The organism is Haloarchaeobius baliensis, assembly GCF_052060055.1.
GTDB lineage: Archaea > Halobacteriota > Halobacteria > Halobacteriales > Natrialbaceae > Haloarchaeobius > Haloarchaeobius baliensis.
On record NZ_JBPPFR010000001.1, the window covers coordinates 110,894 to 166,904 of the forward strand.

A 56,011-nucleotide genomic window follows, 5' to 3' on the forward strand; every position below is an offset into this window, starting at 1 on the left:
GTGTGCGCGAGAGCAGCTGGTAGAGTCCGAGGGGCGTGGGTTTATCGACACCGTCGCCGGTGTCGGACTCGTCGGCGGTCGAGACGGCTGCCGCCTCCTCGTCCCCGCTCCGGCTGAACGTCTGGAAGCCCGCCGTCGTCTCCTCGGCCTCGAACTCGGTGGTCGGCTCGGTCGCTCCCGCGATGGACTCCAGTCCGTCGATGATGGTCGCCGCGCTCATCGGGTCGAGGTAGAGCATCGAGACGGTGTAGCCGACGTTCGTCGCCGCGAGCTCGTCGCCGTCGCGCTCGACGAAGCCGTTCTGGACGAGGTAGTCGACGACGCTGTCGGCCACGCGCTCCAGTCGCCCCTCCTCGGTGGACTGGCTGGCGTACAGCGTCTGTTCGAGGAACGACAGCAGGCCCTCGCGGGTCCGGGCGAAGCCGGACGCGATGGTCGCGAGCACGTGGGTCCGCATCGCCGGCTCGACCGCCAGCTTCGACTGGACGTCCTCGGGCTCGGCGTCCACGTACCGCTCCTGCAGCTCCTCGATGTCCTCGTGGCTGTTCGCGAGCAGTACCGCCTCGCCGTAGGGGTCCCGTCCCGGGCGGCCCGCCCGCCCCATCATCTGGTGGACCTCCAGCACCGAGAGCGGCTGCATCCCGGTCCCGTCGTAGCGCCGCCAGTCCCGCACGACGACGCGGCGGCTCGGCGTGTTCACGCCCGCGGCGAGCGTCGGGGTGGCCGAGACGACCTTCAGCGTCCGGTCCCGGAACGCGTCCTCGACGAGCGACCGGTGCTCGCGGGCGAGCCCGGCGTGGTGGAACGCCGCGCCCTTCGCCACCGCGTCGGCGAGGTCGTCGCTCGTCTCCGCGTCGCTCACGTCGCGGATCTCCTCGGCGAGGTCGGCGAGGGCCGCCTGCTCCTCCGCGTCGAGGAACGGCTCGACCACGTCGCCCAGCCGGCGGGCCGCCGCCTCGGCGTTCCGGCGGGAGTTGACGAACACCAGCGAGGAGCCGCCCTCCGAGAGCGTGTCCCGGACGAGCCCGGCGGTCTGCTTCTCGCCGTTTCTGACGGGTACCTCCCGCTTCGTGTCGTCGTCGAAGTGCAGCGCCTGCCCGTAGTGGACGCCCTTCCGCAGCTCGATGGGCCGCCAGTCGGAGTCGACGAGTTCGGCGTCGAGCCACTCTGCGATGTCCTCGGCGTTGCCGACCGTCGCGGAGAGCGCGACGACCTGCAGCCCGGGGTTGGTCTGGCGGAGCTTCGCGAGCGTGACCTCCAGCGTCGGCCCCCGGTTCCGGTCGTCGATGAGGTGGACCTCGTCGGCGACGACGCAGGTCAGGTCCTCGAGCCACGGCGCGCCGTTGCGCACCAGCGAGTCCACCTTCTCGCTGGTCGCGACGACGATGTCCTTCTCGGCGAGCCAGCCCCCGTCGGACTCGTAGTTGCCCGTCGTGACGCCGACGCTCACGCCGAAGGATTCGAACGCCTCGAACTCGGCCTTCTTCTCCGACGCCAGCGCACGCAGCGGGACGATGTACAGCGCCTTCCCGCCGCGCTGGACCGCCGACAGCATCGCGAGCTGGGCGATCAGCGTCTTCCCCGACGCCGTCGGCACCGAGGCGACGAGGCTCTGCCCGTCGGTGACTCCGGCCTCGACCGCCGCGGCCTGCGGCGGGTAGAGCTCCTCGATGCCCTGCTCGTGGAGCTGGTCGACGAAGGCCGACGGGACTCCCGGCACGTCCGCTGTCTTCATCTACCACTCCTTGGCTCCTGTCGTGGTTTAAACTGTCGTGTTCGGGTGGTCGGCCGGTCGGCCCGGCCGTGTGTCGCAGCGTGACACACCGGCCCCAGTTCTTTATAATGCGCCGTCCACGTGTCGCGTAGAGCGTTCCATGACTCGCCGGCATCTCGGCCGTCCGGTGTTCGACCCCCGCTCGCCGCCTGCTTCTGTGCGGGCCCGATAGCCGCAGCACTCGGGTTCGCCTCGCTACGTTCCGTAGCCGCAGTGTCCCACTCGAACACAGACACAGATGCCGACAGCCTCCGAGTCGCCGCCGTCGCGCCGCGACTCACACGACGCAGAATCGCAGACAGACCACCCGTCGACGACCGACGCCGACCCGTCGACGGACTCCGCACCGTCCGCCGCCCACGAATCGCCCGCGGACCGACAGCCCTCGCTCTGGCGGAACCGAGACTTCCGGCGCTTCTTCGCCGGGCAGTTCGTCACGAATGCGGGAGACAGCCTCTACACCGTCGCCGTCCTCTGGCTCGTCTTCGAGCTCAGCGGCTCGACGGTGCTCACGGGCATCGCGAACTCGATGCTGCTGCTCCCGTGGCTCCTGCAGATACTCGCCGGCCCAATCGTGGACCGCCTCCCGCTCAAGCCCGTCCTCGTGGGCTCGCAGGTCGTCCAGGGCGTCGTCGTCCTCGCGCTCCCGCTCGCGGCGGCGACGGGGAACCTGACCGTCGAGGTCATCCTCGCCGTCGTCCCGCTGCTGGTGCTCTCGACGCTGGTGATGGCGCCGATGCAGACGACGCTGCTGCCCCGCATCGTCCCCGAGAACCGGCTCTCGAACGCGAACTCCGCGCTCGCGACGGTCACCCTCGGGCTGGACATGGTGTTCGACGCGCTCGGCGGCGCGTTCATCGCCGTCTTCGGTGCGACGACGCTGTTCCTCTTCGACTCGGTGACCTTCGCGCTCGCCGCGCTGCTGTTCGGAGGTATCGGTCTCGGCGGTGGCGAGGACGCCGCGGACGAGACACAGGCGGAGACGGCGGCCGACACGGACGAGTCGATCCTCCGTGCCTACCTCGACGACCTCCGCGAGGGCGTCGACACCCTCCGGGGCACCGTCTTCGTCGAACTGGTGCTGATGACCGCGGTCGCCAACTTCGCCATCGGCGTCACCCTCGCCATCCTCCCGTCGTTCGGTGACGGCCTCGGCGGCCCCGCCGTCTACGGCCTGCTGCTCGGCGCACTCGGCATCGGCCGGCTCGTCGGCTCGCTCGTCGCGCCCCGACTGGAGCGGGTCCGGTACGGCCGCCTGCTGCTCGTCGGGCACTCGCTCGGCGCGGTCTGCTGGGTCGCCGCCGTCTACGCGCCGACGCCCGCGCTCACCGTCGTCCTGTTCGGCCTCGCGTGGGTGCCCGCCGGCGCGAGCGGCGTGCTCACCGCGACGCTGAACCAGACGGTGTTCCCGAGCGAGCTGCTCGGGCGCGTCTCCTCGGTGAAGGGGACCGCCTCGGGCGCGACCCTGCCGCTCGGCTCGCTCGTCGGCGGCGTCGTCGCCGCGGTGCTCGGTACCCAGACGACGATGGGCCTCGCTGCCGTCGGCTTCGGCTTCACCGGCCTCTACACGCTCCTTCGCCCCCGGGTACGACGGCTGCCGTCCGTCGCCGACGCCGACCCAGCCGCGTTCGACGTGACTGCGGCAGGTGACGGCGACGGGGAGTAGTCCCGTCCGACCCACCCCACGAGTTTTCCTCGCTCCCGCCCGAACCCCCACGCATGCCGACGCTCGACGACCCGGTGGAGGTCGGGTCGCTGACCCTCCCGAACCGGCTCTACCGTGCGCCCCTGCTGGAGTGTGCCGGCAACGGCGACGGCGCGGTCGACACGCTCATCGCGGACCTCGAACCTGGTGCGGCGGCCGGCGCGGGACTGCTCTGTCAGGGCGCGACCATCGTCCGGGGGGAAGGGGGCTGTGCAGCACCGCAGATGACGCGGGTGCACGACCCGGCGTTCGTCGCGGAACTCGAACGCCTGACGGAGCGCATCCACGGGCACGGGAGTCACATCTTCTGCCAGCTGGAGCACGGCGGCCTGCGGAGCATGGAGACCTGGCACGCCGGCTACCGGGCCGAGCATCCGGCCCTCCAGCAGCTCGCCGTCTCGCGCCCGCCGTGGCAGCTCCGGCTGCTCGACCGGCTGGGCTTCCTCGACTTCACCCCCCACGTCCTCTCGACGGGGGAGGTCCGGGAGCTGGCCCGCGACTTCGCCGTCGCGGGCGCGAGAGCCATCGACGCGGGCTACGACGGCGTGCACGTCGCCGGCGCGAACATGGGCATCGTCCAGCAGTTCCTCTCGCCGTTCTACAACCGGCGCGACGACGAGTTCGCGGACGGCGTGCGCTTCCTCGAACTGCTCCACGACGAGTTCCGCGACCGGGCCGGCGACGCGCCGCTGGTGACGAAGGTGCCGGTGGAGACGCCGTCCCCACCGGTCGTCCGCCGGCGCATCGACGCCGACGACGCGGTGGTCGTCGCGGAGCGGCTCGCCGAGATCGGCTACGACGCGCTTGCGCCCGTCGAGACCTCTGTGGTGTGGGACATGAGCATCGTCCGCGGGGAGTACCCGGCGCGGGCCTGGGGGGAGTCGTCGCTCCAGCCGGCGTACCGTGAGGCGTTCGGAGGCCGGCTCCGAACCGAGGCGGTGAAGCTCGGGAACCGCGTGGAGTCGTGGTTCTACGGCTTCGAACCGGCGTGGAACGCCGACATCGCCCGGCGCATCCGCGACGCGGTCGACGTCCCCGTACTGCTGGAGGGCGGCATCAGGGAGCGCGGTCGCATCGACAGACTGCTCGGGGAGTCGTGTGACCTCGTCGGGATGGCCCGGCCGTTCTACGCCGAACCGCGGCTCCCCGCGCGGTTGCTCGGCGACGTGCCCGACACGACCGGTGCGCTCTGTGAGAACTGCAACAACTGCACCGTCCCGCAGGTGACCGACGAGCCAGGTCGGTGTCGCACGCCGAGCGTCGTCCGCGAACGCGCCCGTCGCGAGCGCGACGGCGAGTACGATATCGGCCGCTGAGGTGGTGTCGAGCAGGAATATCCCGGGTGGCGCCGTCCTGTTCGGCTACAAACCTTATCATCGTGCAGTCCGCATACCGTGCACACGGTTCACATGGGGTCGATTCCAGTGCGCGGGCGGCTCGATACGGGGGTACGATAAGACATGGCTCAGTGTAACGTCTGCATGGAGGAGATCGACGAGGAGGCAGAGACGCACATCGAGGTCGTCAAGCCGATGGAGTATAAGGGTTCCACCCAGCAGATACGCCACTACTACTGCAGCATCTCCTGCCTGCTGGAGCAGGTCCAGGGGTAACGCGACGGCCCGGATTCAGGGACCGGTGACCAGGCCGTCGGCGAGCCGTCCGAGCGGCGCTTCGAGGGTGTACGACGGCGTCGACAGCGTCAGCACCGTCTCCTCCGTGATGTCGGCGAAGCGCACGTGGACGGTGTAGCTGCCGTCCTCGGCGATGGGTGCCGCCTCGTCCTGGTCGGATTCGAGGTCGCGGACCCAGGCCATCTCGCCCGCGTCGCCCGGGTCGGTCTCGCCGCGGATCTCGTAGAAGGCGGTGCTCGACCGGCCGGTGATGGGGTAGCCACGGTCGACCCACTCGTAGAACCCCTCGTCGATGACGTGGACGTCCGAGTAGCCGTTCTTCTGGAGGTGGGCCGCCCGCATCGCCGAGAGGTGGTGGGGACAGCCGCAGTAGCAGACGATCCGGGTGTCGGTGTCCCAGGCCATCGCCGGGTCGTCCGGTCCCCCGGGGTTCGACGCCGGACTGCTCACCGCCCCGACGATGTGGGACTGGTCGTACTGGCCGGTCCCGCGTGCGTCCACGAACCTCGCCGACTCCGCCTGGTGCCAGTCGTACGTCTTGTCGACGGGCTGGAGCGTGATCGTCTCCCCGTCGACGACGGTGACGTTCGCGTCGCTTCCCCCTGCGAGACAGCCCGCGAGTCCGGCCGCCCCCAGGGCGGCGGTACTCGCGAGGTACGTACGGCGTCGCATGCCCGGCGCTAGGGACTGGACCTGAATAGCGGTGTTGGTCTCCCCGAGCCCCCATCGTTTCGACTGGAGAACGGCCGAGTACGGTCCGTACCCAGTCCAGACGAACCACGGGAACAGGTGGTCGGCGGCGACGTCTGTCCGGACGACGGGCCCGCGGCCGATCGCCCATGGTGGAAGTGAGCACCCTGCACGACAGCTTGATAGCCTGGCCGGCGGAACCGGTGTGGCGTGTCCACGACCGACGACCCGGGCGGCGAGGCTCCTCCAGACGGCACGGCCAGCGGTGGGGCTCGCGACGGCCCGGCCGTCGCCAGCGAGCGCGCCCGCTGGGGGCTGCTCCTCGGCGCGAGCATCATGTCCGTCTCGCTCGGGGCGTACGAGCTCGCGCCGGCGAGCGTGACGACGCTCATCCGGCGGTCGCTCGACATCGGTCCCTCGGCGGCCGGGCTCGTCGTCAGCGTGATGTTCGGCACCGCAGTCGTCGCCAGCATCCCCGTCGGCGTCGTCCTCGACCGGACGAACTCCCGGCACGCCGTCGCCGTCGCGGTCGGCCTCCTGCTCGTCGCCGGCGTCTGGGGCTGGTACGCCGCGAGCATCGGGTCCTACGCGCTGTTGCTCGGCTCGCGGGTGCTCGGCGGGCTCGCCTACGTCGTCGTCTGGAACGCCGGCATCGACGTCGTCGGGCGCTCGTTCGAGGCCGAGCGACAGGCGACCGCCGTCGCGACGTTCACCGCGAGCGGCCCGGTCGGCTTCGCCGTCGGGCAGGCCGCCGCACCCGTCGTCGCCGGCGCGTTCGGCTGGCCCGCCGTCTTCCCCGCGTTCACCGCGCTCTCGGTGCTCGGGCTCGCGCTGTTCTGGCCGACCAGCCGGGGGAGCGGCCGCGCGAGCGACACCCCGACGCCGACGGTCGGCGACCTCTCGCGGGTCGTCACCGACCGGCGCGTCTGGCTCGTCGGCATCCTCGGCTTCCTCGGCTACTCGCTCTACCTGTTCGTCAACAGCTGGGCGCCATCCTACCTGACCGACGAGCTCGGTCTCACGCTGGTCGTCAGCGGCGCGGTCTCGGCGCTGTTCCCCGCGGTCGGCGTGCTCTCGCGCATCAGCGGCGGCGTGCTCTCGGACCGTCTGTTCGACGGCCGCCGCCGCCCGGTCGTGCTGGCGTCGTTCGTGGTCGCCACGCCCGCGGTCGTCGCGTTCACCGCGCTGCGTGGGGTGGCGGTCGTCGTCGTCGCGCTGCTGGTCGCCGGCTTCGCCATCCAGCTCTGCCTCGGCCTCGTGTTCGCCTACGTCCGCGAGCTCGTCGAGCCCGCCGTCGCCGCCACCGCCGTCGCGTTCCTCACCAGCGTCGGGCTGGCCGGTGCGTTCCTCGCGCCCATCGTCGGCGGCGCACTCATCGAGGCGACGAGCTACGGCACGGCGTTCCTCGCCGCGGGCGTCCTCGGCCTCGTCGGCGTGGGGATGTCGTGGCTCGCGCCGGAGCCGTGACCGACGACTGTAGCGCCAACCTATTTCCCGCCGGGCGGCGACCACGCGGCCATGCAACAGCTCTACATCGCCGGGGGCGCGGCGGCGGTCGTGCTCCTCGTCGCCGTCGCGGCAGTGCTCCGGCGTCGTGGCAGCAGCGACGCCCGTGCCTCGAAGCGAGCCCACGAGCAGGCACAGGAGCGGGAACCACCGGTCGACATCGGCGACACCGTCGAGTTCGGCATCACCGAGTTCACCGACCACCACTCCGGCGAGCGGGTCGCCGTCGGCAAGGTCGAGGGCTTCGTCGTCTTCGCGGAGGACGTGCCGTCGGGGGCCGCCGTCGGCGACGTGGTCCGCGTGAAGATCACCTCGTTCAACCGCGGCGGCACCTCCGCGGACGGCACCGTCGTCGGGTAGGGCGAAACCGCTTTCCTGTCGGCTCTCGAACACCAGTGCATGTCCAGCGACCGCGCCGAGGGCGTCCTCCTCGGCCTGGCCTGCGGCGACGCACTCGGTCGACCCGTCGAGTTCCGGAGCGCCGGGCAGATCGCCAGCGCGCACGGGACGCTCACGGAGATGGTCGGCCACGGCACGTGGAACCAGCCCGCGGGCACCATCACCGACGACACCGAGCAGGCGCTCTGCATCGCCCGGAGCCTCGTCGAGACCGGTCGGTTCGACCCCGCCGACGTGGCCGACCGGTTCGTCGCGTGGTACGAGTCGGGGCCGTTCGACATCGGCGGGATGACCCGGCGGTCGCTCGAGGCGCTCCGCGAAGGTCGGTCCTGGGACGAGGCTGGGGAAGCCGTCTGGGCGGACAGCCCCGAGGGCTCGAACGCGGGGAACGGGAGCGTGATGCGCTGCCCGCCGCTCGCCGTCGCGTTCGCCGACGACCCGGCGGCGCTCGACCGGACGAGCCGCGACTCCTCGCGCATCACCCACGCCGACCCGCGCTGCACCGCCGGCTGTGCCGTGCTGAACCGGACGATCGCGGGCCTGCTGGGCGACGAGGACGAACCGCTGGCGAGCGCGCTCGGCGCGACCGAGGTCCCCGCGGAGCTCGACGCCGCGCTGCGGCCGGTCGCCCGGGGCGACGCCATCGACGACCTGTCGACGTCGGGCTACGTCGTCCACTCGCTGCAGACCGCGCTCCACGACGGGCTCCGGGCCGACACTGCCGAGGACGCCATCGTCACCGCGGTCAACCGCGGCGGCGACACCGACACCGTCGGCGCCATCGCGGGTGCAGTGGCGGGCGCCCGGTTCGGCGCCGACGGACTGCCGTCGCGCTGGCTCGCCGAGATCGACGAGGAGCCGGAGCTCCGGCGGCTCGCGGGCGCGCTCGACGGCTGGTCCGGCGGGGAGTGACCGACACGACCGCTGACTGCCCGACCTACCGCCGCCCCCCGGCGAGCTTCGACGCGGCGGCCGACCCGCGGAGCCGGAGCATCGACAGCGTCCCGAGGGCGGGGCCGAGCGCCAGCGGCGCGAACGCCCACCGCCAGCCGACCACGCCGACGAGCACGGGCACCAGCTGGATGGAGACGGTGGTCAGGAGGAAGCCGATGGCGGTCTGGAGCGTCAGCGCCGTCCCGACGTAGGACTCCTCGGCGAGCTCCGAGACGGCCGCCGAGAACTGGGCCGAGTCGGCGACGATGGCGAACCCCCAGACGAGCAGGAACGGGACCAGCACGACGAGCGAGGCACCGAACACCAGGCCTGCGCCGAGACAGGCGAGCCCGCTGACGACCATGCTCGCGCTGGTGACGGTCGTCCGGCCGAGCCTGTCGGCGACCGACCCGGCGGTGACGGCGCCCAGCCCGCCGACGCCGATGGTCGCGAACGCGAGCAGCGACGCGAGGCTCGAGAGTTCGGTGCTCCCGCCGCCCGCGGCGAGGCTCGCGACGAGGTAGCCCGGGATCCACGTCCAGACGGCGTACAGCTCCCACATGTGGCCGAAGTAGCCGCCGTTGGCCAGCATCGTCTCGCGGTCCCGGAGGATGCGACCGATGGCGCCCGGGTCGAAGGGCGCGGCCGGCGGCTGGTACGGGCCCGGTTCGACGAGCAGCACGAGCAGCGCGCCGACCGTCGCGAGCCCCGCCGACCCGTAGAGCACGACCCGGGGCTCGCCGACGCCGCCGAGGGCGCGGAGCAGATGGGGGAGCGCCGAGCCGACGGTCAGCGCACCGACCAAAGCTCCGATGGCGAACCCGCGCCCCTCCCTGAACCAGCCGGCGAGCAGCTTCATCCCCGGCGGGTAGACACCGGCGAGTGCCATCCCCGTCAGGAACCGCAGGACGATGGCCGGCACCGCGCTGGTGACGACGCTCGCGATGAGCGCCGTGCAGGCCGCGCCCCCGACGGCGGAGCCGGCGATGAGGTGGCGCGGATGCAGCACGTCGGAGAGCGTGAGAATCGAGGACAGAAGCGCCCCGGCGACGAACCCCAGCTGGACCGCGATGGTGAGCCACGCCGTCTCGGTCGCCGTGAGCCCCCACTCGCTCGCCAGTTCGGGGGCGGCGGCGCTCGCGCTGAACCACAGCGACATCACCAGGAGCTCCGCCGTCGCCACCACCAGCAGGACGCGGCGCTTGCGTGAGAGCATCCCGGTCGATACGTTGGACCCGCCGGACTAAAGCGTCCACTCCCCTGGGTATGAGTGTTCGGTCGGTCGGCGCTCCCGTCGCGACCGGCGGCGATGCTGTCAGCGGGGTGCCAGTCGGCAAGAAGCGTTAAGCACGCACCTATCAGTCTACGGTCATGGGTTTCTCGCGACGAGAGCTGCTCCGCGCCGGCGTCCCGCTCACGATGGTCGGCCTCGCGGGCTGTAGCTCGAACGGCAACGGCGGTTCGACGACGGCGCCGACGCAGGCCTCGACCACGCAACGACAGACCACGCAGCAACAGCAGACCACCCAACAGCAACAACAGACGACTCAACAGCAACAGGGGACCGACACCGAGACGTCGGACTCGGCCTGTGAGTCGCCGGTCGAGGTCTCGGGCAGCATCACCGAGGACACGACCTGGGACTGCGATGAGTACCGCATGACCGGCGACGTGACCGTCACGAACGGGGCGACGCTGACGATCGAGGCGGCCCACATCGAGCCCGCGCCGGACACGCTCCTCTCGGTCGGCGACGGCGCGTCGCTCGTCTCCAATGGCACGGGCGAACGTATGACCATGTTCCTCCCCGCAGAAGCGAACGAGCAACCCGGGAGTTGGAAGGGCATCGAGGTCACCGCCGGTAGTGTCGAGGCGTCGTTCTACCTCACGTTCCTCTCCTGCGGCGGCAGCGGCGGCTGGGCGAACGTCTACCTCCAGAACGGTGCGACGGCCGGCTTCGACGCCTGCTTCTTCGACCGGTCGTCGACGTACGGCGTCCACGGCGAGGCGAACACCGGGTTCACGTCGATGTCGAACAGCACGTTCACCGATAACCAGTCGGGGTCGATGCGCATCCCGGCGACGGCGATCCCCGACCTCGGTCCCTCCACGGAGTACCAGAACGGGAACGCGCCGGAGAAGGTCGTGGTGGACAACCAGACCGTCACGCAGGACGCGACCTGGTCGGCCCTCGATGCACCGTACATCTTCCCGGACGGTGCGAACCTCGCGGCATCGGTCACGGTCGAGGCGGGGACGGTCTGCGGATTCGGGCAGGGGAGCCGTCTGATAGTCGAGGAGGGGGGACACCTCTTCGCCGACGGCGAGTCCGATTCGGAGGTCTACTTCGCCGCCGACGGGCCCCTCACTCCCGGGCACTGGCAGGGAATCGAGATCGTCTCGAACGACCGGAACCGGCTCTCGAACGCGGTCGTCCAGAGCGCCGGCAGCGACGGCTGGGCGAACGTCTACGTGCAGAACGGCGGCGAGGTCTCCATCGTCGACAGCCACCTCGGGCAGTCGTCGACCTACGGGATCCACGCCGAGGCGAACACCCGGATACGGGAGTTCAGCGGGAACCGGTTCGCCGGGACCCAGCAGGGCTCGATCCGGATTCCGGTGACCAACCTCGGACAGATCCCCTACGACAACCAGTTCACCGGGTACGGCGAGTACGATGGCGAGAACCGCGTCGAGGTCGACGGCGGGACCGTCGACCAGCCGACGACCTGGGACCCGCTCGCCGTCCCGGTGCACTTCCTCGGAGACGTCCACCTCGCGGCCGACGTCAGCATCCAGCCCGGTGCGAACTTCACCTTCGCCCAGAGCACCCGACTCGCCGTCGAGGAGGCCGGGAGCCTCGACGCGGTCGCCGGGACGAACAACCGGATCACCTTCGAGGGCGAGGCCGACGTGCCGGGCTTCTGGGACGGTATCGAGATCGTCTCGCTGAACCCAGACAACGTGCTCGACGCCTGTGAGATCGCCAACGGCGGCAACGGTGGCTGGGCGAACGTCTACGTCCAGAGCTCCGGGATGGCCACCGTCCGGGACTGCATCGTCCGCGACAGCTCGACGGCGGGCATCATCGCCGAGGAGGGGGCCAGCCTGACCACGTCCGACAACACGTACACCGGGAACGCGGACGGGCCCACCGCCTGAGACGGCGATTCCGGCCGCAGAACGGTTCGGCTGGTAACCACTCGGTCGGTTCTTTGATAGCAGCCCGTCGCCACCCACAGCCACGACGTATGCTACTCGCTAACAACAGTAATGGTCGCGGCTCGCATCACATCAGATACGTAGCAAATGCCCCAGGTGCCGGAGCACGAGCCACGGGTTCTCGCCGTCGTCACCGCATCGGAGACGGCCGAGCGGACCGTCGAGCACGCCCTCCGTGAGGGACGGGACACCCGCGCGGAGTCCGACGGCCCGGTCGCCGTCGAGGTGCTGGTCCTGGCGTCCGACCGCTCGACGGCCGAGTCGACAGGCCGTCGCGCCGAGGCCGCGGTGTCGGCGTTCGACGGGGCGGACGCGTCGGCACGACTGGTCAGGACGGCGGTACTGGATACCCCGGCGGACCAGACCGACGTACTGCTCGCCCGCCTCGACGAACGCCCGGTCACCCGCCTCGTCCTCGCCGCCGACAGCGAGCTCGCGGTGGACCGGCTCCGCGACCGGCTCGGCGTCGGCGCGGTCGAGCTCGTCGGCGTGGCGTCACCGCCCGGCCGGCGCTCCCTCGTCCACCCGGGGGGCTGGCGTCGGTACGCCACCCTGTTCGGGCTATCGTACCTGTTCTACCTCGCCATCGGCGGGTTCGTCGGCGGCCTCGACCTGCTGACGGGTGCGCTCAGCGCGGCCGTCGTCGCACTCGGGCTGTCGTCTGTCAGCTTCTCCGACGCGCCGACGCTCCGCCGGACGGGGCCGCGCATCGCACGGGCGGTCGCCTTCCTGCCGGTCCTGCTGTGGGCGGTCGCCAAGGCGAACGTCGCCCTCGCGGCCATCATCCTCCACCCGCGGCTGCCCATCGACCCGTCGCTGGAGACGCTGGTGACCGACTCACGGGAGGACCTCGAACGGATGGTGCTCGCGAACAGCATCACGCTCACGCCGGGGACGCTGGCGGTCGACGTGCGCGACCGGACGTTCCTCGTCCACTCGCTGACCGCGGAGAGCCGGGAGAGCCTCGAGTCGGGGCGGCTCCAGTGGCTCGTCGCGTGGGTGTTCCACGGACGCGGAGCGGAGGCGGAGTCGACCGACGACGGAGGGTCCGAACCGTGACGGATCTCGGAGCCGGCGCCGTCACGACGACGCTGGTCGCGACCGCCGCCGCGCTGCTCCTGCTGGCGCTCCTGTTCGCGTACCGGGCCGCGGTCGGGCCGACGACGCCGGACCGGGTCGTCGCGGTCAACGCCATCGGGACGACGACGGTCGTCGTCATCGCGCTCGTCGCCGGCGCGCTCGACCAGCCGGGCGTGCTGGACGTGGCGCTGGTGTACGCGATGCTGAACTTCCTCCTGAGCCTCGGCGTGGCGAAGTTCGCGGCGGAGCGAGGTGGGTCGCTGTGAGACCGACCGTCGTCGCCGTCGTGGTGCTGGCCGGCGGCGGCGTGTTCTTCTCGCTGGTCGCGGCCGTCGGCGTGCTCCGGCTCCCGGACGTCTACGCCCGGGCCCACGCCACCTCGAAGAGCGACACGATGGGCACCGGGCTCGCCCTCGCCGCGGTCGCGGTCGTGCTCGACTCCGGCGTCGCCCGGTTCAAACTCGCGCTGCTGGTCGTGTTCGTCCTGCTCACCAACCCGGTCGCGGCCCACGCCATCACCCGGGCCGCACACGTCCAGGGCATCGCGGCGTGGGAGCGGGAGGACGACGGATGACCGACCTCCTCGTCGGCGTGCTGGTCGGCTTCCTCGTCGTCGTCGCCTGCGTCGTCGCGCTCCTGCGGGACACGCTCGCCGCGGCGGTCGTCTTCGCGGCGTACAGCCTCGGGATGGCCATCCTGTGGGTCGTGCTCCGGGCCCCGGACGTGGCGCTCACCGAGGCGGCCGTCGGCGCCGGCGTGACGACCTCGCTGTTCCTCGTCGCCATCGTGAAGACCGGCCGCCCGGTCGGCGGGGCGTCGTTCGTCCGCGACGTCCGGCTCCGCTCGCTCGTCGGCGCCGGCGCCGTCGCGCTCGCGCTCGGCCTGACCATCCCGGCGCTCCCGGCCGCCGGCGACCCGTCCGCGCCGGCGTTCCAGCGCGTCTCGCCGTACTACCTCGACCGGGCTGTCGCGGACTTCGGCACCGAGAACGTCGTCACCGCGGTGCTCGCGGGCTACCGCGCGTTCGACACGTTCGGCGAGGTGACCGTCGTCTTCGCGGCCGGCGTCGCCGTGCTCGTCGTCTTCCGGAAGGAGGTGCTCTGACGATGACCGACGAGCCGACACGCGAGAGCGTCGTCGTCACGAAGGCGGTCCGACTCGTCGCGCCGTTCGTCTTCACGTTCGGCCTGTTCGTCACCTTCCACGGCGCGAGCAGCGTCGGCGGTGGCTTCCAGGGCGGCGTCGTCGTCGCCTCGGTCGTCGTGACCATCGCGTTCGCCTTCGGCGTCGACCAGACCGCGCGCTGGCTCGACCGGGCGGTGCTGACGACCTGCGGGACCCTCGGCGTCGTCGCCTTCGCCGCCGTCGGTGTCGGCCCGCTCGCGTTCGGGGGGACGCCCTTCGAGCTCACCGCGTACCCCGGCGCGAAGGGGCCGCTCTACGCCGTCGAGGTCGTCGAGGTCGGCATCGGCGTGACCGTCGCCGCGACCGTCGTCGTGCTGTTCGTCGAGATATCGGGCGGGTTCGGCGGCGACGCGGCTGCCGGTCCGGGGAACGGGGACGCATCCGACACGGAGGAGGGTTCGGGGTGATCGACGTGCTCCTCGCCCGGCTCCCCTACGTCGGGTCCGTCGTGCTCGTCGCGGTCGGGCTGTTCGTCCTCGTCGACGACGAGAACCTCGTGAAGAAGGTGCTCGGGCTCAACGTGTTCCAGACCGGCGTCTTCCTCTTCGTCGTCACGGCGGCGTACCGGACCGGCGCCGACCCGCCCATCGTCACCGCCGGCGGGGGCCCGTACGCGAACCCGCTCCCGCAGGTGCTCGTGCTCACCGCCATCGTCGTCGGCGTGAGCGTCACGGCGGTCGCGCTGGCGCTGGTCGTCCGCATCTACCGGGAGTACGGCACGCTCCGCGAGGACGTGCTCCGGGAGGAGCTCGCCGATGAGTGAGCTGCTCGTCGGACTCGTCGTCGTCCCCATCGTGGGGGCCGTACTCGCCGCGGTCTCCAGCTGGGTCAGACCGCGGAGCGGCTGGCCGCTCGCGGCGGCGACCCTCGCGGTCCAGGCGGTGCTCGCACTCCGGGTGACGGTGCTCGTCCTCGACGGCGGGCGGGTCGCCCAGGCCGTCGGGGGCGTCCCGCCGCCGTTCGGCATCGAGTTCGTCGCCGACGGGGTCTCGACACCGTTCGTCGTGCTCGTCGTCGGCGTCTCGCTCGCGCTCCTGGCCTACACCCGCGCCGCCGGGCCGCGCTCCGGGCCGTTCTACGGGCTCTCCCTGCTGCTCGTCGGGGGGCTCACCGGCGTCTGCGTCACCGGCGACGTGTTCACCCTCTACGTCTTCCTCGAGATATCGGGACTGGCGGCGTACGCGCTCGTCGCCCGCGCCGAGGGTGGGCCGGCGGCGCTCGCCGCGCTCCAGTACCTCCTGCTCGGGACCGTCGGCGCGACGTGCTACCTGCTCGGCGTCGGCTACGCCTACGTCGCGACCGGGACCCTGAACATGGCCGACCTCGCGACGCAGCTCCCGCACGGGTCGCCGCTCGCGGTCGCCGCCTTCGCCGGCATCGGCGTCGGTCTCGCGGTGAAGATGGCCCTCTATCCCCTGCACGTCTGGCAGCCCGACGCCTACGAGCACGCCCCGTGGGCGGTGAGCGCGCTGCTCTCGGCGCTCGTCTCGACCGTCGCGGGCTACGCGCTGCTCCGGCTGACCTACACCGTGTTCACCGTCCGCTTCCTCGCGGTCAACCCGCTCGTCGACGACGCCATCCTGCTCGCCGGCAGCGCCAGCGTCGTCGCCGGCGGCGTCCTCGCCTTCCGCGCGTCCTCGGTCCGCCGGCTGTTCGCCTACTCGTCGGTCGCCCAGTTCGGGCTCGCGACGGTCGGCATCGGCCTCGGGACGGTGCCCGCGCTCGTCGGCGCGGTCGTCCAGCTGCTCGGCCACGCGCTGATGAAGGGCGGACTGTTCGTCGCCAGCGGCGTCGTCGCCGCACGGACCGATGCGACGACCGTCGAGGGGTACGCCGGCGTCGGCTCGCGGGCGCCCTGGGCCGCCGGCTCGCTCGTCGTGCTCGCCCTCGGCATGGTCGGCATCCCGCCGACGGTCGGCTTCGTGGCGAAGTGGTACCTCGCCGTGGGCGCGATCGAGGCCGGCTCGTGGCCGGTCGCCGCCGTCGTCGTCGGGAGCACGTTGCTCTCGCTCTCGTACTTCGGCCGGCTCCTCGGGCAGCTCGGGCTCGGCGGCGGGGAGGACCGTCCCGGCCCGCTCCCGACCGCCGACGAGGTGGACGGCGTCGACACGGTCTCGACCGACGGCGCCGGGGACGACCCGGCCGTGGTCTCGCTCGGGATGCGCGCCGTCGCCGTCGGCGCCGCGGTCGCCACGGTCGTCCTCGGGGTCGGTGCCGTCGGTATCGCCTCGTTCGTCGAACCGTCCGTCGTCTCGCTGCTGGACCCCTGACCAGGCACTTCGACCCATGACCACCGAATCGCTCCTCCCGCTGCTCGCGGTCGCCGTCTCCGCCGTCGCGGTCGTCCCCATCCTGCTGAGCGGTGCCCGGCCGAACCGCCGTGAGGCGTGGACGTTCGCCGCCGCCCTCGTGAAGTTCGGCGTCGTGCTCGCGCTGCTGCCGGGCGTCCTCCGCGGCGTCACGTACGCCAGCCCGGGGATCGCGTTCGTGCCCGGCGTCCGGCTCGTGCTCCGGGTGGACGCGCTCGGCGCACTGTTCGCGTTGCTCGCGAGCGGGCTCTGGCTCGTCACCAGCCTCTACAGCGTCGGCTACGTCCGCTCGCTCGACGAGGCCCACCAGACCGGCTACTTCGCGGCCTTCGCCGCGAGCCTGAGCGCGACCGTCGGCGTCGCCTTCGCCGGGAACCTGCTCACGCTGTTCGTCTTCTACGAGCTGCTCACCGTCGCGACGTACCCGCTCGTTGTCCACAAGCGGACCGCGGAGGCGTGGCGGGCGGGCCGGACCTACGTCGTGTACACGCTCGCCGGCGGCGTCGCCATCCTCGCCGGCACGGTGCTCGTCTACGCCGTCGCCGGGACGACGACGTTCGCACCGGGCGGGCTGGCCGGCGTACTGGCCGCCGACCCGCTGGTCGGCCGCGTCGCCTTCGCGCTGCTCGTCGCCGGCTTCGGCGTCAAGGCCGCGCTGTTCCCGCTGCACGGCTGGCTGCCCGAGGCGATGGTCGCGCCGACACCGGTGTCGGGACTGCTCCACGCCGTCGCCGTCGTCAAGAGCGGCGCGTTCGGCATCGCCCGCGTCGTGCTCTACGTGTTCGGCCCCGACGGCGTCCGGACGTTCGGCGTCGGCGTGCCGCTCGCCGTCGTCGCGGCGGTGACGATGGTGCTCGCCGCAGCGCTCGCGCTCCGACAGGACCGGCTGAAGCGCGGGCTCGCGTACTCGACGGTGAGCCAGCTCTCCTACATCGTGCTCGGGCTGGCGGTGCTGACGCCGACGGCCGTGCAGGGTGCGCTGTTGCATCTCTCGGCGCACGCCCTGATGAAGCTCGTCCTGTTCTTCTGCGCCGGCGTCGTCTACTGCGAGACGCACGTCGAGCGCATCGACGAGCTGGCCGGCATCGGGCGACGGCTCCCGGCGACGATGACGCTGTTCGCGGTCGCCAGCGCCGGCCTCGTCGGCTTCCCGCTGGTCGCCGGCTTCGTCAGCAAGTGGTACCTGCTGACCGGGCTGTTCGCCGGCGGCGACCTCGTCCTCGCGGGGCTGCTCCTGCTCGCGGGGCTGCTCAAGCTGCTGTTCTTCTGGCCCATCGTCTCGGCGGCGTTCTTCGCCGAATCGGGGGCAGAGAGGGGACCGACCCGGGCCAGCCTCTCCGCGGACGGTGGCCACGACGGCGACGCCGTCCACGACTGGGAGCCCCGCACCTGGCGCACCGAGACCGACTGGCAGCTGCTCCTCCCGGTCGCCGTCGCGCTCGCGCTGGCGGTCGTCTACGGGGTCGTCCCGACCGAGCTGCCGTTCTACGAGCTGGCGACGCGGGTCGCGGAGGTGACGGCCGGATGAGCCTCCTGACCGCGGCGCCGCCCGAGATACTCCCCTTCGCCCTCGCGCTCGTCGTCCCGCGGCTCCCGAAGCGTGTCGGCGCCGCCATCGCGGTGGCGGCGTCGCTTGCCACCTGCGGCTGGCTCCTCCTCGTCCCGGACGGCGCACACGTCCCCGTGGTCCTGTTCGGCTTCGACGCGGTGCTGTTCAACGTCGACGCCTACTCGCGGCTGCTCGGCGCGACGTTCGGCCTCGTGGCGGCGGTCGCGGTCGCCTACACGGTGGCCACCGACGGCGACCGTCGCCAGGCCGCGCTCGCGCTGGCGTACGTCGGCGCGGGCATGGGGGCCGCCCTCGCCGGCGACTGGCTGAGCCTCGTCGTCTACTGGGAGCTGATGGCGGTGGCCGCGACCGTGCTCGTCTGGCACCGCACCAGCGACCGGCGCGCCGGCTTCCGCTACGCCGTCTACCACGAGGTCGGCGGGCTCGCGCTCGTCGCGGGCGTGCTGCTGCACTACGCCGAGGCCGGGACGTTCCTGTTCGGTGACGGCGTCACCGCCGGACTGCCCGCGCTGCTGGTCGCGCTCGGCATCGGGCTCAACGCGGGCTTTCTGGGCCTGCACGTCTGGATCGTCGACACCTACCCGACGACCCACGTCGCGACGAGCGTCGTGCTCGCCGCGGTGACGACGAAGGTCGGCGCGTACGCCACCGTCCGGGCGTTCCCCGACGGCCACGTCGCGCTCACCTACGTCGGCGCGGCGATGGTCCTGTTCGGGGTCACGTTCGCCGTCCTCCAGACCGACGTGCGCCGGCTGCTCAGCTACCACATCGTCTCGCAGGTGGGCTACATGGTCGCGGGCTTCGGGGCCGGCGCGGGCCTCGCCCGGAGCGGCGCGATGGTCCACCTCGTGAACAACATCCTCTACAAGAGCCTCCTGTTCATGGTCGCCGGCGTGCTCGTCCACCGGACCGGCCGGGAGAGCCTGAAGAAACTCGACGGAATCGGGCGGGCGATGCCACGCACCGCCGCCGTCTTCCTCGTCGCGGCGCTGTCCATCTCCGGGCTGCCGGGGTTCAACGGCTTCGTCAGCAAGGGGATGGTCATCGACGGCGTCGAGGCGACCGGCCCGACGCTGGTCTGGTACGGGCTGCTCGTCGGCGGCGTGGGCACGGTGATCTCGTTCGCGAAGTTCGGCTACTACGCGTTCCTGCACCGGACGGAGGGGGGTTCCGGGAGCGGGCGCGCAGTGAGCGACCGCGACGAGGCCCGGGGCGAGCGCGCACCCGCCGACCTCGACCCCCTCGAACTGGCGACCCTCGGCGGCGTCGCCGCGCTCTGCGTGCTGTTCGGCGTCGTCCCGTCGCTCCTGCTCGACGTGTTCCCGCCGGCCGTCGTCGCCGACGCGAAGCCGTTCTCGCCGTCGCAGTTCCAGAAGGCCGGCGCGGTGACGGCGGCCGGACTCGTCGGCTTCGCCGTGCTCCGGCCGCTCCTGGCCCGCATCCCGCCGGCGCCCGACCTCGACTCGGTGTACCATCCCGCCGGACGGGCGCTCCAGACCGCGAGCGTCGGTGTCGCTGGCGCCGTCGAGGACACGACGAACCGGGCGGGCGGCGTCCTCCGACGTGGCGTCCGCACGGCGTTGGCCGGCGAGCCCGACGCGCCGTCGCCACCGGCGCTCGACCGGGCGAGCCGGACCATCGGCCTCGGCGTGCTCGTCATCGCGCTCGCGCTGGCGCTCCTGCTCGCGGTACTCGTGCTCTGACCCGGTGTATGTGCCGCCTACTTTAGCTCGCCGACCGAGTAGCACCGCTATGCAGAAGTACTCCCTCGACCGGCTGGTCCCGTTCCTCGAGAACCGGTACGGGGACGACCTCCGCTGGGTCGCCAACTACAACAGCCGGACGTACGAGTACCGGTTCCACCACGTCCGCGACGACCTCACGACCGAGTTCACGGGGAACCAGCTCGACTACCTCGTCCACCGGTCGCTCGCGGTGTACAACAAGCGCCACGCCGAGGAGGTGTACTTCAACCTCGGCGCGGCGGACTCCCTCGTCGTCGACTACGAGCACGGCACCGCGCTGCACGTCTTCCTCGACGACCGACGCGGGGTCACCATCGTGGTCGAGCCGACCGTCTCGGTCACCGTCCCGGACCTCGTCGACGAGTGCCGAGAGCACATCGACGTCGCCTGAGATGAAGATCTACGAGACCGAGCTCCCGGGTACCGGCGTGCGCTACACGCTGCAGTTCGGCGACGGCGGCGCGCTCGTCGTGCTGCTGCACAACGACGGCGACCGGGAGCTGTTCTGGCGCGCCTCTGCCGACGACGACGCCGACCGGCTGTTCCGGGTCGACGAGGACGACGCGCGCAAGCTCTCGGACATCGTCGAGGGGACGTACTTCCACCCGGTCGAGGAGGGGCTGGCGGCCGTGTTCGAGGACGCCCGCATCCGATGGGTCCACGTCGCCCCCGAGGCCCCGGTCGCGGGCCGGACCGTCGGCGAGGTGAGCATCCGCTCCCGGACCGGCGTGACGGTGCTCGGCATCCGCCGCGGCGACGAGACCCGCACCGAGGTCGACGCCGGGACGGCCATCGAGCCCGACGACGTGCTCATCTGCGTCGGAAGCGAGGACGCACACGACCGGCTGCGGGACCTGCTGGTCGGCGGGTCGTAACGCCGGCGTACCGGTAGCCACACCAATCGCAGACGTGGTCGCGGCCGTCGTGGGACCCGGAGCGGATGGCCTGCGCGATGCGCCGTCCCTGCTGGAGCCGTGCGGAGCGAGCTGGAACTGGTTCCGGCAGTGGCGCACGGGCCGGGGGGACTACTCGACGAGTGCAGCGGCGATGGGTAGACCGGCCGACAGCGGCAGGCCGACCGTCGCGGCGTCGACGCTCGCCGCCCACTCCCGGTAGCGCTCGCGGGTGGGGAACGCCCGCACGTACGGACAGACGTGCCCGTACACCGTCTCGACCGTCGGGTCGGTCACGTCGGCGGCCTCGGTCGCGATGCCGAAGGACATGGCTGCCTCGGCGGGCGAACGCTCGACCGTCCCGTCCGGCGTCACGCGCAGTTCGACGGGGACGCCGCCCGGGCTCTCGGTCCGGATCTCGACCGGCTCGTCGACGAGGTACGACAGCGCGACCCCGTCGTAGAAGCAGCGGAACCGGTACGTCTCGTCGCCTGTACGGGCGACGTGGGGCGTCTCGCCGTCGACGTGACATAGGTCCGCGACGCCCAGCGCGTCGCCGTCGACCGCCGCGCGGGTGGCCGCCACGAAGTCGTCGAGGGTCTCGACCGGTCCCGCCGGGTAGAACGCGGTCATCACGCGGGCCACGTCGTCCGGGAGCCGTGCCGCACCGACCGGCCGCTCGTCGACCCAGCGGTCGACGCCGGCGGCGCCGTCGGTCGACTGTTCCACAGCGGGACCGCCACATCTGCACGTTCTGTCTGACATACGTCTTTGCTTCGACCTTCGAAGTTAAATACTGTCAACTCCGAAGTATAGAACCAGGTGCGACCAGTCGAAGCCATGTCCGAACAGCCAGCAACGACGGCGGAGACCGACGAGACGGACCGCGAACCCCCCCGCTGCTACTGCCCGCTCGGGGGCGTGATGGACCTGCTCAGCCGGAAGTACGCGATGCAGCTCGTCTGCATCGTCGGCGCGCTCGGCCCGGTCCGCTACGGCGAGATCGAGGACGCCTTCGGCGACGTGAGCAGCTCGACGCTGTCGACGCGGCTCGACGAGCTCGCCGCGGCGGGCTACCTCTCGCGCGAGCAGTACGACGAGATCCCCCCGCGCGTCGAGTACGAACTCACCGACGACGGGCTGGCGCTGTGCCGCCGGCTGGAGCCGCTGCTGGAGTGGGCCGAGGAGCAGGACCGGCTTCACTGACGCCCCGGTCGCCGTCTACGACGACCTCACGACGAGGGGCGGGGAGCTGCTCGACGCGCTGGCGGTCCTCGGCGAGTGGGCCGAGCGCCTCCCCGCTCGCTGACGCCCGCCACGACAGGGTCGACCGGATTCGGTCACTCGCCGTCGAGTGCGTCCGCGATGGCCACCAGGTCAGCCTTCCGGAACGCGCCGCCCGCCGCCTCCGGGTCGTCCTCGGCCGCCTCGCCGAGCCGCCAGCGGATACCCGCCCGCATCTGTGCCTTCGACGGGAGCGAGCCCGCCCCGATGTCGTAGTCGACGGCCTCGCAGATGGCGGCGAGCGCCTCCTTGGTGAACGCGGTCGATTCGACCCGCTCGTATCGTCCGACAGCCTCCCTGATCTCGTTCCGGAGGTCGTCGACAGTCTTCGCCATACGTCACCCGCACGGCGGAGCGTGCTGAAGATTCCGGTCGGCACGGGCTGGACGGTCGGGGGTGACGCCTGCCCCGGGCTCACCACCGCGTCCGCGTCGCCAGCGCGAACGGGTACACCGTGTCGCTGTCGGCGTCCCTGAGCGTCATCCCGGCCTCGGTGAGCGTCCAGCGCGTGTCGACCAGCTCGTCGACGAGCAGGACCGGGCCGTCCCGGAGTTCGCCGCGCACCTCGAAGACGCCCTCGACGTCCCAGCGCTTCTGGTACGAGTTCTTCAGCTCCGCGGGGGGTGCCGTCGCCTCGACCTTCGCCAGCGCGGGGACGTACGGGACGCCCAGCCCCGCCGCGATGCGGGCGGCGAGGTCCTCGACCCGCCCGTCGCCCGAGAACGACGGCACGGCCGTCACCCAGGCCGGTCGGGAGTCGGGCGCCCACTCGTCGCGGACGTGCGAGACGGCCGCGTTGACCACGCCGTCGCCGTAGGTCCCCTCGCGCTCGTACTGCTCGCGGACCCGCTCGCCAAGGCCGGGGTCGCCGTAGTTGCAGAGCGCGCGGCCATCCGCGGGTTTGCGGTCCTCTTCGATCTTCGTCTTCCCGCCCTCCCGCTGGGGCATGTAGTAGCGCGGGGAGAGCTCGCTCCACGACTCGGCCTCGTAGTGCTCGACCGCCGCCTCGACGAGGGTCTCGTCCTGCGGGGCGCGCGGGAAGAAGTCGCCGGCGCAGTTCGCGCACTGGCCGCAGGGCTCGGCGAGCGAGCCGTCGAGTACGTCGTCGACGAACCGCGTGAGGCAGCCGTCGGTGGCGACGAACTCCTGTATCTGGCGGAGCTCGCGGTAGCGCTGGGCCGTGATGGACTCGATGCGCTCGTGGTCGTAGCTCCAGCGCTTGCTGGTGCGCTCGAAGCCGTCGTCGACCCGGAGCACCGCGTTCTCCACCCGGAGGATGTTCAGGCACTTCGAGGCGACCTTCCAGGAGACGTTCGCGCGCTGGAGGATCTCGTACCTGTACAGCGGCGACTCTGCTTCCTCGATGGTCTCCAGCACGAGGTCGAAGTCGTCGGGCGAGGGGAACGCGGACTCGATGAAGTACTCGGCGATGTCGTCGTCCTCCTCGCCGGAGAGCAGGACGGCGAACGCCTCGTCGAGCCCGCGCCCGGCGCGACCGATCTCCTGGTAGTACCGGATGAGGTTCGGCGGGCGCTGGTAGTGGACGACCCAGCCGAGGTCGGGCTTGTTGAACCCCATGCCGAGGGCGTTCGTCGCGACCAGCGCATCGACCTCGTTGGCTAGCAGGGCGTCCTCGAGCTCGCTCCGGCGGTCGCCGTCCATCCCGCCGTGGTACGGCTCGACGTCGAAGCCCTGTCTGTTCAGCCACGATGCGACCACCTCGACCTCGTCCGTCGTCAGGCAGTAGACGATGCCCGACGACGGGAGGCCGTCGAGGTTCTCCGCCAGCCACGCCAGCCGGTCGGCTCTGGAGTCGAGCTCGACGGTCTGGATGCGCAGCGACTCGCGCACGAGGTCGCCCCGGACGACCCGCAGGTCCGGCACCTGTCTGGTCACGTCGTCGACCACGCGGTCGTTCGCGGTCGCCGTCGTCGCCGCGACCGGGATGTGCTCGGGCAGCTCCTGCAGGATGCGCCTGATGCGCCGGTAGTCCGGCCGGAAGTCGTGGCCCCAGTCCGAGATGCAGTGGGCCTCGTCGACGACCAGCAGGCCGAACTCCTCGCGCATCTCGGCGAGCACCTCCGCCTGGAACTCCTGGTTCGCGAGGCGCTCGGGCGAGATGAGCAGGATGTCGCAGTCGCCGTCGACGACGCGTCGCTTCGCCTCGTCCCACTCGTCGGTGTTGTTCGAGTGGATGGTGTACGCGTCGAGGTCGAGCTGGGCGCTCGCGTCCCCGATCTGGTTGCGCATGAGCGCGAGCAGCGGGCTGACGATGAGCGTCGGGCCCGCGCCGCGCTCCCGGAGCAGCTTCGTGGCGATGAAGTACACCGTGCTCTTGCCCCAGCCGGTCCGCTGGACGAGCAGCAGCCGGTCCTGCTCGTTGACCAGCCCGTCGATGGCGTCCCACTGCTGGGGGCGGAACTCGGCGTCGGGACCGATGCTCCGTTCGAGCAGCGCCTGGGCCTCCGCTCTGGTGACCTGGTCGGCGGGGGTGTTCACACCCCCTTCTCTGCTCGGCGTCGGTGATAATCCTTCGGTGCGGTGAGTGGGTGCGGAGTCGGTGGAGACGGGACGGGATGGGTGCGTCGGCGGCTGGCAGTCCGCCGGCCTCCTCCCCCGCCTCAGTCGTCCGCCGCCTGCGGCGCGACAGTCGGCTCCGCGGTCGCAGCCGCCGGCTCCGACACCGGCGCCCACTCGAGTTCGCCGGCGTAGTCGAACGCGCGGTGGTCCTGGGTCGGGTCGACCACCGTCAGCGAGAGCCAGCCGTTGTCGAGCAGGCCGGCCACGGCCGGGTTGTCGGCGAGCACGTCGGTGACGCGCTCGACGGGCGCGTGGACGACCGTCGACAGCCGGAGCGGCTGGTGGTACGGCTCGTCGTCCGCGCTGTACAGCGACTGCAGCGGGAGCCCCGCCATGAGGTCGCCGCCGTTGCCCTGGTAGACGCCGACGTTGCCGACCGGGTTCTGGGTCACCTTCGAGCCGCTGCCGTAGGCCGCGTTGTCGACCGTCGCGAAGTAGTACTGCGCGTTGATCCACTGCGTGACGACCAGCGGGCCGGCGACGATGGCCGCGAGGGCGTCGCCGTCGGGGTCGGTCGCCCAGTCGTAGGAGTGCAGGAACGACCGGCCGTCGAGGTCCAGGTCCGCGGTAAGCTCGCGCGGGCCGACGACGAAGCCGGCGTTGCCCGCCAGCCCCCACTCGGGGCGCGTCTCCGCCCAGTCGGCGGCGCGACGCTCGGTGTCGCGGACGCCCGACTCGCCGGCCGCGCCCATGTCCGCGGCGCGCTCGGCGGCGGCGTTCTCCCGGGCGGTCGCGAGGTCCGTACGGAGCCGTTCGAGGTCGGCCGCGTGGCTCTCGGGGACGTGGCCGTCGAACAGCGCGATCTCGTCGGTGGTCGTGTTGTGCTCGGCGGCGACGAAGACGGTGTCCGCCGGAATCTCGATGCCGCGCTCGCCGAGGGCCGCCCTGACGTCCTCGTCGTTGCAGATGGCCGCGAGGACACGCGCGTTCGGTCCGCCGGCGTTGCCCGCGCAGGCCCCGCAGTCGAGGCTCGAATCGAAGGGGTTGTTCGCCGTCTCGCTGGCGTGGCCGGTGAAGACGACGAGCCGGGCGAAGCGCTCCCAGCCCAGCAGCTCGAACGCCGTCGCGGCGTACTCGACCTTCTCGTCGAGCGTGAGTCCCTCCCGGAGCGCGTGGACCGAGTAGGGGTTGTAGTCGACCGACGGCTCGCAGAACTCGTGCTCGTCGGGCACGCGCTCGTCGGCCGCGTCCAGCAGGTCGTGGACGCGCCCCGGGACGAGCGTCCGGGCGGCGAGCGCGGCGCCGTAGCCCGCGCCCGCGCTCTCGACGAAGCTGAACGCGGTCGCGGCGTTCGCCTTCAGGCGCTCGACGGCGGTCCGCCCCGCCGAGAGGCTGTCCTGCCAGCGGTCGTGAGCGGCCTGCTCCTCGTCGCCGCCCACGGGGTGCTCCGCGATGCGGTGCTGGGCGTCGAGGATGGGCGGGCAGGCGTCGACGGTCACGTCGGCGCCGTAGCCGGAGTACCGCATCGGCACGCCGAAGAAGCCGGCGTAGCCGTGGGTCTCGTAGTCGCCGGTCGCCTCGACGTGCCGGCGGACGATCTCCGAGCGGGTGTCGATGCAGAACACCAGCTGTGCGTCGGGCCGGTCGCCGTCGGCGGCGCCCGTCTCGGCGGTCGACTCGCTCGCGGCGGCGACCGCGTCGACGAGCTCGTCGCGGTAGCTCGCCTCCCACGCGCTGAGCCAGACCTCTGGCAGGGGCACGTCGGCACCGGGCGTCTCGGTCCCGCCGTCGGGGCCGTCGGGCGTCTCGTCGGGGGCGACTGGCGCGTCGAACAGGTCCGCGAGCGTGAGCCTGACCGCCAGATACTCCGCGAGCGTGATGGGGTACTCGGTCTGCCAGTCGTCGCCGGCGGCGGCGCGCTGCTTGAGGAAGCCAGTCCAGCCCGGCAGCGCGGCCAGCTGGAACTCGAAGACGTCGCGCCACTCGCCGACCGGGTAGTCGGTCAGGGCCGCGCGGATGGCGGCGACCGGTTCCGCGGGCCGGTCGGCGAACGCCCCGCCGCTCGGGACGTCGCCGTCGTGGGGTGCCAGCCCCCTGACCGCCGCGTAGAACCCCTGCTCGCGGTCCGGCATCGGCCACTTCGCGCGCCCCTGGTCGAGGAACGCCGCCAGCCACTTCGTGAGGACCGCGTCGACCCGGTCGGTGGCCGTCTCCACGGCCGACCCGGGCGTGTCGACCGACTCGGCGGCGGCCAGTCGGTCGAGCGACGCGGTGGGGTCGTCGTCGTAGCCGTGGGCGGCCAGTTCCTGCCGCAACAGGTCGTCGTCGATGGCGCCGCGCTCCCACGCCGCCCGGAACACGTCGGCGCTCGGGTAGCCGGTGCCGCCGAGGGTCTGTTCGGCGTCGGCGACGGCCTCGTGGAAGGGACGGTCCTCGAAGCCGGCGAGCGGGTTGGCGGTCACGAACGAGTGCAGCGGCCAGACCGAACCGACCGCGTCGGCCGCCGCGTCGATGCGCTCCTCGATAGCGGGTTCAGTACTCATTGTAGTCCTCCGTGTCGGTCAGCAGGGTCTCGCGGGCGGGCTGGCCGGCGTTCAGCAGCGCCACGTACAGCCGCCGGCTGCGGCGGTAGACGCCGGTGTCGACGGCGAGGTACGTCAGGAGGAACGCCACGCCGACCAGGGCGTGGACCGGCGTCAGGGCAGCGTGCTCGTCGACCGCCGGGAGGCCGACCAGCAGCCCCTCGATGGCGCCGTAGACCGTGGCGTAGACGGCGATGGCGGGCAGCGCGACCAGCGGGACCGCGCCGTAGCGGACCGCCGCCGGCACGTCCGACTGCCGGACGACCTCGCGGGCGGCGTGCATGACGGTCAGGACGACGAGCCCCGCGAGCAGGAGCCCGGTGTCGAGCGCGGTTCCCTTGCCGGTGAGGGCGGCGAACAGCGCCCCGCCGGCGATGGCGGTGAGCACGACCACCGCGCCCCCGACGGGGCCGGTCGTGCCGCCGTCGCTCGTCCCGTTCGGGGCCGTGTGCTCGACGCGGCTCCCGGACGAGAGGAACTGGTACGCCTTGTAGAAGCCGTGCAGGATCAGGTGGGTGATGGCGGCCGCGAAGAAGCCCAGGCCGGCCTGCATGAGCATGAAGCCCATCTGGCCGACCGTCGAGCAGCCGAGTGTGCCCTTGATGTCCGTCTGGACCGTCTTCAGTAGCTTCCCGCCGAGCGCGCTGGCCGCCCCGACGAGCACCACCGCGAGCATGACCGCGGGTTCGACGGTGACGACCGGTGCGAACCGCACCAGCAGGATGCCGCCCGCGTTGACGAACCCGGCGTGCATCAGCGCCGAGGCCGGGGTGGGTGCGGTCATCGACGAGAGCAGCCACGTGTGGAACGGGAGGAGCGCGGACTGCACCATCGCCGCCACCACGAGCGCACCGGCGGCGACGAGGACCACCAGCGGCGACGCGCCGTCGACGGTCGCCGCGACCCCCGAGACGGTTGTCGCCCCCGTCTCCCACCAGAGCGTCGCGAGCGCGACCCCGAGCAGCGCGCTGCTCGCGAGGAAGTGGCGCCGGGCGAGCGCCCCCGCGGCCCGGGCCTGCGGCCATCCCTCGACGTGGCCGATGAGGTCGGCCATCAGGAGCCCCATCGCGAGCCACGCGAGCCAGAACAGGACGAGGCTCTCGGCCGCGACCAGCACCAGCACGACCAGCGTGAACGCGAACACGCGGCCGAAGAAGCGGTCGATGGTCTCGCTCCCGGCCATGTAGCGCCGCGCGTAGCTGTGGACGATACCGCCGAAGAAGGTCACAGCAGCCCACAGCACGACGGTCAGCCCGTCGACGGCCACGACCCCGGCCAGCTCCCAGCCCTCGCCGCGCCACCACCGGAGGCCGAGCACGACGAGGCTCAGGGCCCACAGCAGCCACACGACTCGGGTCAGCGTCGCCGGCAGCCGAGCGCGGTCGCGGTCCGGAGTCGGAAGCTGTCCCACCGTCGTCGTCCGTTCGTCTCCTGTCATCGGTTGCTCCGTCGTCGGCCACGACCGCCGCCGGGTCCATCCCGGCCGTCTCGGCCCTGGCCGTTCTTACCAGCCTGTACGAACGGATTGGTTATTAAAGCTTTCTAGTCTACCAGATTGTTCTGCAAACTTTGCCACTATGACCATAATGGTCGTTCACTCGGGTTCGCTGGTCGCCGGCGACGCCCCGTCTCGCGCGGGAATACGCGGCCGGGTGAGAACCACACGCACCACCCCCTGCCACGAACAGATGCGCAGAACAGCCCGGACTGGTTCCCGAACTGTTCGGGTGGTGCCGATGACAAACCATATCGTTCCGGGGCGTCGGGTTCCGGTATGGACGAGCTGACGGGGACCATCCTGGCGGGGGAGTCGTTCGAGCCGATACGGGGCCGCGTCGTCGTCGAGGACGGCCGTATCGCCGCTATCGAGGAGGCGCCGGTCGAGAGCGACGCCATCGTCATGCCGGCGTTCGTCAACGCCCACACGCACCTCGGCGACTCCGTGGCGAAGGACGCCGCCGTCGGGCTCTCGCTCGAGGAGGCGGTCGTCCCACCGGACAGCCTGAAGCACCGCCGGCTCGCCGCCGCCAGCCACGACGAGCTGGTGACCGCGATGCGCCGGACGCTCCGGCACGTCGGGCGGACCGGCACCGTCTCCTGTCTGGACTTCCGCGAGTTCGGTGTCGAGGGGGCACGTGCGCTCCGCGAGGCCGCCGCCCCGCTCGACGTCGAGGCGTTCATCTTCGGGAGCGACGACCCGGCGGTGCTCGACGTCGCCGACGGCTACGGCGCCAGCGGCGCGAACGACGACGACTTCACCGCGGAGCGCGCGGCCGCCAGCGAACGCGACGTCCCGTTCGCCATCCACGCCGGCGAGCCCGACGCGACGGACATCCACCCCGCGCTCGACCTCGACCCTGACCTGCTGATCCACATGGTCCACGCCGAGGGCGAGCACCTCGACCGGGTCGCCGACCAGTCGGTCCCGGTCGTCGCCTGCCCGCGGACGAACGCCGTCCTCGACGTCGGCACGCCGCCGATACGCGACCTGCTCGACCACACGAGCGTCGCGCTCGGCACGGACAACGTCATGCTGAACCCGCCGTCGATGTTCCGCGAGATGGCGTACACGGAGCGCGAGTTCGACGTGACGCCCCGGGAGGTGCTGCGGATGGCGACGACCGCCGGCGCGGAGATCGCCGGTCTGGACTGCGGCGTCATCGAGCCCGGCCGACGGGCGGCGCTCACCGTGCTCGACGGCGACTCGGACAACCTGGCCGGCTCGGCCGACCCGGTGGCGGCGGTGGTCCGCCGGGCGACCGAACTGGACGTGGAACGCGTGCTGTTCTAGTCGTCGGTGCCGGCCTGCTCGGGGTCGAACTTGCCGAAGGGCTTCATCTCGTGGCTGCGGACGAGGACCTCGTCGGCGACCGTGACGCCCAGGTCCAGCAGCGCCTGTGCGACCGGCGTGATGTCGTCGTCGGACTCGCCGACCGCCGTCACGAGGAGGTTCTGCTCGCCCGTCACGAGCTCCTGGACGGAGACGACGCCCTCGATCTCCATGATCTCGGGCAGGAGCTCGCCACGCTCGGGGATCGACGCGGTGCAGAACAGCAGCATCCGGAGCGGATAGCCCGACCGCTGGTAGTCCACGTCGGCGCTGTAGCCCTTGATGATGCCCTCGGACTCGAGCCGCTGGATTCGCTTGCGGACGGTGCTGTCGGACGTCCCGGTTCGCTCCGCGATGTCGCCCGAGGACATGTTGCGGGCGTCCTCCTGGAGCGCGTACAGGATGGCGCTGTCCACGTCGTCGATCTCCTCGTCGCTCATACGCGTACTGCGGCGCACGGCCACTTTACCTTTGTACGTTGGGGGACCGTCCGTCGCGGTCCGATGCAGCCTCGCGAGGGATGGCGGCAGGGGGCGCCCGGTCAGTAGCCGCTGAGGTTGAACTCGGCCAGCTGGGTGAACGTCGTCATGCCGGAGCTGTGGGGAACCTCGTCGGTCCGGCCCTCCATCAGGAGCCAGAACAGCACCGACTCGCCCTGGATGGACTCGCCGTCGACGTACTGCGCGGGGTGGTAGAAGCCGAGCTCGGCCTGGGCGTTGAGCACCCGCAGCGCCTCGCCGATCTCGTTCTCGTGCGGGCGGACGACGACGGCCTCCTGCGTGTCGTCGAGCGGCACGTCGATGGTCTCGCTCCCGTCGGGGTTGGAGAAGCGGACGACGCTCTCCTCGTCGCCGACGAGGTAGAACTCCGACTCGGGCGTCGTCCAGTCGTCGCCGTCGAACACCTGCGTCGTGACGCCGTCGGTCGTCCCTGGCGTCGGGACGGTGAGCCAGTTCTCGAGGTAGTACTGGGCGGGCCCGCTGTGCTCGCGGTCGCGGTAGGAGTAGAACTCGGTGACGTAACCCGGTCCCTGGCGCATCCACACCGGCATGAACACGCCGTCCTCGTAGAACTGGTAGTTGATGTAGTAGTTGTACGGTGCGAAGCGGTGCCCGGAGTGGAAGTCGCGGGCGTTCTCCACCGCCCCGGTGTGGTAGTGCGTGCGGATGTTGAAGCCGCTCGGCCGGCCGTCCTCGGCGGGGTACTGGGTCGAGCCGAGGATGCCCGGACCACCGAGGCTGAGGCTGTGGATGTCCCAGAACAGCAGCTCGCCGCTGAACACCGGCTCGTCGGTCGGGAACATGAACTCCCGCGTGTTCCGGCCGTTGCGCTCGGGGAGGTCGTAGCCGGTCGACGTGCTGAACGGGGCGGTGAGCGAGAACACCGGCGAGCCGTTGTAGCTCGCGCTCACCTCGGCCCCGACGGTGCGCGGGCCGGACCACTCGACGGTCCAGCCGTCCTGTTCGATGGTGCTCGGTGGCTCCTCGATGCGGTGGTAGCCGTTCGGCGCCGTGATCTGCGGGCGCTGCAGCATCGGCGGGACGGGCACCTCGCCGAGCACCGACTCGCCGGTGGGGTTCGTGTCCCGGGCGAGCTGCATGATGGGGTGCTCGACGAAGTCCTCGACGACGTGCAGGTCGAGCAGCTCGAGCTCCTCGCCCGCGACGTAGATGAAGCCACTGACGACGAACAGCTGGTCGCCGTCGTACACGTAGTAGATGACGTTCGACACCTCGCCGTGGGGGTAGTCCTCGTACGCGGTGATGATCTCCGCCGCCTTCACCATCGGGTACCACTCGTTGCCCTCGAGGTGCTGCCAGACCTCGTCCATGTCGAGGACGAAGTCGTGGCGCGCCCGCTGGGTCTCGTTCCAGCCGCCGCGTGGCCACGAGACGTCGGTCGGGTCGGTGATGTGGAGCCCGAGCAGCTCGTCGGTGCGCCGGTCGACCAGGCCGTACGCCACCTGTCGGTCCGTCGCCGTCACGTCGAACTCCCCGGACTCGCGGCCGCCCTCGACGGTCATCCCGGTCGTGCCCTGGACGCTGACGGCGTCGAGCCGGTTGGTCAGCGGGTCGTACGCCTCGAACGACGCGACCCAGTCGCTGGCGAGGTCGTTGACCGCGGGGTCCGCGACCAGCGCCTCGACCGCCTGTCGCTTCCGGTAGCTCCACAGCTCCCGGAAGCCGAACTCGCTGACGTCCCGCGGCCCGATCCGCCGGGCCGAGGTGATGCGTTCGCCCGGCTCCGGCGGGTCGTCCGGCTGCTCGGTCTGGGTCTCGGTGGCCTCGGCCGTCGTCGTCGGTGGCGTCGTCGCCGTCTCGGTCGGGGTATCCGTCGCGCCGTCCCCCGACGCGTTACAGCCCGCGAGCCCGGTGCCCGCGGCGACGCTCATCGCCGCGAGGAACCGTCGCCTGCTCGTCTCCTCGATCCGGTCGCGGAGGTCCTCGTGTGTCATGAGTTAGCACACTAGGGAGTCGGCTATGCCGCATAAATCCGGGTGACCTTTGAACCGCACGGCGGCGGAAACCGTGGCCTAGACGTGTCGACGAGCCAAGAGACGGGACCGCGGCTGTGGCGTCGCCGCCCGGTGCCTGTCGCCCGCGCCACGCCACGGTCGCCGGCTCGCCTCGCTGCTCCGGGTAGGCCACCCGTACCGACCGGGACGCCCGGCCGTCGGGGGACGAGGGCCGTCGACGAGCCGCCCCGACCGGCGAGATGGTGCCCGTCTACGGGCCGAGTAGTATCCGATTACTCCCTGTACGTTCCCAACTACTATTGCAGTGCTCTCCGAGGGTCGTACCGACAATGAGCCACCGCTGTAGCCGTCGTGCGGCCGTCCGGAGCGCCTGCGTCGTGTTCCTCGGTGGGGTCGCCGGCTGTCTCGGCGGCGATTCGACCGACGGGGGCACGGACCAGCCCGCGACGACCACCGAAGCCACGGCGGCGACGACGCAGGCGACGACCGCCCCCGCGACGACGACCGCCAGCCAGCCGACGGTCGAGGAGTTCCTCGCGGACACGAGCAACTTCGACGGCGTCGTCGACCGCACCGGGAGCGACGCCGTCGGCGTCGACGTCGGCGTGGAGGCCAACGGCGCGTTCTTCGGCTTCGGCCCGGCCGCCGTCCGTGTCGACCAGGGGACCACCGTCACCTGGACGTGGACCGGTCAGGGCAGCACCCACAACGTCGTCGCCAGACACGGCGCCGAGTTCGCGAGCGAGCAGACCAGCGAGGCGGGCCACACCTTCGAGCACGTCTTCGAAGAGCCCGGCACCGTGCTCTACGTCTGTGAACCACACGAGGGCGTCGGGATGAAGGGCGCGGTCGTCGTGGTGTGACGGCTCTCACCGCCCCGCTCGGCCGCGTCGGTCGCCGGGACGAGTCGTTATATGCCACAGCGACGTACGGACGGCCACGACCCACCGACACCCATGCACGTCTCCATCCTCGGTAGCTCGCTCGAGATCGACGAGTCCGCCATCGCCGAACCCCCCGCCACCGTCCGCGAGCAGGTCCGCGAGTACGAACGGGGCGAGCGCGAGACGTTCGACCTGACGGTCTCCACGCCCGAGAACATGACCGGTGATGTGATGGCGGCCATGGCCGACATCCCCTTCGGCGAGACGCGCACGTACGGCGAGCTCGCGGCAGAACTCGACACCGCCCCCGTCGCCGTTGGGCAGGCGTGTGGACGCAACCCCGTGCCGCTGGTCGTCCCCTGCCACCGCGTCGTGGGCAGCGATGGCGGGCTCCGGGGCTACTCGGGCGGCGACGGGGTGGACACGAAGCGTCGGCTCCTCGACTTCGAGCAGGGGACGACGCAGGCGCGGCTCTCGACCGACTCGTAGCGAACGCGCTCGCGTCCACACGCCGAGACCCGTATCTCTCCCCCGTAGAGCTCCCGCTGATGCCTTCTGTGGAGCGGAGTGGCCGACCCCAACCATTATATTAGCAGACTCTAATATTAGCATATGCTAAAATGAGCGACCAGTCCACGACCGGGCGGCAGACCGACGCACAGGACCAGCCGGGCTGCTGTTCGGGCAGTCACGCGCATTCGCTGCCGGAATCGGCGGTCGCCACCGACGTCGAGCTGCTCGCGACGCTCGGGAACGACACCCGGTACGAGGCGCTCCGCGTCATCGCCGAGGCCGAGGCCGACGTCTGCGTCTGCGAGATCGAGCCCGCACTCGGCGTGAGCCAGGGCGCGGTCAGCCAGGCGCTCTCCCGGCTGTTCAGCGCCGGCCTCGTCGAGCGCCGGAAGGAGGGTCGCTGGCGGTACTACTCCCCGACGCCGCGGGCGGAGCGCCTGCTCGCTGCACTCGACGACACGAGGACCACCGACCATGACTGAGACGCCATCCACCACCGACGGTCTCGACGCGGCAACACAGCGGACCGCCGTCCGCGAACGCTACGCACGCATCGCCGAGGAGTCGGCGTCGTGCTGTGACGACACCGCAGCCTGCTGCGGCGAGACGACCGCCGCCGATTCCGGGACCGAGGTCTCGAAGCAACACGGCTACTCGGCCGCCGACCTCGCCGCCGTCGACGGCGACGCGAACCTGAACCTCGGCTGTGGCAACCCCACCGCCATCGCCAGCCTCGACGCCGGCGACACCGTCCTCGACCTCGGCTCCGGCGGCGGCTTCGACTGCTTCCTCGCCGCCCGCGAGGTCGGCCCGGAGGGTCGCGTCGTCGGCGTCGACATGACGCCCGAGATGGTCGAGACGGCCCGCGAGAACGTCGGCGAGAACGACGCGAGCAACGTCGAGTTCCGCCTCGGCGAGATCGAGCACCTCCCGGTCGCCGACGCGTCCGTCGACGTCGTCATCTCGAACTGCGTCGTCAACCTCTCCCCGGACAAGTCGCAGGTGTTCCGCGAGGCCTACCGCGTGCTCCGGCCGGGCGGTCGCGTCGCCATCTCCGACGTCGTCCTGACCGCCGAGCTCCCGGCCGACCTGCGCGTCGACCCGGAATCGGTCGCGGGCTGTGTCGCTGGCGCGGCCTCGATTCCGGCACTCGAATCCATGCTGACCGAGGCCGGATTCGTCGACGTCGCCATCGAGCCGAAGGCCGACAGCGAGGCGTTCATCCGCGAGTGGGACGACGCGCTCGACCTGAGCGACTACCTCGTCTCCGCGACCATCGAGGCCGAACGCCCGGAGGTGGGTGCGTAGCGCAGGGGCGACGCCCACCCGCACCCGGACGGACCCGACGGCCGCACCGCCCGCCAGCCACTCCCGACAACGAACCCATCCCGATGTCACGACCACCACTCGACCCGCGAACCCGCCAGTTCGCCGACCGACCCACGTGGCGCCGCATCGCCGCCAGCTACCTGCTCGTCGCCGCGATTCCACTCGCGCTGTTGGCCATCCACCAGCCGCTCGCAGTCGCCGCGATGCTCGTCGCCCTCGGTACGCTCGTCACCGGCGGCCGGCACGCGTACCGCCTGGTCCAGTGCGTCCGGAACTGCACGCGCATCACGTTCGAACTGTTCGGCGGCACCGAGATCACGGTGCGACAGCCCCCCGCAGATGACGTCTGCTGCTGACCCCCGCGACGCCGTGACCGACCTCACCCTGCGGCGAGCGGCCGCGTCCGAGTACTCCCGTGTCGAGTCCCTGCTGGCGGCGAACGACCTCCCGCACGAGGACGTGCGAGACGGCCCCGCCGAGTTCTTCCTCGCGTCCCCCGCTGCCGCGGAAGACACCGACGACGTGACCCCCGTCGGCATCGGCGGCGTCGAACGCCACGGCACGGACGGCCTGCTCCGCTCGCTCGTCGTCGCCGAGGAGTATCGAGGAGCCGGCTACGGCACGGCGCTCTGTGACGCCCTCGAAACGTACGCCCGGGACAACGGCGTCGAGACGCTGTACCTGCTGACGACGACCGCCGCCCCGTTCTTCCGAGGCCGTGGCTACGAGACCGTCGAGCGCGACGCCGTCCCGGACCGGATCCGGGACACGACGGAGTTCGCCGAGCTCTGTCCGTCGTCGGCGACCTGCATGACGCGGGCCCTCGGTCGGTAGTGTGCGCCCCCGGGCGGCGGTGCCGGCTCGCTGTCCGGCCGCCGGCCGCCCTGCTGGTCCCTATCGCCCCTCGGTAGCGCGCCGCAGTCGGTCCGCGACGTATCCGGGGGACTCGACGAACGCGAGCCGCTGTCGGGAGAATCCGTAGGGCGACTGTTCGACGTCGAGGTCGGTGCGGTCGAGCCTGACCGTCGCCGCGTCGGTGCCTGGTGGTGCCGCCCAGGCGTCTCGCTCGACAGAGACATCCCGAACCGCGTCCAGCGACGCCCGCCACTGGACGGCGTCGAGCCGCGTGTCGTACGCCACGAGCTCGTCGTCGTAGAGCCGGTAGTCCATCGCGCCGAAGGCGAGCTCGAAGTGGCCGATGCCGAGGAGTGCGAACCAGAGCGCGGCCACGACGAGCCCGCCCGCGGCACCGACGGCGAGCGCCACGGGCTGTCCGAGTCCGGCTCCACCGGCGACCAGCACGCCGCCGACGCCGAACACGACCACGGCCGTGAGTCGGGCGGCGACGTTGAGCACGTCCCACGCGAGTCGCGGCAGCAGCCCGTCGAGCACGCCGGCGAGCCGTGTCGCGCGTGGCTCCGCCCGGAACCGCTCGGTCGGCTGCCCCGGGGGTTCGGACAGTTCGAACGGCGTCGCCCCGCTCGGCGGGTCGCACTGGCGGACGCCCCAGGCGACCCGCCCGACGACGAGCAGGAGCGCGAGCGCTGCGAAGCCGGCCGTCGGGTCGAATCCCGCACTCCGGTGGACGGTGTCGACGGCGACGACCGGGACCGCAAGCAGGACCGAGGCGACCCACCACGTGAACGGGACGGCTTCGGTCGCAGGCGGGCGGTCCGAGGAGACGAACTCCCGGAACCGCCAGCCGTGTCTCACCACGACGGCCAGCCCACCGACGGCGAACAGGCCGTTCGTGGGCCACGCGGCGACGGCGAACGGCGGCTCGAGCACCGTCGCGGTCAGGGCGACCGCGAGCGCGCTCAGGGAGACGGCGAAGGCGCCGACCGCGCCCGGCTTGAGGTTGTACACCGCGATGGGTGGCAGTCGCCTGGTCGGCCGCCACGTGCCGAGCTTCGGGACGAGGAAGCGGAACGGGTTCGGGTCGCCGTTCCGGGCGATGGCGGGTGGCCCTGTCGGGGAGTACGACTCCCGCGGCGCCGCGACGACGGTCTCACCGACCTGTCGGAGCGTTCCGACGAGCACGTCGGCCCAGTACAGCAGCAGGACGACGTAGAGCGGCGATGGGTGGAGTGCGATGGTGGCGACTGCGACGAGGTCGACGCTGCTGCCGGCGACGCGTCGGAACATTCCTGGGTTCATGTCGAGTGGGGTTGCGACGACTGGAAAGAATTTCGTTGGCCTTCGCTGGCTTCAGCAGGGGTCGATCTCGGCGACGACGTCGCCGTCGCACAGCTGGTTCTGCACGTCGTGGTAGCCGAAGTACTGCGAGCCGAACTGGATGAGCACCTCCATCGCGACGGTGCACACCACGGCGGCCGGCAGCGCTGGGGCGAAGTAGAAGCAGACGTACGACGCGCCCTCGGAGAGCACGAAGTCGCGGAGGAAGATGGCGAGGAACACACAGCCAGCGCACCAGAACCCGGTGTTCATCGCCTCGGGGAGCCCGGCGCTCGCGAGGCTCACCAGCCCGACGGAGCCGGCGATGTTGAACCGCCAGACCAGCTTCGCCGAGCGCCCGATGTTCGCGTCGGGCAGATTCTCCGCCAGCCCGGCGATCAGGTAGGGCGACGAGATGACGATGTTCTGGGCGGTGATCGCGACCTTGTCAAGCTGTCCCTCGAACACGTCCCACAGGAACAGTGCGGTGTCGTAGACGTCCGCGCCGATGTCCTCCAGGATGTTCTTCACGTCGTTGAGGAACGAGAGGAAGCCCTGCGTGGTCACGTCCTCCTGCGTCAACTGCTGCTCCAGGTCACCGAGGTCCGACGGCCGCACCTGCTGGTTCGGGTTCGCCGTCCCGGCGAACAGCGCCGCGGTGTGCTCGACGTCGTCGGTGGCGGACTCGTCTGCGGACCGGGTGACCGGCATCGTCTCGCGCTCGCGCTGGAGCGTGTCGGTCCCCCGACCGATCGGGAGGCTCACGGCCTCGACCGTCATCCGCTCGTCCGCGAACTCCCGGTACCGGACGCCCGCGTGCTCGACGCCCCGCGAGGTCTGGCGGACGGACACCACGCCACCGTCACCTCGCTCCAGGTTCGCCAGCTGGAGCTCGACCGACCGGACGGTCACGGTCCCGTCCGCGACGACCTCCTCGCCGGCGATGCCGGCGGCGTCGTGGCGCACGCGCCCCGCCGCGATGCCCGCCAGTCGCTGGAAGGCGTCGGTCCGCTCGACCGTCGCCGCCGCCTGCAGTGCCGTGGACTCTTCTGCCGCGGGATACGCGTCCTGCGCCAGCTCGACGGTCAGGTCGTCGATGGTGATCCGCACGACCTCACCGAACGGGACCGCGACCGACTCCTCGCCCGCCGACGGCGAGAGCGTGGCCGTGTCGAACGCCTCGCCGTCCACGACCAGGCCCTTCGTGGTCTCGACGGCGACCCTCGTCCCGCGGTCCTGGGGTGCGCTGGTGACGACCTCGTTCTGCACGTCGTCGATCTCCACCCGGGCACCGTTCGGATGTTCGACGGCCGTGACGTGGCCGGCGTACCGGGCGACCGTCCGGCCGTGGAACGCGGGAGCGGTGTCGGTTCCGACCCGGTCCGACCCCTGCGTCTCGACAGCCCGCGTCGTCTCGATGGTGTACGGGGCTCGCGACTCGCAGGTGGCCGTGAACTCGTGCGGCAGTGTCGACGGCAGCACGTCGTCGGCCTCGACCCGCGTCCCGTTCCGTCGAACTCTCGCGTTGCCGTCGAGCTCGAAATGGGTGAGCTCGCCCGCGTACGACAGGACGTGCGTCTCCCGCGTCCGGGCCGTCGCCGTCCGCGCGTTGGGCTGCTCCGCGGTCCCCCGGTCGACCTCGACTGCACCGCTCGCGGACACGTCGTACCTGACCTCGCCGCGCGGCACGATCTCGAGCGTCTGCTGCGGGAACTGTCCGACGTCGAAGGGCTCTCCGTCGACCATGACCCGCGCGTTGCCGTCGACCGAGAGCTCGGTGAACTCGCCCGTGAACTGGAACGTCCGCGAGTCGCCGACCACCGTCTCCGACGCGGTGCCGTTCGAGACCGCTGCCTCCGGTGCGTCCTCGGCCGTCAGCAGCCCGGTGACGGCCAGGGAGTAGCGAGCCCGGCCGACGGCCTGGATCTCGACCGTGCGGTCGAGCTCTGTGTCGGCCCGTGTGTCACCGAAGCGCTGCACGTCGTCGGCTTCCGCGAGGGTACTCATGGTGGCCGTTCCGGTGGCCCCCGCGGCGCCGACTGCGCCGATCGATTTGAGGACATCTCTTCGAGACGAATCTGGGTTCTGTTTAGCCATCCAATCGCCTGATATAACCGATGGCATTTCAACAGTTTGATTTCAGTTGGCTTTGGAAATTGCCACCGGCCCCGGCTTCTCGGTTCGTGTATCGGACGCGACCTCGCGTCAGTGTTCGGCGGACTGCCGTCTGCCCCCGGGCTCGCTTTACTCAGTGGGGTCGGCCGGTGCCACTGATGCGCTCGAACGGGCCGTCCCTCGAGCTGGCGTCCGGGGCCTCCCGTTCACGGCCGCCGAGCTGTCAACGCCACGTGGGTGGCGCCCTGTTTGATAGTAATAATTGTAATCTCGGTGCGTCCGACGAGCGACCGTCCTCGGTAGAACCTCGCTTCGGAACGACGTCTCGGTCCTGCCTGCCGACCCTCGCCTCACTGCCGTGATTGTTGAAATTGGAACGCAGTCAGGTGGCGTCCGTCAGGAAGGCCCGCGAAACGTGGGCCGCGGAGTAGTCGACTCCGAACTCGTCGGCGATCCGGTCGCGCAGCAGCGCTGCCGTCCAGTCGTCGACAGTGTCGCCCGGGTCCGGTGGTTCCCGGAGCCACGTCGCGACCGTCGCCCGCTGCTCCTCGGTGAGCTTCGACGGCCTCCCCGGCCTGGGTTCGTCCGTGAGCGCGGCCGCGACCGGCTCGCCCTCGAACCGGTCGAGCCAGTAGTAGACGGTGGACTGTGGAATCCCGTACCGGCTGGCGATCGTCTCCACCCCGACACCGTCTTTGTACGCCAGACCGACCATCAGTCGCTTCGCCGCCTTCGCCGTCTCAGCAGTCGCCAGTTCGGCCCTGAGGTGGCCGGCGTCGACGTCCTCGAGCTTGGTCATCAGCGGTGAGACACGCCCTCGACGTTCTAAATACTTTTGTCATGGATTGGTTCGACCACTTCCCTCGAACACGTCCTGTCGACGTCGGGATGGCTGCCAGGCTCGGTGCCGCCACGGGTGGCGACGGGACCAACCAAATATTTATAACTATTGTACGAATTGATAGACATGGCTCCTGGCAGTGAGCCGACTGCAAAGTCATGCCACCAACTGCTTTCTGCGACAGGTGCGACTGACCGCCGGAGACGACGGACCGCTGTCGTCCGGTCCGGGGTGTCCGCCCCAGCGACCAGCGAGCCGTCGACTTCCTCGTCGGACACGCTCCGGTGGCGGCCTCGCCGGGGACCAGTTCGCTCCCAGCGGCTCCTGATCTCGGCGGTCCGTCCTCCCACACCGACGTGCCAGCCCCGTCCCTGCTGGGTCGGTCCGTCTCTCGGCACGCGTCGGTCGACGTGGCGGGTCAGTACGTGGCAAGTGTGACGTACCCGTCGAACCCCAGGATGACCTCCTGGGCGACGTCCCCGAACAGTGCTTTCCCCGTCGGCGACCGCTCCGCCCCCAGCAGGAACGCGTGGTCGCAGTCGTGCTCGCTCGCGACCGAGAGCACCGTCTCCGCCGGGTCGTCGGTCGCCCTGCCGACGACGGTCACGTCCACCGGATCCGGGATGGAGTCACCGACGTACGACCGGACGTCCGCACCCGCGCCGTCGAGGATGCTATCGGGGTCGTAGTTCGCCTGTTCGACGCGCCCGATCGACTCCAGGGCTGCCGCGTCCGCCTCGAAGTCCGACTGGCTCATCGTGTGCAACAACACCAGCCCGGCGTCGGCGCCGACGGCGTGCTCGGCCGCTTCTGCGACGAGCGCCCTGTGGTCGTCACTCTCCTCGACGAGAACGAGTCCTCGTTCCATGCTCCACACGAACACGCGATTCCCCGATAAAGCCTTGGTTGGCCTCTCGACCGGCGAGTCTCCGGCCGAGACCAGCCAGTCCGCGACGCGGGGTCGTCCGGTGGCTCACTCCCGGCCCTGGGCTTCGAGGATGTCGACGAACCGGTCGGCGAACTCGACGGTTCGCGTCGGGAGTCCGTACCGCTCGGTGCGCATGTCGAAGTCGCGGACCTCCGCGACCAGTTCGGGCGTCAGCGGGAGCGAGGTCACGGCGTCGCGGACGTCGATCTCGAGCTCCCCGTCGTCGGCATCGAGCCACGGCTGCGTGCGTTGTCTCTCGTCGTACTCGATGACGTAGGTCTGGCTGCCGACGGCGGCGACGACGTCGTCGAGCGACCCGATCTCGACTCGATCCTCGTCGGCGACGACGTACAGCGTCCCGTCTACACAGTCGGGTTCGTACCGCTTCATGCACGTACGACCGGGTCACGCACTTATCAATATGTGGGCTCGGGCTCACGACGGGAGGAGCCACCGGGCGGCCAGCCGCTGCTGGTGTGGCCCCCACCGCCGTCGAAGCAAGCGTGCCTCGTCAGTCGTCGCCCGGGGTCTGGTCGGTGATCGGGTCGCTGTCCCAGTAGTCGTGCGCCGGGTCCTCGCGGAAGCACGCCACCTTCCCGTCGGCGTCCTCCAGCGAGTCCAGCGACGGGGTGTCCTTCCGGCAGGCCTCGCGAGCCTCCGGACAGCGGGTGTGGAACCGACACCCGCTCGGCGGGTCGACGGGGTCCGGCACGTCGATCTCGCGGACCGGTGGGTCCGACGCCTCCATGGACTCCAGGTCGAGCGACGGCGTCGCCCACCGGAGCACCTCCGTGTAGGGATGCCGTGGGTCGTGGATGAGTCGTTCGGCGGACCCGATCTCGACGATCTCTCCGAGGTACATCACGGCGATGCGGCCGTCCCCGTGCTCGGCGAAGTAGCGGGCGTTCGAGAGGTCGTGCGAGATGAACAGGAACGAGGTGCCGAACTCGGACTGGAGCTCGAGCATCAGGTCCATGATGCCGATGCGGAGCGAGACGTCGACGGCGCTGATCGCCTCGTCGGCCAGGATGGCGTCCGGGTCCATCAGGAGCGCTCTGGCGAGCGCGACGCGTTGCTGTTCGCCCCCCGAGAGCTGGTGGGGATACCGATGCATGAAGTCGCTCGCCGGCGTCATTCCGACGCGTTCGAGCAGCGACTTGATGCGCGTCCGTCGCTCGACCCGGTCGATGTTCGTGTGCGTGTGTTTCAGCGGTTCCGAGAGGATGTCGACGATGCGCCGGTTCGGGTTCAGCGCACTCCCCGGGTCCTGGTGGATGATCTGGAGCGCCGACCTGATATCGTAGAATCGACGGTCCTCGTTCCCGGCTTTCGCCTCCCAGATATCGGTCCCCCGGTACTCGATGCTGCCGCCGGTCGGCCGTTGCAGCCCGATCATCGTCTTCCCGAGCGTCGTCTTCCCGCAGCCACTCTCCCCGAGGAGACAGATCAGGTCCTCCTCCTCGATGTCGAGCGAGACGCCATCGACGGCACGGACGACGTCCGGCTCGGTCCGGAACCGCTCGATGAGGCCCTGGTCCTCCTCGAAGTGGACCTCGACGTCGTCGAGCGAGAGGAGCGCTCCGTCGTCGCCGCCGGCGCTGGCTCCGTCGCTCGCCGCCGAGCGGCCGGCTGGCTCCGGAGCGCCGACGGCCTCGTCGGCGTCGACGCCGAAGTTCAACGGGATCTCCTCGCGTGCCTCGGCCTTGTGGTGGCAGGCCGCGCGGTGACCACTCCCCGCGGAGACGTCGTCGAGCGTCGGCACGTCCGTCCGGCATTCCTCCGTCGCGAGGTCGCAGCGTGGATGGAAGCGACAGCCGTCCGGGACGTTCACGGGTGCCGGGCCCTCGCCCGGGATCGGCTGCATCTCTGCGAGCGGCGCGTCGATGTTCGGTGTCGCGTTCAGCAGCGCTCGCGTGTACGGATGCGCCGAGTCGCCGACGATCTGCTCGCGCGGTCCGATCTCGGCAAACTCGAACGCGTAGATGATCGCCATCCGGTCCGCGAGCGACGCGACCAGCGGCAGGTCGTGCGTGATGAAGACGATGGTGAGGTCGTACTCGGACTGCAGGGTCTCGAGCAGCTGGAGGATCGACCGCTGCATCAGGAGGTCCAGCGCCGCCGTCGGCTCGTCCATCACCAGCACCTCGGGGTCGAGCACCATGCTCAGCGCGATGAGCGCGCGCTGTTGCATCCCGCCGGAGAGCTCGTGAGGGTACGCGTCCAGGACGCGCTCGGGCTCCAGGTAGAGGTCCTCGAGGAGTCGACGGGCGAACGTCATCCCCTCGCCGACGTGCCTGTCGTGGCTCTTGAGGGTCTCCTTGAAGTGCGCGCCGACCGTCATCGTCGGGTTGAACGAACTCATCGCGCCCTGGAAGACCATCGAGATCTCCTCCCAGCGGAACTGGCGGAGTTCCTCGTCGTCGAGCTCGAGGATGTCGACGGACGAGCCGTCCGCACGGTTGTACGTGATGTCCCCGGTGAGCCGACCGGGATCCGGAACGGCGTCGAGGAGCGCGGACGCGAACATCGACTTGCCGCTCCCGCTCTCCCCGACGATACCGAGGACCTCGTCGCGCTCGACGTCGACGTTCACGTCGTTGAGGACGTACGTCTCGCCCTCGTTGTACGTGACGTTCGTGTCGCGGACCTCGAGGATGGGGTCGTCTCTCCCGTCGTTCCAGTCTGCTGCGTCTGCCGTCGTGGGTTCTGTCGCCATCTAGTACACCTCCGTCGTCGTCGTGTTCGCTTCCTCGTCGACGGACTCGGACTCGCCGGTGAGTCGCGTCCGAACGCGCGGGTTGAAGATGCGGTCCATCCCCTGACTGACGAGGATGAGGCCGAACGACAGCCCGACGATCGCGATGACCGGAACGAGGAACCAGTGCAGTGCCGCGTCGGTGAACAGCGCGCCCTGGTGGTACGCGTTGTTCAACGTCACGCCCCAGTTCTGGCCCGTGTACGGGAGGACACCGATGAAGTACAGGCCGACGGAGGCGAAGATCGTGTACCGCGCTGCCAGCACGAAGTTCACCATCACGTACGGCATCAGGTTCGGCATGATGTCCTTGAAGATGATGCGTGGCGTGCTCGTCCCCATCGTCCGGGACGCCTCGACGTAGTTCTCCTCGCGGATGGAGAGGACCTGGGACCGGATGGACCGGCCGAGGCCAGCCCAGTAGTTGATCGTCAGGACGACGCCGAGGAAGATGGGGTTCTTCGGGCTGAGCGTGATGGCGAGCACGATGACCAGCGGGAGTCCCGGAATCGCCATGAAGAAGTCCGAGATCCCCATGATGACCGAGTCGACGCGCCCGCCTTTGTAGCCGGAGACGGTGCCGACGACGACGGCGACGCTCGTCGCCCACACGCCACCCGCCGTGATCATCAGGAGGATGAACGGCGTGGAATCGATGATGAGCGCGAGCAGGTCGACGCCGGACCGGGTCGTCCCCAGCGGGTACGTCCAGTTCACGAACGGCGCCAGGAGCCGTTCGGCCTGGCTCGGTTCGGGGTCCCTGTAGAGGCCGAACACGTCGACGACCGCCATGAGCGCGTACACACCGAGGATGAAGATGCCGACCCTGGTGCGTCGGTCCGCCCACGCGATGACGATGGGCTCGCGGACGTACCGCCGGTACCGTTCGGCGATGCGTTCCCGGACCCCGGTCTCGACCGACGTGGACTCGGACTGCCAGTCGACGCCGTCGGACGACGAATCGGTCTCAGTAGCCATCGGTCTCACCCACACTGACGCGTGGATCGATCAGGCCGTACGTCATGTCCGCGATGTAGACGGAGACCACGAGCGTCGCCGTGATGACGAGGAAACACCCCATCATCAGCGGGTAGTCGTTCGCGTTCACCGCGGAGATGAGGTAGTCCCCGAGCCCGGGATACGTGAAGATCTCCTCGAGGATGACGGTCCCGCCGAGCCGGAACCCGATGAGGAGCAGGAGGCTGGTGTACATCGGGAGGATGGCGTTGCTCGCGACGTACCGTGTCGCGATCCGGGTGTCCGAGAGCCCGCGGAGGCGCGCGACCTCGACGTACTCCTGACCGAGCACCTGGATGCCGTTCCCGCGCATGTTCAGCGCCATCGCCCCGATTCCCCCGATGGTGAACGTCCCGACCGGGAGTACCGCGTGCCTGAGCACGCTCACGTAGTAGTCGAGGCCGACCGCCGGGTCGAGGGAGCGTGCGTGCGCGCCGCTGGTCGGGAACCAGCCCTGTTTGAACCCGAGCACGAACAGCAGGAGCACGGCGAAGATGTAGTACGGCACGGACATCAGGAGGATGGAGCCGCTGGAGACGAGCTTGTCGAACGTCGACCCCTCCCAGTACGCCTGTATCGCGCCGACGAACACGCCGAGGACGAACATCAGGACAGTCGACGTCACGACCAGGAAGATCGTCCACGGCAGTGCCCGCGCCAGCACGTCCATCACGGGTTCGTTCATCGAGATGGACTGCCCGAGGTCGAGCTGCAGGACGCCGACCATGTAGTCGACGTACTGGACGTACAGTGGGGCATCCGGGCGGATGTTCTGCAGCGCCTCGATGCGGGCGTTCACCTGTTCGGCGGGCATCCCCTGCCGAGCGAGCTGCACGCGCAGCTGCGTGTACGGCCCCCCGGGCAGCAGCCGGATGAGTCCGAACGTCAGGGACGCGACGGCCAGGATGGTCAGGGGGATGCGCGCTGTCCGCCTGAGGTAGTAGTTCATGTGTGTCTCTCTGTAGCAGTGTTGGTCACGATTGTAAGATTACCCATTGTACTGGAGGTCACCCTGGTGGGTCCACCAGTGCTGCGGCCACTTGACGCCGTACGTGGCGTCGCCCTCGGAGGACGTGGTCCACTCGTCGTCGGTGACCCACGACTGGTCGAACTTCGTGACCAGACTGAGGAACGGCAGCTCGATGTGATTGTGCCACGCGGCTCGCTTGGCGTGCGGCATCGCGTCCTCGTTCGAGGACTGCTGGGCGATCATCTCCGCGGTCTCCAGCGGCGTCAGCGTCATCTCGCCGCCGTCCGGGCCGGGGATGGTCTGCTCGCTCCGCGCTTTCGACTCGTAGTTGTGGCCGTCACTGATGTCGGTGCCCTTGAGCTGGTACTGGAGCGGGAAGTACGGGAACGCAGAGCGCGCGCCACCGGGCAGCCAGTAGAACGCACCGAGCTTGAAGTTGCTCTCACTGTACCTGCCGAAGAGGTCGTTCGTCGGCGTCGTCGAGATGGTGATGTCGAACCCGAAGTCGTTGAGCTGACTGACGGCGGTCTGAGTCTGCGTGACCCAGTCCGTCCACCCCGCCGGGGTGAGGTACTCGGCTTCGACCGGGTTCCCGTCGCTGTCCGTCCAGGTGCCGTTCTGTCTGGAGAACCCTGCCTCTTCGAGGATGGCGGCGGCCTCGTCGGTCTGGCTGGAGTCGACGCCGTAGTCCTCGAACTGGTCGTACCAGTCGCCGAGCCAGGTCTCCTGGTCTCCCGAGGCGATACCGCAGGGGATGGGTGCCGGGGTCTTCGTCCGCGGGCCCGCGTTGTCCACGAGCGCCTGCCGGTCGACGACGTGTGCGACCGCCTGCCGGACGGCGCGCTGCCCGAAGTGCTCGTCGTCGTGGTTGAACACCATGCCGTACCCCCACTTCGCGGGCAGGCGGACCTCCTGGACGTTGTCGGCGAACTGATCGGCGGTCTCCGGCGGCGTGAACAGGCTGATCGCGGCGTCGACCTGCCGTCCGGTGAGCAGCGCCTGGTGCTGGGCGCTGTTCCCGCCGTAGGCCTTCAGGATGTGCGTCTCGAAGTTGACGTTCTCCGCGTTGTAGAACTCCTCGTTGCGCGTGAGCTCGATCGCCTGCCGGTCCTTGTTGTCGAACTTGAACGGACCGCTGGCGACGGGGTCCTCCCACGCCCACTGGAGGAACTCCGCGGCTTCAGCGTCGAGGAACTGCTCGTGGGTGTCCTTCTTCACGTCGACGCGGTAGTTCGTGAGTTCGAACTTGATTATCTGGGGGTTGGTGTCGCCGGTGAGGGCGAGTTCTGCGGTCTTCTCGTCGACGATCTCGTAGCCGTCGATGTACCCGAACAGCGAGTTGCCGGTCTTCTCCGCGAGCTGGAGCTGGACGTCGAGGTCGTCGGTGGTCCAGTCGTCGCCGTTGCTCCACGTGAGGTCGTCGCGGAACGCGAGCGTGACCGTCCCGTCCTCGACGGTGACGTCCGAGAGCGCGCCCATGACGAACTCGTCGGTGCTGAACGAGTACTGCATGAACGGCGCGAAGATGCCCTCCCCCGCGTGCCAGGTGTAGTTCTGGTTCGCGAACGAGTTGAAGTGCATGTCCGTCGGGTCCCCGTTGAACGCGGTCGTGTACGTCGCGTCCGCGACGTCGATCCCGTCGTCCCCCCCGGTGCTGGTGCCGTCTTCCTCACCGTCTCCGGGCGAGTCCCCGGAGCTGGAAGAACAGCCTGCGATGGTCGTCAGTCCCGTTGCTGCCGTGGCTGCGAGCAAGCTCCGGCGGGTGAGGTAGTCCTCGAAGCCCGCCTGGTCGCTATCGCGTGGCATGACATCAAAACCCATCAATACTACACTATATAAAGGTATTGGAACTATTTAGGTAGGAATCCGGTAAACTGCCGCCTGACGGGCGCTACGCACCGCTCTCGCAGTCGGGTTGCTGCGCTGTCTGCCAGACCTGCTTACGACGTGGTCGGGGACCCGCCGTCCGACCCGACCCGGACCGTCGCCGACTCGTCGCCGACGTAGACGTGGTACGTCCCGGGTTCGACGACGTGGCCACCTCGTGGGCGATGGTAGCCGAACGCGGACACCGGAACGGAGACGGTTCGCTCCACGGACTCTCCCGCGTCGAGCGTCGCACGCTCGAATCCGACGAGCGTCCGCCTCGGGCGAACGTGCTCGCTCCGCTCCGGTCGGGCGAACACCTGGATGGTCTCGGTGCCCGCCCGCTCGCCGTCGTTCGAGAGCGTCACCGTGACGTCGACGCGCGCACCGTCGTCGCCCGTCCGCCGCGTTGCATCGACGTCGCCGTACTCGAACGCCGTGTAGCTGAGACCGTGCCCGAACGCGTACAGCGGGTCGTACGAATCCGGATGCTCGTCCGCCCCGATGGGGCACGGATGTGCGAGCGCATCGTGGTTCTGCGGGACGTCGCCCATCGACCTGGGCACGGAGACCGGCAGCCGGCCGCTGGGGTCGTTCTCGCCGAGGAGCGTCTCCGCGATCGCCGCCCCACCCTCGCTTCCCGGGTAGTACGCCAGCAGCAGCGCGGGGACGTGCTCGGCCATCCAGTCGACGATGAGCGGGCGTCCGGTGACGAGCACGCCGACGACCGGCGTCCCGGTCTCGTGGACGCGCTCGACGAGTTCGCGCTGGGCGTCCGGCAGGTGGAGGTCGGCGCGTGTCGGCCACTCGCCGGTCTCGACGCCCGCCAGCTCCGAGGGCCCGAACTCGTGGATGTACCAGCCTTCGCCGACGGCGAGCACGGCGACGTCCGCCTCGGCGGCCTTCTCGACGGCCGCGTCCACGTCGAGCTGGTCGGTGCGCGTCGCACCCTGCTCGTAGGTGACGTCGCCGTCGACGCGAGCCGACAGCGCCTCCCGGATCGTGTCGCCGGGAACGTCGGCGGGGTCGGCGACGCTCCACCCGCCGAGTTGCGCGACGAGGTCGTCGGCGTTCGGGCCGCCGACGAACACGTCCTCGTCACCCGACAGCGGCAGGAGGCCGTCGTTCTCCAGGAGCGTCATCGACTCGCGAGCGACCTCCAGCGCACGCTCGCGGTGCGCCGGCCGGCCGACGGTCTCCGTGGCCGCCTCGAGCTCGACGAACGGGTCCTCGAACAGCCCGAGTTCGAACTTCACCCGGAGGACGCGTCGAACGCTCTCGTCGATGGTCGATTCGTCGAGCTCCCCCGACTCGACGAGGTCGACGAGCTGCTCGACGGCCTCGACGCCGCCGACGGACTCGACGTCCAGCCCCGCCGCCCGGGACTGGCGGATGCCGTCGCGGCGGTCCCTCGCGGTCAGGTGGTCCTCGTTGAGGTGTTCGACGCCACCCCAGTCCGAGACGACGTGTCCGTCGAACCCGTACTCCCCGCGGAGCAGGTCGTCGAGATACGTCGCGGAGCCGTGGACGGGTTCGCCGTTGATGGAGTTGTACGACGGCATCACGGACTCGACGCCCGCGTCGAGGGCGGCCTCGAACGGCGGGAGGAACGTGTTCCGGAGCTTGTACTCGGAGACGTCGACGGGCGAGGCGTCCTCCCCGCGCTCGGGCTCGCTGTAGGCCGGGAAGTGCTTCGCCGTCGCGACGACGGCGTCCCGGTCGTCGAGCCCCTCGCCCTGGTAGCCCCGGACCTTCGCGGCGGCCATCTCCGCGCACAGCCGTGGGCTCTCGCCGAACGACTCGAAGACGCGCCCCCAGCGCGGGTCGCGGGCGACGTCGCACGTCGGCGAGTAGGTCTGGTGTGCGCCCACACGACGCGTCTCGACGGCGGTCACCGCCGCGCCGGCCTCGACGAGCGACGGGTCCCAGGTCGCTGCGGCCCCGAGTCCGTTCGGGAACACGGTCGCCCCGGCGACGTAGGCGTTCCCGTGGATGGCGTCGACGTTCAACAGGACCGGGATGCCCAGTTCGGTCTCCTCGGTGGCGACGGTCTGGATGCGTTCGGCAGCGGCGACCGTCTCCTCGATTGATGTCGCGTTCGCGCCCGCCCACCCGAACAGCGCGGCGACCCCGATGTGGTGGTCCGCGACCGCGCGTTCGGCGTCCGCGAGCTCGTTCATCTCGCCGAGCTTCCCCGACCATGTGCCGACGAGCTGGCCCACCTTCTGTGGGACGGACATCCGGCCGAGGAGGTCCTCGACGCGTTCCGCAGTCGCGAGCGACGGCTGTCGATACGGCTCAGCCGCTGATTCTGGCTGCATAACTCACCCCGACGAGAGTCTCTTATAAATAGCTTCGTATCACGAAACCGACTCCTTCGTCGGTCGGCCCCGCCGCTTCCGAGCGGTTCCCCCGGTCCTCGCGCGGCGTCCACGTGCCGACGACCTCGAGGCCGTCCTTCGAGAGACGGACGCGTCGGTTCGCCGGGACGTCCTCGAACGTCCGCCGCGTCCCGTCGGGGAACGTCACGGTCAGGTCGACCGACTCCCGGCCGCCGAGGCCGACGTGGGTGACGCGGCTCTCCTGGGAGAGGAAGTCCGACCGTATCGTCTGCTGGACGACCGTCTCCCGGCCGCCCGCCTCGGCGACGATCGTCGCCCCGTACGCGGTCGCTCCGGCCTCATCGACGACGCGGACGGCGACGCTGTTCGCGGCCGCCCCCGTGTTCTCGTACAGCGCCAGCTCGCCGTCGGACGGTGCGACGACGACGTCGAGGTCGCCGTCCCGGTCGTAGTCCAGCGTCACGAGGCCACGGCCGTCGTGCTCGCGGAACCCGCGCTCGCTCGCGTCGAGCGTCCGGAACGCGTCGCCCTCGCGCTCGTACACCATCGGCAGCGTGTAGTGTGGGTCGTCGCTGTCGATGCGCGCGACGTACTGGGTCGCGTGGATCAGGTCCCGGTCGCCGTCGTTGTCGAGGTCGGCGGCGCTCGCCGCCCACCCCCAGCCGCCCTCGCGGACGCCGTAGGCCACCGCGACGTCCGCGAATCCGCCGGTGCCGTCGTTCAGCATGAGGGTGTTGCCCTCCGTGCGCCCGGACTGGAGCACGTTCCCGAACAGGAGCCTGAGACGCTCGGAGCGCTCCTCGTCCTCGACCTCGGAGAGCGGGAGGTAGATGTTCGTCGTGAACACGTCCGGTGCGCCGTCGCCGTTCGCGTCGAAGACCTCCGAGGCCATCCCGTTCCGCGAGGTGTTCCCGTCGAGCTGGTTCTCGACGAACCCGCCGTCACCGTCGTTGACGTAGACGACGTCCGTGTTGTAGTCGTTCGCCACGTGCACGTCCGGCAGGCCGTCGTCGTTCACGTCGACGAAGCTCGCCGCCAGACTCCATCGCGTCGCCGCGGCCAGCCCCGAGTCCTCGACGCGCTCGAAGCCGTCCCGGGTGTTCTCGTAGAGCACGTTCGGATTGCCGTTGTCCTCGGCGATGGTCTGGTTCAGCGCGAAGTACCCCTCGGGTTTGCGGTCGACCCAGTCGCCGGACTGGTAGACGAGGAGGTCCAGGTCGCCGTCGCCGTCGTAGTCGTCCGCGGTCGCCCCCATCGGGTACGCGAGTGCGTCGAACACGACTCCGGACCGCTCGAACGAGCCCCCGTCGTTGTGCCACAGGACGGGCGCGGCGTGCGAGCGCAGCAGGAGCAGGTCCGCCCAGCCGTCGCCGTCGTAGTCGAGGAAGAGCGCACCCTTCACCGTCCCGTTCACCGACGTGAACGCTCGCTGGCGTTCGAACTCGCCGCCGGCGTTCCGGAACAGGACCGGCTGCTCGCCGCCGACCGCGAGGACGTCCTCCCAGCCGTCGCGGTCAACGTCGGCCACGTAGACGCCGTCGTTCCCGTTGCCCGCGCCACCGCCATCCGTCCGGTACTGGAGCCCGACGGCGTCGGCGCGTTCCTCGAACTGGATGCTGGTCTCCGGCCCGGCCGCGCTGCCGTCGAGCACGGCGTACCCGGTGCCCGCGACGAGCAGGCAACCGACGGCCAGCGCGAGTACCGCCCACCCGCGAGCGCTGCTGGGGAGGACTGCGGACGCGGTCATCGCTCGCTCGGGAGTGCGCGCCGCTCCCGTGGCGGTACGAGATACGTGCTCCGGGACAGTGTGCCGAGGTAGTCGACGATCCCGTGCCGGTCGTCGGGGACGTCGACGTCGTACTCGTCGACCTGCATCGCCTTCCGGACCGCCACGAACTCCGCGATGTCGGTCTGTACCGACGAGAAGTTGAACCCCGACCCACCGACGACGTCGGTGGCGACGCCCTCCGACCGACGGAGGATCCGCGGCCGGAACTCGTCGTCGCGCGCCGACGCGACCTTCTGTGCGTGCCCGACGATGCCGTGTTCGTCCGCGAGCTCGGCCAGGTTCTCGACGTTCGACTCGGTGACCCCGCTGTGGGCGCCCAGTCGGTCGCCGGTCTCGCCGACGTCCTCGGCGTCGTGGGCCGGACAGTACATCTCCCGGCGGCGCTGGTCGTGCGGTTGGTCGTACCACGCCTCGAGGTCGGTCCGGATGCGGGACACGCAGAGCGTCGTCCCGCCCGCGAACGGCCCCGAGGTGAACGTGACGCGATCCTCGTCGGGCAGGCTGTTGTCGAACCCGGCGCGGAACCCCATCGAGAGCGGCGCCTCCGCCGGCACGGACTCGTTCTCCAGTTCCATCGCCGGCCGACCCTCGCCGGAGATCCCCGTCCGGCGCTCGACGACCGAGAACGACTCCGACAGCCGGGCATCGACGGCGACGCCGTTCAGCTCGGCTCGCTCGCCGAACATCGCCTCCTCGGCCGCGAGCAGGATGGAGGCGTAGTCGCTGTCCAGCAGGAGGAGCGCGTCGAAGTCGGCGGCGAGCGAGGGGTCCTCGTCGAGCGCCTCGAGCACCGACTCCGGCGGTTGCAGGCCGTCGACGTCGATGCCGACCCGGTCGAGGTAGCGGGGGGCGTACCCGAGCATGAACAGCAGCCCGTTGTTCACGCTCCCGCTGGTATCAGACCCGCTTCCCCACTGGAACGCGCGTTCGAGCGTCCGCAGCGCCGACTCGACGTGGTCGCGGTCGGCCGCCGTCGGCGGCACGTCCCCCTCGTACCGGAGTCCGAGGAGCAACTGGTGCTGGCTCTGCGTCGTCGTCCCGTGGGCGCCTCGCACGAGGTAGTCGTCCCACCTGTGCTGTCCGTCCGGTAACGTACTCGGGTCGTCCACGCCCCGCGGGTACGTCGGGGCGTCGGTCGTCGCGTCGTCCGGGGCTCGCTCGGCGTCCATGCAGGCTGCGAGCGCACTCGACCCACCGATGGCGAGCGCTGCACGCACCATGGACCGCCGCGAGAGCCCACGAGAACCGTTCGCGGGCATACGCCACCACCTACCACAGTACTATACAAAACTGTTTCCACGGGGACCTGTCCCACGACGAGGCGTCCGCGGCCAGACGCCCTCGGCGGCGGCTACTCGTCCATCTCGCGCTTCGTGCAGTACCGGAACGCGACCCCGAAGAACGCCATGGCGCCACCGACGAGGACGACGTCGAGAACGAGGATGGGGTAGCTGTCGTCGCCGGGCCCGACGTAGAGCGCGGAGAGCCCGAGGAGCAGCGCCATCGCGACCATGAGGGCGAACAGCGGCTTCATCCGGTGGCGCTGCGCGCAGACGAGATCCAGGAGCCACGACGTCATCGACATGCCCCAGAGGTGGCAGAGGAGTGTAAAGAAGCTAGTGGTCGTGCACGACTGCTCGACGGTGGAACCGATGCCTGCTCGTCACTCCGACCGGCCACGCGAGGGGGCTCTCCCGACTCGCCGAGTCGCGCAAAGCCGGTTTTCGAGGTCGTCCGAGGCGAGGGCACCGTTTTCGGGACGGGAACCAGCCACCGTCGAAGCTTCCCCACCGATGTCTTGTAGGGGTCCAAAAGCGAATCGAACGTGAATTCTCCCCGCTGCAGTCTCGTTGTTCCGGGGCGAAGCATACGAAAGAAAGTAACTACACGGTCCGTATAGTTCGGCGGGAGCTCGTGGTGGGTTTCGGCTGGGTGGTACCCCCAATGACTATGTTTCCTACTCTGCGTCTATTGGGACATGGAGACCGAAGACGTCCGGGATGCCCTCGAACGCGCCGGCCTGACCGAGTACCAGGCCGACGCGTACCTCACGCTCCTCAAGCTGGGTATCGCGCCGGCCGTCGACGTCGCGAAGCATTCCACGGTCCCGGTTGCGCAGGTCTACAAGGTACTCGACGACCTCGAGGAGCGGGGCTACGTCGAGACCATCGACCGCGAGCAGCTGCACGCCCGACCGAGCGACCCGGTGAACGTCCTCAACGAACTGCGGTCGTACCGCGATGTCCTCGACGCCGCCGACGAGATAGAGGAACGCTGGAAGGAACCGTACGAGGAGGACTACCAGATGAGCGTCGTCAAGCACCAGTCGACGATCCACGAACGGGTGCGGACGTCGCTCTCCGACGCCGAGAACGCCATCGAGCTCGCGGCGACCATCGAGCAGACCGAAGCGCTCCTCCCCGTCCTCCGGGACGCCCACGAGGACGGCATCCTCATCCGCCTCTCCGTGTACAACGACGACGATTCGACCGCGGTCGACGAGGAACTGTCGCTGGACGGCGTCGCGATGGAGGTCCGGGAGTGCGAGATCCCCGGACCGTTCCTCGCCGTCGTCGACCGGACGCACACGTTCTTCGCACCGAACGACCGCAGTCGGAATCCCTACGGCGTCATCATCAACGACGACATCCTCTCGTTCATCTTCCACTGGTACTTCCAGACGTGCCTGTGGGCGGTCCAGCGACAGGTGTACACGGCCCGCGACGGACCGCTGCCGTACATCAGCATCGAGGAGTTCATCCAGGACTTCGTGGAGCTCTGGCGCGACGGCGTCCGCATCGAGGTGGTGGCGACCGGCTGGGACAACGACGAGAACCGGGTACGGACCGTCGACGGCAGCGTGACCGATATCTGGTACGGGCGCCGCCCGGGTACCGACGGGCGACCGTCGCTCGAGGAACTCGCCGGTATCGCGACCATCGAACTCGACCGGGGCGAGGACGCCTACACCATCGGCGGGTGGGGAGCAGTGTTCGAGAACATGGAGGTGTACGAGCTGGTCGTGACGAACATCTCCTTCGACGGACTGCAGTAACACCCTCGCGACCAGGATGTGTTACAGCACTATCGCTGTAACTCACTTCGTCCGGAAGGTGTTACGCTCCTATGTCCGTAACACCATCTCTGTACTCACGAGGGACCGAGTAGAGCGCCGCACCTCGAGGACAGTTCGGGTTCCGGTCAGATCTCGGTGACGACCGGATACTCGTCGTCCGTCGCGGCCGCGTCCTCCGGGAGCAACGCCGCCACGAGGTAGTCCGGATACGACTCGAAGTGGCGGATCAGGCGCGCTATCCGGTCCGAATCGATGGCCTCCACCGAGTCAAGGAGCATGAACGGCACCTCCTCGTGGACGTCGTGCACGAGGTAGCCCGCCAGCGCGAACACCAGCCCGGTGACCTCGCGTTCGCTCTCGCTGAGGTGCCCGAGCTCGTCCTCGTAGGCCGCACCGTCCTCGGACTCGCGGACGATGTGGAGTGCGAACATTGACGCCTCCTCGGCCCGGCGCCCCTGTTCACCCTCGCCGTCCACCCGCTCGATCCAGATCCGCGCCAGGTTCTCGTACTCCAGCGCCGACAGCACCGTCTCCATGTGCTCGTTGAACGCCGCCACCGCCTCCGACTCGATCTGGTCGATGCGCGTGCGCAGGTCCGTCAACCGCGACGTGACCTCCGCACGTCGCTCGCGCAACTCCGCACGTCGCTCCAGCTCCGCCTCCATCGTCTCGATCTCCTCGACGACCTCCCGACGCTCCCGCTCCAGCTGGTTCAGGTCGACCTCCAGCTGGTTGGCCTCCTTGTGCAGCGTCAGCACCGTGTCGTCGTTCTGGGTCTGCATCGCCTCGACGGTCTCCTCGATCTCCGCGATCTCCTCCTCCAGCGTTTCGCGGCGGTCGACGAGTTCCTCGATCCGTTCCTCACGGGAGTCGATCCTGGCTTCGGTCTCGTGGAGCCGCCGCTTCACCTGCTCGCGCTGGCGTTGCTTCTCCTCGAACTCGATGCGTCGTTCGGACAGCTCGTCGATGCGGTCGTCGAGGTCGCCACTCGCCTGGAGCTTCGACTGCCGCAGCTCCCTGAGCCGTTCGAGCGTCGCCTCGACGTGCTCCCGGTCCGCCTCCCGGCCACAGGTC

At 70.3% G+C, this 56,011-nt stretch carries 51 protein-coding genes (2 of these 51 cut by a window edge); 27 read left to right on the forward strand and 24 right to left on the reverse strand.

Features of this window, described 5'->3' with window-relative positions:
- Positions 1–1,735, reverse strand: the 5' portion of a protein-coding gene (locus ACSG06_RS00555) for an ATP-dependent DNA helicase (RefSeq protein ID WP_440988311.1). 656 nt of this gene lie to the left of the window's left edge; 1,735 of the gene's 2,391 nt are visible here — the first part of the coding sequence; the start codon lies at positions 1,733–1,735; the stop codon falls past the left edge of the window.
- A gap of 277 nt (positions 1,736–2,012) precedes the next feature.
- Between ACSG06_RS00555 and ACSG06_RS00560 the strand changes: the two genes are divergently transcribed.
- The 3 genes from ACSG06_RS00560 (at position 2,013) to ACSG06_RS00570 (ending at position 5,092) form a co-directional block, all read left to right on the forward strand.
- Positions 2,013–3,440, forward strand: a complete 1,428-nt coding sequence (locus tag ACSG06_RS00560) for an MFS transporter (RefSeq protein WP_440988312.1) — start codon at positions 2,013–2,015, stop codon at positions 3,438–3,440.
- Between the two features lie 53 nt (positions 3,441–3,493).
- The gene (locus tag ACSG06_RS00565; protein ID WP_440988313.1) at positions 3,494–4,795 is read left to right on the forward strand and encodes an oxidoreductase; all 1,302 of its coding nucleotides are present in this window, start codon (positions 3,494–3,496) and stop codon (positions 4,793–4,795) included.
- A gap of 144 nt (positions 4,796–4,939) precedes the next feature.
- Positions 4,940–5,092, forward strand: a complete 153-nt coding sequence (locus ACSG06_RS00570) for a hypothetical protein (RefSeq protein WP_440988314.1) — start codon at positions 4,940–4,942, stop codon at positions 5,090–5,092.
- A 15-nt stretch (positions 5,093–5,107) separates the two neighbouring features.
- On the opposite strand, the gene ACSG06_RS00575 is transcribed toward ACSG06_RS00570, so the two are convergent.
- A complete protein-coding gene (locus tag ACSG06_RS00575; protein WP_440988315.1) occupies positions 5,108–5,785 on the reverse strand; it encodes a rhodanese-like domain-containing protein in 678 nt (225 codons plus the stop codon).
- Between the two features lie 354 nt (positions 5,786–6,139).
- Here ACSG06_RS00575 and ACSG06_RS00580 point away from each other — a divergent pair, with 354 nt between their 5' ends.
- Genes ACSG06_RS00580 through ACSG06_RS00590 form a run of 3 tightly spaced genes read left to right on the forward strand, consistent with a single transcriptional unit; the run spans position 6,140 to position 8,620 of the window.
- The gene (locus ACSG06_RS00580) at positions 6,140–7,270 is read left to right on the forward strand and encodes an MFS transporter (RefSeq protein ID WP_440990280.1); all 1,131 of its coding nucleotides are present in this window, start codon (positions 6,140–6,142) and stop codon (positions 7,268–7,270) included.
- Between the two features lie 51 nt (positions 7,271–7,321).
- Positions 7,322–7,669: a TRAM domain-containing protein gene (locus tag ACSG06_RS00585; RefSeq protein WP_440988316.1), complete on the forward strand. Its 348-nt coding sequence runs from the start codon at positions 7,322–7,324 to the stop codon at positions 7,667–7,669.
- 39 nt (positions 7,670–7,708) lie between these two features.
- The gene (locus tag ACSG06_RS00590) at positions 7,709–8,620 is read left to right on the forward strand and encodes an ADP-ribosylglycohydrolase family protein (protein ID WP_440988317.1); all 912 of its coding nucleotides are present in this window, start codon (positions 7,709–7,711) and stop codon (positions 8,618–8,620) included.
- 25 nt (positions 8,621–8,645) lie between these two features.
- On the opposite strand, the gene ACSG06_RS00595 is transcribed toward ACSG06_RS00590, so the two are convergent.
- Positions 8,646–9,857 carry an MFS transporter gene (locus tag ACSG06_RS00595; protein WP_440988318.1) on the reverse strand — a complete coding sequence of 404 codons (1,212 nt, stop codon included), beginning with the start codon at positions 9,855–9,857 and terminating at the stop codon, positions 8,646–8,648.
- Between the two features lie 155 nt (positions 9,858–10,012).
- On the opposite strand from ACSG06_RS00595, the gene ACSG06_RS00600 reads away from it, so the two are divergent.
- The 12 genes from ACSG06_RS00600 to ACSG06_RS00655 all read left to right on the forward strand — a co-directional run bounded on the left by ACSG06_RS00600 (position 10,013) and on the right by ACSG06_RS00655 (position 20,627).
- On the forward strand, positions 10,013–11,803 hold the full coding sequence (locus ACSG06_RS00600; protein WP_440988319.1) for a right-handed parallel beta-helix repeat-containing protein: 1,791 nt from the start codon (positions 10,013–10,015) through the stop codon (positions 11,801–11,803).
- Between the two features lie 147 nt (positions 11,804–11,950).
- Positions 11,951–12,922: a Na+/H+ antiporter subunit E gene (locus tag ACSG06_RS00605; RefSeq protein ID WP_440988320.1), complete on the forward strand. Its 972-nt coding sequence runs from the start codon at positions 11,951–11,953 to the stop codon at positions 12,920–12,922.
- Complete coding sequence (locus tag ACSG06_RS00610) at positions 12,919–13,209, forward strand: monovalent cation/H+ antiporter complex subunit F (protein ID WP_440988321.1); 291 nt, start codon at positions 12,919–12,921, stop codon at positions 13,207–13,209. The genes ACSG06_RS00605 and ACSG06_RS00610 overlap by 4 nt, the downstream gene beginning before the upstream one ends.
- A complete protein-coding gene (mnhG, locus tag ACSG06_RS00615) occupies positions 13,206–13,517 on the forward strand; it encodes a monovalent cation/H(+) antiporter subunit G (protein ID WP_440988322.1) in 312 nt (103 codons plus the stop codon). Before ACSG06_RS00610 ends, mnhG begins: the two co-directional genes overlap by 4 nt.
- On the forward strand, positions 13,514–14,047 hold the full coding sequence (locus tag ACSG06_RS00620; protein WP_440988323.1) for a DUF4040 domain-containing protein: 534 nt from the start codon (positions 13,514–13,516) through the stop codon (positions 14,045–14,047). The genes mnhG and ACSG06_RS00620 overlap by 4 nt, the downstream gene beginning before the upstream one ends.
- A gap of 2 nt (positions 14,048–14,049) precedes the next feature.
- Complete coding sequence (locus tag ACSG06_RS00625) at positions 14,050–14,535, forward strand: MnhB domain-containing protein (RefSeq protein ID WP_440988324.1); 486 nt, start codon at positions 14,050–14,052, stop codon at positions 14,533–14,535.
- Positions 14,532–14,891 (forward strand): cation:proton antiporter subunit C, encoded by a 360-nt coding sequence (locus ACSG06_RS00630; RefSeq protein ID WP_440988325.1) that lies wholly within the window; start codon positions 14,532–14,534, stop codon positions 14,889–14,891. The genes ACSG06_RS00625 and ACSG06_RS00630 overlap by 4 nt, the downstream gene beginning before the upstream one ends.
- The gene (locus ACSG06_RS00635) at positions 14,884–16,398 is read left to right on the forward strand and encodes a complex I subunit 5 family protein (RefSeq protein ID WP_440988326.1); all 1,515 of its coding nucleotides are present in this window, start codon (positions 14,884–14,886) and stop codon (positions 16,396–16,398) included. The genes ACSG06_RS00630 and ACSG06_RS00635 overlap by 8 nt, the downstream gene beginning before the upstream one ends.
- 16 nt (positions 16,399–16,414) lie before the next feature.
- Positions 16,415–17,965, forward strand: coding sequence for a proton-conducting transporter transmembrane domain-containing protein (locus ACSG06_RS00640; protein ID WP_440988327.1), 1,551 nt, complete (start codon positions 16,415–16,417; stop codon positions 17,963–17,965).
- On the forward strand, positions 17,962–19,710 hold the full coding sequence (locus tag ACSG06_RS00645; RefSeq protein ID WP_440988328.1) for a proton-conducting transporter transmembrane domain-containing protein: 1,749 nt from the start codon (positions 17,962–17,964) through the stop codon (positions 19,708–19,710). Before ACSG06_RS00640 ends, ACSG06_RS00645 begins: the two co-directional genes overlap by 4 nt.
- A 49-nt stretch (positions 19,711–19,759) precedes the next feature.
- The gene (locus ACSG06_RS00650) at positions 19,760–20,143 is read left to right on the forward strand and encodes a DUF7522 family protein (RefSeq protein WP_440988329.1); all 384 of its coding nucleotides are present in this window, start codon (positions 19,760–19,762) and stop codon (positions 20,141–20,143) included.
- A gap of 1 nt (position 20,144) precedes the next feature.
- Entirely contained in the window at positions 20,145–20,627 is a 483-nt protein-coding gene (locus ACSG06_RS00655) for a cation:proton antiporter regulatory subunit (RefSeq protein ID WP_440988330.1), read from the forward strand.
- Between the two features lie 150 nt (positions 20,628–20,777).
- Here ACSG06_RS00655 and merB read toward each other — a convergent pair whose 3' ends face one another.
- Complete coding sequence (gene merB / locus ACSG06_RS00660) at positions 20,778–21,410, reverse strand: organomercurial lyase (RefSeq protein WP_440988331.1); 633 nt, start codon at positions 21,408–21,410, stop codon at positions 20,778–20,780.
- Positions 21,411–21,485: 75 nt separating this feature from the next.
- Here merB and ACSG06_RS00665 point away from each other — a divergent pair, with 75 nt between their 5' ends.
- Complete coding sequence (locus ACSG06_RS00665) at positions 21,486–21,851, forward strand: winged helix-turn-helix transcriptional regulator (protein WP_440988332.1); 366 nt, start codon at positions 21,486–21,488, stop codon at positions 21,849–21,851.
- Between the two features lie 134 nt (positions 21,852–21,985).
- Here ACSG06_RS00665 and ACSG06_RS00670 read toward each other — a convergent pair whose 3' ends face one another.
- The 4 genes from ACSG06_RS00670 to ACSG06_RS00685 form a co-directional block, all read right to left on the reverse strand.
- Positions 21,986–22,264, reverse strand: coding sequence for a hypothetical protein (locus ACSG06_RS00670; protein ID WP_440988333.1), 279 nt, complete (start codon positions 22,262–22,264; stop codon positions 21,986–21,988).
- A 79-nt stretch (positions 22,265–22,343) separates the two neighbouring features.
- Positions 22,344–24,428, reverse strand: a complete 2,085-nt coding sequence (locus ACSG06_RS00675; RefSeq protein ID WP_440988334.1) for a RecQ family ATP-dependent DNA helicase — start codon at positions 24,426–24,428, stop codon at positions 22,344–22,346.
- 122 nt (positions 24,429–24,550) lie between these two features.
- Positions 24,551–26,992, reverse strand: a complete 2,442-nt coding sequence (locus ACSG06_RS00680) for a DUF2309 domain-containing protein (RefSeq protein WP_440988335.1) — start codon at positions 26,990–26,992, stop codon at positions 24,551–24,553.
- A complete protein-coding gene (locus tag ACSG06_RS00685) occupies positions 26,982–28,469 on the reverse strand; it encodes a proton-conducting transporter transmembrane domain-containing protein (RefSeq protein ID WP_440988336.1) in 1,488 nt (495 codons plus the stop codon). Before ACSG06_RS00685 ends, ACSG06_RS00680 begins: the two co-directional genes overlap by 11 nt.
- Before the next feature lie 336 nt (positions 28,470–28,805).
- Between ACSG06_RS00685 and ACSG06_RS00690 the strand changes: the two genes are divergently transcribed.
- Positions 28,806–29,822 carry an amidohydrolase family protein gene (locus ACSG06_RS00690; RefSeq protein WP_440988337.1) on the forward strand — a complete coding sequence of 339 codons (1,017 nt, stop codon included), beginning with the start codon at positions 28,806–28,808 and terminating at the stop codon, positions 29,820–29,822.
- Here ACSG06_RS00690 and ACSG06_RS00695 read toward each other — a convergent pair.
- Together ACSG06_RS00695 and ACSG06_RS00700 are read right to left on the reverse strand one after the other, a co-directional pair.
- Entirely contained in the window at positions 29,819–30,301 is a 483-nt protein-coding gene (locus ACSG06_RS00695; RefSeq protein WP_440988338.1) for an Lrp/AsnC family transcriptional regulator, read from the reverse strand. The genes ACSG06_RS00690 and ACSG06_RS00695 overlap by 4 nt on opposite strands.
- Before the next feature lie 101 nt (positions 30,302–30,402).
- The gene (locus ACSG06_RS00700; protein ID WP_440988339.1) at positions 30,403–32,316 is read right to left on the reverse strand and encodes a hypothetical protein; all 1,914 of its coding nucleotides are present in this window, start codon (positions 32,314–32,316) and stop codon (positions 30,403–30,405) included.
- Positions 32,317–32,666: 350 nt separating this feature from the next.
- Here ACSG06_RS00700 and ACSG06_RS00705 point away from each other — a divergent pair, with 350 nt between their 5' ends.
- From ACSG06_RS00705 to arsN2, 6 genes are all read left to right on the forward strand, one after another.
- A complete protein-coding gene (locus ACSG06_RS00705) occupies positions 32,667–33,200 on the forward strand; it encodes a halocyanin domain-containing protein (RefSeq protein WP_440988340.1) in 534 nt (177 codons plus the stop codon).
- Between the two features lie 93 nt (positions 33,201–33,293).
- Positions 33,294–33,710: a methylated-DNA--[protein]-cysteine S-methyltransferase gene (locus tag ACSG06_RS00710; RefSeq protein ID WP_440990281.1), complete on the forward strand. Its 417-nt coding sequence runs from the start codon at positions 33,294–33,296 to the stop codon at positions 33,708–33,710.
- A 131-nt stretch (positions 33,711–33,841) separates the two neighbouring features.
- Complete coding sequence (locus ACSG06_RS00715; RefSeq protein WP_440988341.1) at positions 33,842–34,216, forward strand: ArsR/SmtB family transcription factor; 375 nt, start codon at positions 33,842–33,844, stop codon at positions 34,214–34,216.
- A complete protein-coding gene (locus ACSG06_RS00720; RefSeq protein WP_440988342.1) occupies positions 34,209–35,042 on the forward strand; it encodes an arsenite methyltransferase in 834 nt (277 codons plus the stop codon). The genes ACSG06_RS00715 and ACSG06_RS00720 overlap by 8 nt, the downstream gene beginning before the upstream one ends.
- A gap of 83 nt (positions 35,043–35,125) precedes the next feature.
- Positions 35,126–35,419 carry a hypothetical protein gene (locus ACSG06_RS00725; protein WP_440988343.1) on the forward strand — a complete coding sequence of 98 codons (294 nt, stop codon included), beginning with the start codon at positions 35,126–35,128 and terminating at the stop codon, positions 35,417–35,419.
- Positions 35,403–35,897, forward strand: coding sequence for an arsenic resistance N-acetyltransferase ArsN2 (gene arsN2 / locus ACSG06_RS00730; RefSeq protein ID WP_440988344.1), 495 nt, complete (start codon positions 35,403–35,405; stop codon positions 35,895–35,897). Before ACSG06_RS00725 ends, arsN2 begins: the two co-directional genes overlap by 17 nt.
- Before the next feature lie 60 nt (positions 35,898–35,957).
- Here the strand turns inward: arsN2 and ACSG06_RS00735 are convergent, their stop codons facing one another.
- The 13 genes from ACSG06_RS00735 to ACSG06_RS00795 all read right to left on the reverse strand — a co-directional run bounded on the left by ACSG06_RS00735 (position 35,958) and on the right by ACSG06_RS00795 (position 53,446).
- Positions 35,958–37,220, reverse strand: coding sequence for a hypothetical protein (locus ACSG06_RS00735; protein WP_440988345.1), 1,263 nt, complete (start codon positions 37,218–37,220; stop codon positions 35,958–35,960).
- A 51-nt stretch (positions 37,221–37,271) separates the two neighbouring features.
- Positions 37,272–39,362: a twin-arginine translocation signal domain-containing protein gene (locus ACSG06_RS00740; protein ID WP_440988346.1), complete on the reverse strand. Its 2,091-nt coding sequence runs from the start codon at positions 39,360–39,362 to the stop codon at positions 37,272–37,274.
- 373 nt (positions 39,363–39,735) lie between these two features.
- Positions 39,736–40,152 (reverse strand): helix-turn-helix domain-containing protein, encoded by a 417-nt coding sequence (locus ACSG06_RS00745; protein WP_440988347.1) that lies wholly within the window; start codon positions 40,150–40,152, stop codon positions 39,736–39,738.
- A 460-nt stretch (positions 40,153–40,612) separates the two neighbouring features.
- Complete coding sequence (locus ACSG06_RS00750) at positions 40,613–41,062, reverse strand: universal stress protein (RefSeq protein ID WP_440988348.1); 450 nt, start codon at positions 41,060–41,062, stop codon at positions 40,613–40,615.
- A gap of 105 nt (positions 41,063–41,167) precedes the next feature.
- Entirely contained in the window at positions 41,168–41,512 is a 345-nt protein-coding gene (locus ACSG06_RS00755; RefSeq protein ID WP_440988349.1) for a hypothetical protein, read from the reverse strand.
- Between the two features lie 121 nt (positions 41,513–41,633).
- Positions 41,634–43,838: an ABC transporter ATP-binding protein gene (locus ACSG06_RS00760; protein WP_440988350.1), complete on the reverse strand. Its 2,205-nt coding sequence runs from the start codon at positions 43,836–43,838 to the stop codon at positions 41,634–41,636.
- Positions 43,839–44,855: an ABC transporter permease gene (locus ACSG06_RS00765; RefSeq protein ID WP_440988351.1), complete on the reverse strand. Its 1,017-nt coding sequence runs from the start codon at positions 44,853–44,855 to the stop codon at positions 43,839–43,841. It abuts the gene before it with no gap.
- Positions 44,845–45,843 (reverse strand): ABC transporter permease, encoded by a 999-nt coding sequence (locus tag ACSG06_RS00770; protein ID WP_440988352.1) that lies wholly within the window; start codon positions 45,841–45,843, stop codon positions 44,845–44,847. The genes ACSG06_RS00765 and ACSG06_RS00770 overlap by 11 nt, the downstream gene beginning before the upstream one ends.
- 39 nt (positions 45,844–45,882) lie before the next feature.
- Complete coding sequence (locus ACSG06_RS00775) at positions 45,883–47,670, reverse strand: ABC transporter substrate-binding protein (RefSeq protein WP_440988353.1); 1,788 nt, start codon at positions 47,668–47,670, stop codon at positions 45,883–45,885.
- Positions 47,671–47,804: 134 nt separating this feature from the next.
- Positions 47,805–50,051 (reverse strand): glycoside hydrolase family 3 N-terminal domain-containing protein, encoded by a 2,247-nt coding sequence (locus ACSG06_RS00780; protein ID WP_440988354.1) that lies wholly within the window; start codon positions 50,049–50,051, stop codon positions 47,805–47,807.
- A gap of 22 nt (positions 50,052–50,073) precedes the next feature.
- The gene (locus ACSG06_RS00785) at positions 50,074–51,819 is read right to left on the reverse strand and encodes a CRTAC1 family protein (RefSeq protein ID WP_440988355.1); all 1,746 of its coding nucleotides are present in this window, start codon (positions 51,817–51,819) and stop codon (positions 50,074–50,076) included.
- The gene (locus ACSG06_RS00790; RefSeq protein WP_440988356.1) at positions 51,816–53,120 is read right to left on the reverse strand and encodes a DUF7405 family protein; all 1,305 of its coding nucleotides are present in this window, start codon (positions 53,118–53,120) and stop codon (positions 51,816–51,818) included. Before ACSG06_RS00790 ends, ACSG06_RS00785 begins: the two co-directional genes overlap by 4 nt.
- Positions 53,121–53,212: 92 nt before the next feature.
- Positions 53,213–53,446, reverse strand: a complete 234-nt coding sequence (locus ACSG06_RS00795; RefSeq protein WP_440988357.1) for a hypothetical protein — start codon at positions 53,444–53,446, stop codon at positions 53,213–53,215.
- Between the two features lie 393 nt (positions 53,447–53,839).
- Here ACSG06_RS00795 and ACSG06_RS00800 point away from each other — a divergent pair, with 393 nt between their 5' ends.
- On the forward strand, positions 53,840–54,916 hold the full coding sequence (locus ACSG06_RS00800; RefSeq protein ID WP_440988358.1) for a TrmB family transcriptional regulator: 1,077 nt from the start codon (positions 53,840–53,842) through the stop codon (positions 54,914–54,916).
- A gap of 146 nt (positions 54,917–55,062) precedes the next feature.
- Here ACSG06_RS00800 and ACSG06_RS00805 read toward each other — a convergent pair whose 3' ends face one another.
- Positions 55,063–56,011, reverse strand: the end of a protein-coding gene (locus ACSG06_RS00805; protein ID WP_440988359.1) for an archaea-specific SMC-related protein. The gene runs 1,010 nt beyond the window's last position; 949 of the gene's 1,959 nt are visible here — the last part of the coding sequence; the start codon falls outside the window, past its right edge — the gene reads right to left on this strand; it ends in the stop codon at positions 55,063–55,065.

What these genes read in the sequence shown, in the direction of transcription:
- ACSG06_RS00560 (WP_440988312.1), top strand. Translation starts at nt 2,013, where the DNA reads ATGCCGACAGCCTCCGAGTCGCCGCCGTCGCGCCGCGACTCACACGAC.
- ACSG06_RS00565 (WP_440988313.1), top strand. Translation starts at nt 3,494, where the DNA reads ATGCCGACGCTCGACGACCCGGTGGAGGTCGGGTCGCTGACCCTCCCG.
- ACSG06_RS00570 (WP_440988314.1), top strand. Translation starts at nt 4,940, where the DNA reads ATGGCTCAGTGTAACGTCTGCATGGAGGAGATCGACGAGGAGGCAGAG.
- ACSG06_RS00575 (WP_440988315.1), bottom strand. Translation starts at nt 5,785, where the DNA reads ATGCGACGCCGTACGTACCTCGCGAGTACCGCCGCCCTGGGGGCGGCC.
- ACSG06_RS00580 (WP_440990280.1), top strand. Translation starts at nt 6,140, where the DNA reads ATGTCCGTCTCGCTCGGGGCGTACGAGCTCGCGCCGGCGAGCGTGACG.
- ACSG06_RS00585 (WP_440988316.1), top strand. Translation starts at nt 7,322, where the DNA reads ATGCAACAGCTCTACATCGCCGGGGGCGCGGCGGCGGTCGTGCTCCTC.
- ACSG06_RS00590 (WP_440988317.1), top strand. Translation starts at nt 7,709, where the DNA reads ATGTCCAGCGACCGCGCCGAGGGCGTCCTCCTCGGCCTGGCCTGCGGC.
- ACSG06_RS00595 (WP_440988318.1), bottom strand. Translation starts at nt 9,857, where the DNA reads ATGCTCTCACGCAAGCGCCGCGTCCTGCTGGTGGTGGCGACGGCGGAG.
- ACSG06_RS00600 (WP_440988319.1), top strand. Translation starts at nt 10,013, where the DNA reads ATGGGTTTCTCGCGACGAGAGCTGCTCCGCGCCGGCGTCCCGCTCACG.
- ACSG06_RS00605 (WP_440988320.1), top strand. Translation starts at nt 11,951, where the DNA reads ATGCCCCAGGTGCCGGAGCACGAGCCACGGGTTCTCGCCGTCGTCACC.
- ACSG06_RS00620 (WP_440988323.1), top strand. Translation starts at nt 13,514, where the DNA reads ATGACCGACCTCCTCGTCGGCGTGCTGGTCGGCTTCCTCGTCGTCGTC.
- ACSG06_RS00625 (WP_440988324.1), top strand. Translation starts at nt 14,050, where the DNA reads ATGACCGACGAGCCGACACGCGAGAGCGTCGTCGTCACGAAGGCGGTC.
- ACSG06_RS00635 (WP_440988326.1), top strand. Translation starts at nt 14,884, where the DNA reads ATGAGTGAGCTGCTCGTCGGACTCGTCGTCGTCCCCATCGTGGGGGCC.
- ACSG06_RS00640 (WP_440988327.1), top strand. Translation starts at nt 16,415, where the DNA reads ATGACCACCGAATCGCTCCTCCCGCTGCTCGCGGTCGCCGTCTCCGCC.
- ACSG06_RS00645 (WP_440988328.1), top strand. Translation starts at nt 17,962, where the DNA reads ATGAGCCTCCTGACCGCGGCGCCGCCCGAGATACTCCCCTTCGCCCTC.
- ACSG06_RS00650 (WP_440988329.1), top strand. Translation starts at nt 19,760, where the DNA reads ATGCAGAAGTACTCCCTCGACCGGCTGGTCCCGTTCCTCGAGAACCGG.
- ACSG06_RS00655 (WP_440988330.1), top strand. Translation starts at nt 20,145, where the DNA reads ATGAAGATCTACGAGACCGAGCTCCCGGGTACCGGCGTGCGCTACACG.
- merB (WP_440988331.1), bottom strand. Translation starts at nt 21,410, where the DNA reads ATGTCAGACAGAACGTGCAGATGTGGCGGTCCCGCTGTGGAACAGTCG.
- ACSG06_RS00665 (WP_440988332.1), top strand. Translation starts at nt 21,486, where the DNA reads ATGTCCGAACAGCCAGCAACGACGGCGGAGACCGACGAGACGGACCGC.
- ACSG06_RS00670 (WP_440988333.1), bottom strand. Translation starts at nt 22,264, where the DNA reads ATGGCGAAGACTGTCGACGACCTCCGGAACGAGATCAGGGAGGCTGTC.
- ACSG06_RS00680 (WP_440988335.1), bottom strand. Translation starts at nt 26,992, where the DNA reads ATGAGTACTGAACCCGCTATCGAGGAGCGCATCGACGCGGCGGCCGAC.
- ACSG06_RS00685 (WP_440988336.1), bottom strand. Translation starts at nt 28,469, where the DNA reads ATGACAGGAGACGAACGGACGACGACGGTGGGACAGCTTCCGACTCCG.
- ACSG06_RS00690 (WP_440988337.1), top strand. Translation starts at nt 28,806, where the DNA reads ATGGACGAGCTGACGGGGACCATCCTGGCGGGGGAGTCGTTCGAGCCG.
- ACSG06_RS00695 (WP_440988338.1), bottom strand. Translation starts at nt 30,301, where the DNA reads ATGAGCGACGAGGAGATCGACGACGTGGACAGCGCCATCCTGTACGCG.
- ACSG06_RS00700 (WP_440988339.1), bottom strand. Translation starts at nt 32,316, where the DNA reads ATGACACACGAGGACCTCCGCGACCGGATCGAGGAGACGAGCAGGCGA.
- ACSG06_RS00705 (WP_440988340.1), top strand. Translation starts at nt 32,667, where the DNA reads ATGAGCCACCGCTGTAGCCGTCGTGCGGCCGTCCGGAGCGCCTGCGTC.
- ACSG06_RS00710 (WP_440990281.1), top strand. Translation starts at nt 33,294, where the DNA reads ATGCACGTCTCCATCCTCGGTAGCTCGCTCGAGATCGACGAGTCCGCC.
- ACSG06_RS00715 (WP_440988341.1), top strand. Translation starts at nt 33,842, where the DNA reads ATGAGCGACCAGTCCACGACCGGGCGGCAGACCGACGCACAGGACCAG.
- ACSG06_RS00720 (WP_440988342.1), top strand. Translation starts at nt 34,209, where the DNA reads ATGACTGAGACGCCATCCACCACCGACGGTCTCGACGCGGCAACACAG.
- ACSG06_RS00725 (WP_440988343.1), top strand. Translation starts at nt 35,126, where the DNA reads ATGTCACGACCACCACTCGACCCGCGAACCCGCCAGTTCGCCGACCGA.
- arsN2 (WP_440988344.1), top strand. Translation starts at nt 35,403, where the DNA reads ATGACGTCTGCTGCTGACCCCCGCGACGCCGTGACCGACCTCACCCTG.
- ACSG06_RS00735 (WP_440988345.1), bottom strand. Translation starts at nt 37,220, where the DNA reads ATGAACCCAGGAATGTTCCGACGCGTCGCCGGCAGCAGCGTCGACCTC.
- ACSG06_RS00740 (WP_440988346.1), bottom strand. Translation starts at nt 39,362, where the DNA reads ATGCCATCGGTTATATCAGGCGATTGGATGGCTAAACAGAACCCAGAT.
- ACSG06_RS00745 (WP_440988347.1), bottom strand. Translation starts at nt 40,152, where the DNA reads ATGACCAAGCTCGAGGACGTCGACGCCGGCCACCTCAGGGCCGAACTG.
- ACSG06_RS00750 (WP_440988348.1), bottom strand. Translation starts at nt 41,062, where the DNA reads ATGGAACGAGGACTCGTTCTCGTCGAGGAGAGTGACGACCACAGGGCG.
- ACSG06_RS00755 (WP_440988349.1), bottom strand. Translation starts at nt 41,512, where the DNA reads ATGAAGCGGTACGAACCCGACTGTGTAGACGGGACGCTGTACGTCGTC.
- ACSG06_RS00760 (WP_440988350.1), bottom strand. Translation starts at nt 43,838, where the DNA reads ATGGCGACAGAACCCACGACGGCAGACGCAGCAGACTGGAACGACGGG.
- ACSG06_RS00765 (WP_440988351.1), bottom strand. Translation starts at nt 44,855, where the DNA reads ATGGCTACTGAGACCGATTCGTCGTCCGACGGCGTCGACTGGCAGTCC.
- ACSG06_RS00770 (WP_440988352.1), bottom strand. Translation starts at nt 45,843, where the DNA reads ATGAACTACTACCTCAGGCGGACAGCGCGCATCCCCCTGACCATCCTG.
- ACSG06_RS00775 (WP_440988353.1), bottom strand. Translation starts at nt 47,670, where the DNA reads ATGCCACGCGATAGCGACCAGGCGGGCTTCGAGGACTACCTCACCCGC.
- ACSG06_RS00780 (WP_440988354.1), bottom strand. Translation starts at nt 50,051, where the DNA reads ATGCAGCCAGAATCAGCGGCTGAGCCGTATCGACAGCCGTCGCTCGCG.
- ACSG06_RS00785 (WP_440988355.1), bottom strand. Translation starts at nt 51,819, where the DNA reads ATGACCGCGTCCGCAGTCCTCCCCAGCAGCGCTCGCGGGTGGGCGGTA.
- ACSG06_RS00790 (WP_440988356.1), bottom strand. Translation starts at nt 53,120, where the DNA reads ATGCCCGCGAACGGTTCTCGTGGGCTCTCGCGGCGGTCCATGGTGCGT.
- ACSG06_RS00795 (WP_440988357.1), bottom strand. Translation starts at nt 53,446, where the DNA reads ATGTCGATGACGTCGTGGCTCCTGGATCTCGTCTGCGCGCAGCGCCAC.
- ACSG06_RS00800 (WP_440988358.1), top strand. Translation starts at nt 53,840, where the DNA reads ATGGAGACCGAAGACGTCCGGGATGCCCTCGAACGCGCCGGCCTGACC.